The sequence below is a fragment of the Virgibacillus byunsanensis genome (assembly GCF_042675965.1).
Taxonomy (GTDB): Bacteria; Bacillota; Bacilli; order Bacillales; family Amphibacillaceae; genus Virgibacillus_R; species Virgibacillus_R byunsanensis.
Genome location: NZ_JBHTKJ010000028.1, coordinates 1 through 42,329 on the forward strand (window position 1 = coordinate 1; position 42,329 = coordinate 42,329).

Sequence of the window (42,329 nt, forward strand, 5' to 3'; positions counted from 1 at the left end):
CAAAAGCAATTTTCCCTTCTTTTTTGGCTCGGTAAATATCTTCAGTTGTCTCAGCTCGAATTACTAACTCCTGATGAGCAAAATCACTGTAGCGGATTCCTAAATCATGGAGAACATCATTCCATTTCCAACCTGCATTAGAAGTAATGAAGGCTGTTCCATCCATAAAGTTCTCAAAAACAACATCTAAGCCTGATTTACTTAGACCCTCATACCCGGTCCAATCCCTTCCTTGCCTTCTGAACTCAAAAATCTGACTGAGATCATCAGGTGTAACAAAAGTATGTTCATGAAGAGAAATAACTAAATTTTCATCCATAAACTTTTCTACTTTTTCTTCCTCATCTTTAGATACAGGATACATAAATGGCTCAACACGGTCATATTCCCTTGCTAGTTTATAAGGTTTATAGTCTTTCTCCTCTTCTAGATACGAAAACGAACGATAGCCATCATATTTCTTCGGTTTTATTGGCATTCTATAATCTCCCTTCCCTCTTTTTTTACTATGGTACGTCTCTTCATGCTTTACGCTTTCTATAGGCAAGTGATTCTTTCTTTTTGATACTTGTCAGATAACCTATTGAATTCACACCAATCGGTTTTACATCCTGAGGAATTTTCAAATGATCCTTCAATCTTTCTTCATTAAAACCAACTACCCAACTGGCGAGTCCAAGATTTGCAATAGCAACGAGTAAATTTTAAGTAGCTGCTGCAACATCAATAATTGACCCAAGATATCCCATTTCACCATACCTTGATTTTGTGCGCTTATGGTTGGCACAACAAACAAAAACTACAGTAGCATCCTTAATCCAATTTTGATGGTCCCTCCCTTTGAGTGATAACCTAGATATGTACAACGAGCTAACTTTTCTTTCACCTCCTCAGTTCTCACAACAATGAATTCCCAAGGGCATATTTCTGTTTGATGGTGCTGTTGTTGCACATTTCAGTAACAAATCAACCGTCTCTTCATCAACAGGTCGATCTGAATATGATTGATCGCTGACACGACTATCAAAAACATCTTCTTTCATTATCAATCATCAACACCCCCTTTATGGACAAAGTACGTATAAGAGAACCGAGGTGGAAGTTCTGGTTTATCAACTGGATGACTATGGTAACGACAGCAACCGGTAAATAAACTTTTGGTAATTGAAGCACCTTTCTCAACTGAACAGAATCAAATTCTCGAACAACCGAAGTTCCAAGCTTTTCTAATTGAGCTAGGATGCGTAAGTTTTGCAAGACAGAAAATGTGTCATCTAATGCAACTTCCCTACCAATCTCACTCAAGCATGCATCTGCTCTTCTAATGCCATTTAAAATGACACAGACATAAAGAGCACCCTTCAACCAAGACTGTCCACTTTCTGTTCCTCCTGTAAAGAATTCTAAGATTTTCACCTCCTACTTTAGTAGCATACAGAAGATAAAATGTATTCTGTTTATACCAATATTCTGAATTTTTTTGATAAAAAAATTATGGCTACTTGCGTGCATCAAAAGTATTAGACTATTTATGTACTTCTAATAGAATACCGGTACAATTCTATAGTTGAAGAAGTAACTACTTCAACAATTAAGTTAAAGGTTACAAACTGAAGGATTTACAACACCACACATTTTTTAGAACATCTTGGTCCATTAATCGTTGAACACAATTACTCCGTTGCAACTCTAGCATCAAATTGATCAGCCAACTGCGTGTACAATTTTTAACCGTCTTTTTGCAGCTCCTTTAATAATTTGATATTTAGAAAGGTATATCTACTAATTTTGTATTGTTCTTAATTATATACATTTTTTATAAAAAATCAATAAATATATTAAAAAAATTTTATGTAAATGCTTAATTTTTAAAAAAATTTTACATGATGGTAGATTTTAGAATAAAAAACTCGACCTTTAATACTAAATATAAAAGCACGAACCAAGACAAACAAACGAAACCGCCTATGGCGAGGAAAATAAAGATCCCGTTGCAATCGAAGGCATCGCGATTATCTTCCTGTGGCTCGAGCTGCATGATGTTGGCTCCTGTGTTTTGATAGAGGGAACCTGAGAAGGAATGAAATTCATGAAAATAGTTTGGTTGATAGCTTTCCTTCACGTCATTTGTATCCTCCCAGAATCCAATGATGGAGTGGGGGATCTTCAGTTGTTTTAATACTTCATGGAATAGTACGCGATCCCTCGCTTTGTTTCATCCATTTTATTGTGCATGGAAGCGGAACAGTCGATAAGCGGGGTGAGAGCAGCATCCATATCTTTTGATTCGTGGATTTTCATCCGTAATAACGGGCAATAATTTTTTGGAAAGTCGACCGATGACTAAACCTTTCCGTGGTGCATTTCGCTTGTGCTCCAATACTTTTTCGATGGTGGTTGCAAGCTTTCGTTTGTACGTTTCGAATGTGCTGACGGTGTGCTTGTAAGCAAGTTCATCTTCTCGGGTTGGAGATTCTGCTTTTTTCTAAGGAATTAGCAACCAGACGAGAGAAGAACAAATTCCTGCTCGTATTCTCATACGGCGAACCAGCCGCTGCTGATTATGATCAGAATGGAATTATCGACACGAACATCGCCGTATAAGAAGCACGCAAAAAAGGCATCGATGTCATCGGAATGTTTCTCGCTAATGGAGAGATCGATGAACGAAAAGGTGAAACGATGCAAAATATATACGGAAAAAAACAACTAATGATTCCAAGTGTTAAGGAGTTACCTGAACACTTTGCACCGCTTTTGAAGAGGTTGTTGTTGCGGGTGGTTTAGGAGGGAAAAAAGGGGTGGAAATACCTCTAGTAACTTTTTCAGGATCAATTCTATTTTTCACTATTATTTTCCTTTCCATCCATCTAAATTATTTATGATAGCAATGTGTAAAAAAAGATTAAATCAACTATTTAAATTAACTAAGATGCACATCTATATTAAAAAAATTCAGTAAAATAATTCTCGCAAATTTATTCTCCATAATAAACATATCCTTAAATTAAGAATATTAATTCGGTTATTCATTTGCTGTATTATTTAATTAATATTCAAAGAATATTTAATAAGGATAAGCTTATAGAGTATGAAAAATGAAAAGTATAATACAATATTTTTTTGGGTTTGCATTGAATATTACGACAGCGGTAACAACTTACCTCACTAATTGTAATTTGTGAATATGCCATTCCCTCTTTCCTAATATCAACACGATTAATTCAGTATTAATTCCTTTGCCTTTTTCTACAGGCATTAAGTATATAAATAATAATTAGAGACACCATAATTTTTCCAATTGGTATTTTAGCAATCAATCATTTACCCCTTCGATGTTTTCAATCTTTTCATGCCACCATGATCGAACCATTCTGGCTGTAGATTGTTATTCTATTTACAGGGTCATGTTAAAACTAAGATTTTCAATTTTATTTTTTATAAACTTATTTTTTAGTACTATTACATCAATTTCCATAATTTGATCTGATTCTTTCTGATTACCAACAGTTTTAGGGGAAGTTTGAACTTCCCCTAAAACCGTTTCATACTTCCTTAACTCCTCTAGCTACTGCCTCTTAAACATCATTAAACAAATGACAAGCCACGTAATGATTTTTTGTGATTTCTCTATTAACTGGGATTTCCTTTTTACATATATCCATTACATATGGACATCTTGTATGAAAAACACATCCTGATGGAGGGTTTAAAGGGGACGGAATCTCCCCCTTTAATATAATCCTTTCTTTCTTGAACCGTGGTTTAGGATTAGGTACAGCTGATAGCAGAGCTTTGGTGTACGGGTGATAAGGTGTTTCAAATAAGCTATCGGTAGATGCTTCTTCAACGATTTTACCCAAATACATAACCCCAATTTTGTCAGATATAAAACGTACAACGCTAATATCATGAGCTATAAATAGATAAGTTAGCTTTAGATCTTGCTGTAAATGTCTTAATAAATTGATAATTTGAGACTGAATTGACACGTCAAGAGCAGATACTGGTTCATCAGAAATAATTATTTTCGGATTAACCACTAATGCCCTAGCTAGGCCTATACGCTGCATCTGACCTCCTGATAATTCATGAGGATAGCGGTAATAATGATCAATTCCCATACCTACTTTATTCAGGACTTCCAATACCTTATCCGTACGTTCTTTCTTGTTACCGATAGAATGTATTGCAAGAGGTTCTTCTAGGATATTTCCAATCCGCTTTCGTGGATTTAGTGAGGAATATGGATCCTGAAAAACCATTTGCAAGTCTTTTCTTACTTTCACTAACTCTCTACTATTAAGCTGAAAAAGATCTTTGTTTTTATACATAGCCTTACCTTCAGTAGGTTCTGTTAAACGTAAAATACTCTTTCCCAAGGTACTTTTACCGCACCCTGATTCACCAACTAGACCAAATGTTTCTCCCTCATATAGTTTTAAAGACACATCATCTATAGCTTTAACTTGTTCTTTTGCACCCGCAAATATATTAAGACTCCCTTTTACAGAGTAATATTTTCTTAAACCATTTACTTCTAGTAACGGGGGTTGTTCTTTATGGCTCTGAAGGGACATGTTTTTCCTCCTCTGTTAAAGAAATTTTCTCTGCATGCCAACATCTAACTTTTTGACCATTACGATAATCCCTTAGTTCAGGTTCTTTTGTTCTACACAGTTCGTCAGCAAATTCACATCGATCAGCAAAGCGACAACCATCAGGAATATTATTTAGTGAAGGAACACTGCCTTCAATAACATGTAATTCATCTAAACGATTACTATCTAGTTGTGGTATAGATTTCATTAATCCTATGGTATAAGGATGAAGTGGATTATTAAAAAGTGTATCAATATCTGCCTCTTCAACAATCTGACCAAGATACATAACTACGACTCTAGTACATATCTCTGCAACAACTCCTAAATCGTGCGTTATAAATATGACACCCATTCCAAGTTCTTTTTTTGACCTTACGATTAAATCCAATATTTGGGCCTGAATAGTCACATCTAATGCTGTAGTAGGTTCATCAGCAATTAATAACTTGGGTTGACAGGCAAGAGCCATAGCGATCATAATCCTCTGTCGCATACCACCAGATAACTGATGCGGAAATTCATTAATACGCTGTTCAGGTGCTGGAATTCCTGTAATTTTCAACATATTAATTGCTTTTTTATATGCTTCACTTTTTGAAACATTCTGATGTAGCAAAATAGATTCAACAATTTGGTTTCCAATTGTATAAACTGGATTTAGAGAACTCATTGGGTCTTGGAAGATCATTGCAATTTCGTTTCCACGTATACCTTGCATTTCTTTTTTGCTACATTTCAGTAAATCTTTACCTTGGAAGTAAACTGAACCCTCATACTCGGCAGAATACTTTTCATCAAATAGCCTCAGTATAGATTGAGAGGTTACACTTTTCCCACAACCAGATTCACCTACTACTCCCAATATTTCCCCTTCATCCACTTGAAAACTCACACCATCTACTGCAGTGACACGCCCACTTTCAGTTTTAAAATGGGTCTTTAATTCATTAACATCCAGAAGATGTTGTTTAGACATAATTAACACCTCCCTTTATTTTTTCGTATTTTTAATGTGAGGGTCTATTAGGTCTCGAAAACCATCACCTAGTAAATTTAGTCCTAACACAGATAAAGCAATAGTAATACCTGGAAAGACGGTCATCCACCAAGCATTAAAAATTACAATCTTTCCATCATATAAAATGTTCCCCCAACTTGGGTCCGGTGCAGGTACACCAGCACCTAAAAAACTCAATGCTGCCTCAACAATAATTGCTTCAGCAAAAATAAAAGTAGCTTGAATTACAAGTGGAGAAATAGTATTTGGCATAATATGTCGCCATATGATCCTCCACGAACTTGCTCCTTGCGCTTCCATAGCTTCAATATAGGTTTGCTCTCGTACTACTAAAGCTGAGGACCTTATTACACGAGCAACATAAGGAGTATACACTATACTTAAAGCGATAATTACATTTATGGTCATTGGTCCTAATGCAGCCATTAAAGCAATAGCCAGTAGTATGGCTGGAATTGACATTAAGCCATCACTTATCCGCATTAGTATATGATCAAGAAACCGATAATAACTAGCATATAAACCAATTATCATTCCAAAGATTGAGGACAAGGTAGCAACAGCCAATCCAACTCCCAGTGTAGTTTGTGCTCCGTAAGCTATCCGTGAAAGAAGGTCTCTTCCAAAATTATCTGTACCCAATAGATGTTCTGCATTTGGACCTTGTAATCTATCTGATACTACCATTTCATATGGATTATAGGATACAATTAAGGGACCCAATAGAGCCATTATAGTTAAAAAGATAAGTATGGTACCCCCAGTAACCATAAGCTTGTTGGATACAAGGCGATTAATAAATAATTTCCTTTGCTGTTTTTTAAAATTATATTTTACTTCGGAGAGTTTTACTTCATTCCTAATCAAGCCCATTTCCCCCCACCTTTCTACTTGCGTTCCAATCGGACACGAGGATCAATAACTCCGTATAATAAGTCAATTATTAGATTAATAAAGACATATAAAAAGGTAACAAATAATACAACTCCCTGAATAACTGCATAGTCCCTTCTTTCAACTGAATTAATTATCAATTGACCTAGACCTGGAATGTTAAATATAGTTTCAGTAACTACTGCTCCAGCTACCAAAGTACCAAAAGTTTGTCCAATTACAGTTAAGATAGGAAGAAACGCATTACGTAAAGCATGTTTATATATAACATTGCGATCCTTCACTCCTTTTGAAACAGCTGTTTTAATATAACTAGTATTCAACACTTCTAACATAGAAGAACGTGTCATACGTGCAATAAGTGCAGCTTGAATAGCTCCCAAAGAAATTGCTGGTAATATAAGATACTGGACATGATTCCATATTCCATTACTTAGGGGTTGATAACCTGCAACTGGTAGCCAACCTAATTGCACACCAAACAATAAGATCAGGAAAAGCCCAAGTAAGAAACTTGGAACAGATAGACCTAACAATGAAAATCCCATAATAGATTGATCAACAGTAGAACCTCGTAGCTTCGCAGCAACAATTCCAAATGGAATAGCTATTAATAAAGCAATAGCTTCACCAATAAGTGCAAGGGATAGAGTTGGTTTTATATGTAGCATTATTGAATTAATCACTGAGTCTTTCATAAAATAGGAGGTTCCTAGATCTCCCTGTACAACACCAGATATCCAATTCCAATACTGTAAAAGTAATGGTTCGTTAAGTCCAATTTGTTCTCGCATTGCTTCAATTTGTTCACTAGTAGCCTCTTCTCCCAATATTACTGCTGCTGGATCACCAGGAGTTAAGTGAATTATCATAAAGATAACCACAGAGACAATTAATAAAACAGGTATGAGCGAGAGGATCCTTTTTAATATATATATATGCATTTAAAACCCTCCTCTTAAAGGAACATCACTTTGAAAGTGGTAATATCTCATATTTGATTTAACCCCATTGTTATAACAATGGGGTATATTTTTTATAAACTAGACCTTATATTAACTTCTAGTTTTTTTCACAAATCCCAAAATAGTACTATTAAGTTTATTTGTTTCATCTTTCATTACACTATGGCTACTTTCTTCTAATAATAGAAATTTGCTATTGGGTAGTTCACTAGCTATTATTTCACTTTCCTCTATAGGTGTAATCCAGTCATGACGCCCCGCAATTACAAGGCTTGGCACGGTAATAGTTGAGAGTCGTCCTGTGATGTCTAATTCTTTAAGAAAACCACCAAATCCTTCATTTATTGCCTCATAAGATCTATTTATTTTTAGTTTAGGTTGATCGTTGTTAGCCGAAGCGTGATCACGAGAATACAATGGTTCCATTACTTCAAAGTAGTAAGTAAGCTGTTCCTGTGACTCAAATGCTCCATTAAAAAGGATATCAGCTACTCTCTTTTGTTCATCTGTCCCATTTTTCTCAACGAATTTTTTAGCTTTATCCATAAATCGGTAACTAGCAGTAGTAGTAGCAAGTATTAACCCTTCCAAATTATCTTGGTATTTGAGTGCGTAATTCATCGCAACCGTACCGCCATATGAATGGCCAAGAACCCAGATTTTTCCTAAGCCAAGATATTTCCTTAATTCCTCAATATCTTCAACATTATTTTCCAAATTGTAACTTGATTGTGGGCCAGTCGCAGAAAAACCACTGCCCCTGTTATCGATATATACTAATTGAATTTCTTCAGTTAAATCATCTAGATATGGTTTAAAATAAGCGTGTGTTCCACCAGGTCCACCATGCAAAACGAAACAAACTGGTTTTTCCTTTAGTTTTTCTCCATCTGGTACGAAACCAGCCCCATTGATATCAAAGAAAATCCTTGTTTTATTTATATTTGCAAACATTTAATCACTCCTTTATAAAGATAAAACACAATCTATTAGTCTACTGACACATTCCAAAGTATTAGTCCATCTAAAAATTGAAAGTTATCTACATTATTTCGGGTCGAAACAACTCTGTTATAATCTCCAATTTTAATAAAAGGAATATTTGCTATGTTCCATTGCTGTATCTCTTCATATACAGGTTTCGCATCTTCAAGAGTAGGTTGACTTCTAAATTCTTGCACTAAACTGTCAAATTCTTGACTATCAGTCCAACCAGAATGGGGACCTTTACTAATAAATAGATGTGAAGTCGGTTCAGGCATTGAACCAAACCCCATAATATTTATGTCGTATTCACTTTCATTTTCTTTCTTTTCAAGGAGTGTTGGCCAATCGTAAACTTCTAAACTTACTACCATTCCAAGTTGTTCCAGCTGTTCTTGAACAACAATAGACGCATTATATTGATCCTCGTAATCTCTAGTTGTGATAATTCTTACTTCTTCTCCACTGTAACCACTTTCCTCTAATAGTTGCTTTGCCTTATCAGTATCATTTAGATTATACTCCTCTTTACCAGTATCACTAAACCATTGGACTTCCTGATGTGGCATCATCATATTATGATTAAGTGTATAATATTTGTCATCCGTAAAACCAGCTGTTAAAACTGCTTCCATATCTAGTGCAGACCTAACCGCTTCACGAGTAATTTCATTTGTGAATATACCTTCTTTTTTATTGGTAAGTAACACCATTGTTCCACCTGGGATAATATGATTGTTAACATTTGAATCTGCTTCTAGTTGCTCAGCATTATCAAATGGAACCGCATGTGCTAGATCATATTCACCTGAAACAATACCCGCAACCCGTGTAGATGCGTCCGAAACAAAATTAAAAACGATATTATCTACAAGCGCTTCTCTTTTTCCTGACATTCCATCTGCTTCTTCACTACGAGATTGATATTCTTCATATTTAGTCAATTGAATATACTGATCTTGTTTCCATTCATCAAATTCAAAAGGACCTGTTCCAATATATTCTTCTACACCAGTCTCCGTTTCATTTTCAATAACTTCTTTAGGCATGATTGCTGGAAAAGGACCGCTCCCCATAGAAAGTACACTTAATGTTGTTGCCATTGGTTCTGGAAGATTTAACACAACTGTATAATCATCCTCCGCTTCAAATGAAGTATCTGTAAATTGGCCTTTTCCTCCTGGTCCATCCTTCCATCTGTTCATTGAAGCAACTACATCATCCGCTAGCATTTCCTCTCCATTATGGAACTTAATTCCTTCTCTTAACTTAAAAGTAATTGTTTTTCCATCTTCACTTTGCTCGTAGGATTCTGCAAGCATTGGCTTAATGTTGTATTCTGAATCAGCTGTTAATAATGTTTCAAAAACAGGCCTCATTATATCCGAAGTTGCTATAGCTGTGGTTACATGAGGATCTAATATAGGAGGTTGTGCTGAGTAAGCAACATTAAGATCTCCGCCCCCTTCTGTTTCAGTTGATGATTCGGAACTGCAAGCTACTAATGCAAAAAGAAACAATGAAAAACAAATAATTTTGACTAATTTCATAATTATCCCCCTAGTAAAATATTTGTTATTTTTGATAAATATTAAATCGAATAGGAACCCTCAATGGGCATCACCTCCTATGTATTTATGTTATATTACTCTATTAAAAAGATTGTAAAAGTAGTTTTAATTGACTAGTAGTTTTGAGATACATTCTAATTTTCCCAATATGTTTTAACCTATAATACAGAGATGTAAATCTTTCTAACTAGTTGATCAATTTGTGATTTGTTTATAGTAATTGTAAGGTCTAAAAAGATAATATTAGAATTTTCATAGGTAACAGTTCGGCATATTACTCCTTGTTCAAGTTAAGGCTCAACTACTTTAAGAATGGCTTGTTGATTTGCAGGGAAAGGGATATTAATTACTTGCTAGGTCTTTCACCAATTCAACTGCTCCTATAAGTTCCGGAAACCGAACAATTCCCTTGATATTCAATTCCCTGTTAGTTTTAGCCCCCAATATTTACATTACACAATGAAGAAAATGCATCTATAAAGGAATTTTTTCTTGGTTAACTAATTCCATCTCCCCTTGACTAACCTGCTCAATTTTTTGTTGAAGTTAAATTAGGAAGTCAGATGGAAGAAATGTCCTTTATCTATATCGATTATATTTTCATATCATTCCCCAAAAATTTATTGGAAAATAATAAATAATATAAATAGTGTGATTTTTAATAACTTAACAATCTTTCTAAAAATAGTCAACTTATTTTACATTACAAAATAATCCTAGATAGATTATTTTGTAACTGCTATGGTTGAGACTGTCCCCGAGGAATTAAGTTATAAATACAATTACTAAAATAGATATCTATATTGTCTCACTAATTTTGGTTAGTCAAATTTTTTAAGTAATAACAAATCTTATTAGACTATATTAAACTGAGATATTTCTAGAGGCTTTATTCCAAAATTTAAATGAAACAAAATCACTTTATCCACAGGTATTTTTGTCTGTTTGTCGAATCTCTTAATTTAGGAAAATATATTATATTAAAATTCCCCCTATCTAAACGTGCGCTTTAGAAGTGCCGTTCATAGTTAAAAGGTATTTACTCCTTGTAAAACAACTTTCTGAGAATACCATGTTCTTGTTTTCATGTAACATTCACATCTAGTTACATTTAATAAATACCACATATTTCCTAAAAGTTTATAGAAAAGACCGTTATTATTGTCTTTAAAGAACTTTTAAAAGTCATTAGGCGAGGATGAAAGTAAATGAAATCAGAAGATCAGTTGATGAGTCTCATTAATGCTGCGCAAGTTTTAACTTCTACTTTGGATGTTAATAAAGTTTTAGAACTTTTGATTACGGAAATTATGAATGTAGTTGATGGTGCTGATGCAGGGGTATTATTTATTTATGAAAGTGATATAAATAAACTAGTTCCAAAGAGTGCAGTGGGGTTTAATATGAATTTTTTACAAATGATTCAACTTGAACTTGACGAGGGAATGAGTGGAAAAACTTTCACTTCTAAAACTCCTAATATTTTTACAATAAAACAAGATACAGAAATTGGAATGGCAAACTTATTCAAAAAAAATCAGTTTCTTTATCAACAGGCTTTAGGTGAAATGCTGTATCCAACGAGTACCATTAGTGCTCCTCTGTTATCTAAAAATAAATGTATAGGTGTTCTAACGATAGACAGTTATTCAGAAAATGTTCATTTTACAAATACAGACTTAAAACTTTTGGAAATATTTGCATCTCAAGCACTTATAGCTATAGAAAATGCTACATTATTTTCTATAAACAAACGTTCAAATAAAATACATAACAAATTAGCGGAAGTCTCTTTAAATCGAAAAGGAATTAAAGATATTACTAGTGCTTTATCAAGTATTATTAATAAAAAAGTAGCGATATTTAATGAATTTCTAGACTTGGCAGCTTATTCATCAATTGAATGCAAGAATATTACTAAGAGCCTAATGTTTAATAGCTATGATTTGTTAAAAGAAATAATAAAGAGAGATTATATTTCACATGAGATTATAAACGAGAAAACTAAAGTATATTGTTTTCCAATTAAGCATGACAAACTTAATATTGGTGTGCTAATGGTATTTACTGAAGAAAATTCAAAACTTGATTCTTTAGATCAGGCTGCGATAGATCAGACTATTATTATATTTGCTATGGAAATGACAAAACATCAGGATCTTTTATCACATGATTTTAATTATGAAAGTTATTTACTGGAACAATTATTAGATAACAAATTTAAGGAATTTAATATAGCCATTCAGAACCATATACAAATACAAGGTGAAGTTCAGTACATTTTTGTTAATTTAGAACTAATAGTTCAATTGGATCCATTTCCAATTTTAGACCAAAAAAAGAATCAATTCAGAAGGTTGATTTATCGTGCGCTAAATCAGTTACGATTTAAAACATTTGTATTAGAACAAAATTTAACATTTAAATTTCTATTTGTATTAGATAATTACATTAGCGAAAAAGATGTATTTGAAGAAATAGAAAAGTTTTTCGAAAGAATATTGAATAAGTCTAAGGAGTTAAATAACTTTGAATTTAGTGTGGGAGTCGGGCGATTATTTCATCAATCAATCAATATTCAAAGCTCAATTCGTGACGCTAAAAGGTGTGTAGAGTATCTAAAAACTCAGAATTATAATAACTGGTTTTGTTCTTATAGAGAATTAGGTGCCCATAGACTTTTATTAAATCAAAATACAGAAGAATTAATGGATTACGTAAATGATATATTAGGTAAGCTAATAACTTATGATAGTGAACATAAAACAATGCTAACTAAAACTTTAAAAGCTTATATTGAGAGTAAATACAATATGAAAATTGCGGCGCAGAAGTGTTTTGTTCATGTAAACACTATGAAATACAGGATGAAGGTTATAAAAAAAATACTAAACAAGACTACTCTAAAAGGAAAAGACTATTTTAATCTCCAATTGGCAATCTTTATCTTTGAATATTTAAACGAAAGTGATCAAACCCTTAAATAATATAAAATATAAGACAATATATACCTCCTATATTTCGTAACTAAAATAAAATGTTAAATGAAAAATGAATCCGAGATAAGGATTCATTTTTCATTTAACATACGTGTGCTAGTATAATTGTTTACGATAATATTCTGTCATGCTTTAAAGACAATTACGACATACTTGTGCGATTATCTTTAATTATTCCTATTTGTTCCAAACAACATCCATTTGTCTACTAAGGACAAATAAAGAACTTAAAATCTGTCGTATACAGACATAGATTCAATTTTCTAAATATGGTATATTTTCTGTAACTTAAAAGGAGGTTTTATAATGTTTGCCAAAATTAACGGTACCAAGTTATTTTTTGATGTTGAAGGTAGCAGTATTGTTCCTGTAGGAGATAAGATGATAGAACAAGAAGCATGTTTTATTTTACATGGTGGACCAGGGAGTGACCATACCTATTTTAGACCATGGTTATCGCCGATGGCCAAACACATGCAATTGATCTATGTAGATCATAGAGGTAATGGAAGATCAGAGCGTACAGACCCAACTACTTATTCAATTGAACAGATGGCTGATGACTTAGAAGAGCTAAGGAAATATTTAGGTCTAGGGCAGGTTTTTGTATTAGGTAATTCATTTGGTGGAATGTTGGCACAAGTATATGCTACACGCTATACAAAAAGCGTAAAAAAATTGATTTTAGTTACTACTACTCCTAGTGCTGATTTTTGGGATGAAGCACAAACGATGGCAGATAAAATGGCTACTGCAGAACAAAAAAAAGTACTCCCTGATTTATTTGAAGGTCGAGTGAGAAATGAAGAAGAACTAGATGAATGGTGGAAGATAATGCTTCCACTATACTTTCATAATAAAGATGAAAATCTTTTTGCAGAAATGGGAGGTAGGATGATCACAGCATTAGATGTATCTAATTTTATGTTTGCTAACGAAATTCCAAATTATGATGTTAAAGAGCAGTTAAAAGAACTTAAAACCGATACACTAGTTATTGGCGCCAAACATGATTGGGTAACACCTTTAAATCAAGCAGAACTGATTCATGAGCTTTTACCAAATTCAGAGCTATTTATTTTTAACAATAGTGGACATATGCCATTTATTGAAGAACAGGAATTATTTAATCAAAAGGTACTAGACTTTGTTAACAAGAAACCAATAACCCAGGGGGTTTAATGCATGAGTTCAGATAATATTGTTATACTAGGTACTCTTTTTGTATATATGATATTTATGCTTTGGGTAGGTTTTCGTGTATCAAAAAAATTAGCTGGTATTGATGATTATATTTTAGCAGGTCGCAATTTACCTTGGTTTGTTTTAACTATGACATTTCTAGCAACATTAGCAAATACTGCTCAGGTAATGGGACAGCCTGGTTTTTCATATGCAACAGGGCTATCCTATGTTTTTTGGATGAATGTCGCAAGTTTGACAATTGGAACCCTTTTGCTCCCTAGAATAGGTCTTAGATTAAGAGGCTTAAACATCTCAACAATTGGAGATTTTGTTGTAGAACGATTTGCAGGAAGTAAGCGATTAGAATTACTTGTTTCTGGTTGGCAAGTTCTATGGGGATTATTTGTCACAGCTATGTCTTTATTTGGAGCAGCTTTATTGGTGGAAGTTGTAACAGGTGTTTCATGGAAATTGGCAATTGTAATTATTGCTGTTGTTACCATCATATACACAGTCACAGGTGGACTGCGCGCAGTTGTAGTAACTGACTCTGTTCAATGGTTAATTATCATATTTGGTACTGCTTTATTTGTTCCGCTGATCTTCTTAGAAGTGGGACCTTTCTCTTCGTTCTTTTCCCAATACTTAGGACCTTCTGGTTTCGAATTAATGGCGGAAGGTAAAGAACTATCCTTATTTGCAGGCTTTACTGATATTTTTACTTTAGCTCCTGGACAAACTTATTTACCATCTTTACTTGCATTTATTGTTGCAACATCACTATGGATACCAATAGATCTTGGATTTATACAAAGAATGTTAGCTGCTAGGAACATCGATGAAGGAAGAAAAGGTACTTATGTTTTTCTAGGAATGCAAATATTGGTTATTTCACTTTTAATTATGTTAGGAATGTATGGACGTGTACTTATACCCGGTTTAGAAAATACAGATAAGATAATTGTTGTCTTGGCCCAAGAAACCTTACCAGTTTTTGGAGCAGCACTTTTTATAGCTGCCGTTGCAGCAGCAGCAATGTCTACTATTTCTACTTATTTAAATGCTGGAAGTACAGTTATTCTTAAAAACTTTGTAATGAGTTTTAAGCCAGACATAACACCAAAAAGCCAGTTGTTGTTTGCTAAAATATTTACCGTATTAATTTGTTTATCAGCACTGTCTTTTGCCCCATTTATTTCAGCAGGTGGAATTGTTGCAGCTGCAGTTGCAATTCAAATTATTTTGGTCACGGCTTTATCACCTGTTATTATATTAGGAGTTTTTTGGAAAAGATTAACAGAAAAGGGTGCATTTTGGGGATGCCTTGTTACTTCAATAGTAACTTTTATTCTTATGATGGCTGTTGGAGGCCCCAATGTAGCAGTAAGTAGCCCAGGCTTTTTTGGAATCCCGGTTGTCTTCTGGGGAGGCATGGTTGCATCAATATTCTTTGTAGGCTTTAGCTTATTAGAGCCATATAATCCTAAAAATATGTCTTCAGATTTTCAAAAGATATTTTCAGGAGAAAAAGCAATTAAAAAATCTAAAACTGATATTAAAATTCTGTCATGCTTATGGGCGGTTTTAATTATAATAGGGGTTTTTATGAATACTGTGGGAGAATCAGCGTTTCCACCACTAGCTGGTCCACTAGCATTTTTAACAGATGCTTACTTTTTAATCACCTCAATTGTAGTATTGATAGTAAGTGTATTTATGATTATTAAATTGGTTGGATACATCCGTAACGAGGTCTCTTTCAATGATATTGAAAAAAGAGATAAAGAGACAAAAAAAATAGGTTAACGATACAACAATAAAGGGGGATTTCCCCCTTTTGTATTTGAAAAGGTGATTGAATGATAATGAAAAAAGAAAACTTATACGAACTTTTACTTAAAGATTATAATGATGGTTTAAACTATAGTGGCGTTAAAGGTGAACGGTTAGCCAATAGACTGACTACAATATCAAATATAGGTTTGACTAAGGATGGCGGTTCGAATAGACCTGGGTTTTCAGATAAAGAAAATCAAGCAAAAAACTTAGTTAAAAAGTGGATGGAAGAGGCAGGACTAGAGGTTAGTGAAGATAATGCCGGGAATACTTTCGGTAAACTTACTGGTAGGAAACCTGACTTGAAAGCTATTTTATCCGGTTCACATCTTGATAGTGTTCCGAATGGGGGACATTTTGATGGTCCGTTAGGAGTATTGGCAGCGTTAGAGGTTGTAGAATCTTGGAAAGACACAAATTTTATTCCAAATCGTTCATTTGAAGTTGTTATTTTTATTGATGAAGAGGGTGCAAGATTTAACAAAGGACTTCATGGAAGTCAAGCTATGATTGGTGGAATAAAAGAAGAAAATATTAAATCACTTGTTGATCAAAATGGTTTATACTTTGGGGATGTACTAAAAAACCGGGGGCTAAACATACGGAATTTTATTAATTCTAAAAGAAATCTAGATAATATAGAATTATTTATCGAAACACATATTGAACAGGGGAAAATACTAGAGAAGGCAAAATCACCTGTTGGTATAGTTACAGGGATTGCTGGTCCCTGCTGGTTAGAATTTCAGCTTGAAGGTATGGCAGATCACGCAGGTAATACACCTATGGATAATCGCAATGATGCACTTGTTGCAGCAAGTGATTTAATATTACAAATAAATGCATTACCCAAAAGTATAAGCTCATCTGCAGTTGCAACTGTAGGAAAAATGCAAGTCTTTCCAAACGCTATAAATGTTATTCCGGGAAAGGTTAACTTCTTTGTTGATATTCGTGATATTTACGAAGATACACGAGATGAATTGGTAGGCAAGATAATAGATATATTAAAAATTGTTACCAAAAAATACAATGTTCATTATACCTGGCATGAGAGATTAAGGGTTAACCCTATTCCTATAAAAGAATTAATACAGAAAAAGTTAGCAACTTCAATTAAAGAAAATGGATTGTCTCCAATTTCTTTACCTAGTGGTGCAGGACATGACGCTATGGTTGTTGGAAAACAAGTACCAGTAGCCATGTTGTTTGTACAAAGTAAAGATGGTGTGAGTCACAACCCTAATGAATGGAGTTCTTTGAATAATTGTATCCATTCTATCCACGTATTAAAACATTTTATAGAAAATTATTAAATTCAAACATCATTACTCTTACTTTATCAAAAATATGAAACCTTTTTTATAAGCATAAAACAATCTGATTTTTTGATAATAGTGTAATTTTTATTTAAGCAGCCTAATTAAAAGGTTGCTTTCTTACTTTTTTATTATACTAGCAATATATAGTTGTTATGATATTTTTGTTCAATCACCTCGAAAAAATACAATCTCCTCCCTAATTTCTTCACCAATATCCTCGCCGTATCAGAAGCACGCAAAAAAGGCATCGATGTCATCGGAATGTTTCTCGCTGATGGAGAGGTCGACGAACGTGAAGGTGAAACGATGAAAAATATATACGGAAAAGAACGCCTAATGATTCCGAGGGTTGAGGAGTTACCTGAACACTTTGCACCGCTTTTGAAGAGGTTGTTGTTGCGGATGGTTAAGGATGGAAGGAAGTACTCTGTATTACTAAATCCACACAGAGTACTGTACCTAACCTATTTTCACAAATACTTATTAAAAAACAGTTGATTCTCGATTTAACAATAAATTTAATCTTTTTTCATACTAACCTTATTCATGCACATTACCCCTCCCTACCTATATCGCCCAACTCATTCTGCTCATAAGCAAATTACGAGTCAATTCTCCTGTCAGGTTAAACACTTGTAAATTGAATTCAGGGTTTTTCTGGTCGGAATAACGTTTCCATTCTTCAGCTACATATTTTAAATCTGAGGATTTAATTAGTGCTACATCGGTGTCTTCTTCAGAAAAAGCTTTTAGTTTTTGCGCCTGTGCAACAGCCTCTTTTGTATAGTCGTGGACTACAACTAAGAAGGTTGTCACTCTCATTTCATCTGAACGAATATAGCCTAGAAACTGATTAAAGTTATCTTCTGAAAAAGTGTAAGGTTTTTCTGTACTTTTGTTATCCCATAGAATTACTTCTTTAGAGCTATAGCTTACCTTCCCATCAGCGTGTTTCGATCCTTTCATGTCAACTAGTTCTATTCCTAATTTCTTCTCAAACAAATAGCGTGTGGCTTCTTCAAAATATTTTTCAACATCAAGATCTTTATCAATAACTTTATTAACACGCAACGCCTTATAATCTCTAGAAGCTAGTTCCTCATAAAAATCATAAAGTCTGGATCTATTATCTGTTGGATCAGTTAAAGTAGGTGTGGATATATTTTCGTAGTAATCTATGATGTTTTGTACTCTTTCTCCCTTTGTACCACTAATTTTTGCTCCTTCAAGGTTTTTTAATATATCGGACAAATCCCTTGTCCCAAATATATTCAGAGCAGTGGAAGGTAATATATTGTGCTTGAGAATTCGCTCTACTAAATCGTTTTTCTTGCCGCCAGTATAAATGTTTAAGTTATTTAGTATTACTTTAAGCTGATTAACGTTCAAATCACCTAGCAAAGTTTCATAAACTTCATTTCGTAATTCGCCACCCATTTCATAACGAACAACACGAGCGATTTCCTTAGGGATAATGTAATATGACGTATCTTCTCTAAAGCGTAGTATTAGTCCTCTTGATTGCAAGTTTCTTAGGGATTTCTCAATTTGTTTCGTGGTGTGAAGTTTATTACCTTTTTGAGGGAATCTACCAATTCGGCTTTCTAATAGATAATGATCTCTTTTAGATAGCTCAAGCTCTTTACGCAAAACATTTAGAATATTTATTTCATGCGTATTTAATGAGTCATCTTTTTTCCATGCTTCCATTAACACTGCACTATATATTCTTTCGTCTTCTTTAGGAATCGCAGTTTTCATATACTCATCATCAGCACTTTGCTTAACAATTTCAGTTTCCAGCTTTTCTACTTCTTTAAATAAATCACTTTCACTCAACACATACCCCTGCTTCTCCATTAAAGAAAGTAAAATCATTTCATTTAATAGTGCAATGTCTCTAATTTCTGAACTGAAAATAAGATTCCTTTTTACTCGTTCTTTATTTTGAAATTCATCGACGTTCCTTATAATTACTTCTCGCATTTCTTCTTCAGTATCCATTCTTACGTCTCTCAGGAAACTATCAACAATCCGTCCGAGATATAGTTTGGACATTTTAGGTAAGATATCCTGTAAATACATAAATCGTCATCCCCTCGTATTAATTATTGAACCGCATATTTTCAAAACCTTCTTAATAGTAATATTATCACAAAAATCAAACATACGTGGCTTTATTCAGAAAGATGCTACCAAACCTATTTTTCCTTCGATTATAGTTTTAGATATAGTTACTGATTTATCTATTAGAGTTAAAGTGTTTATAACAATTACAATCGTATTAGAAGCTAATTTAGGGGCATGACTCTAGTAATTTTATTATATATTTCTTCCTTTACCTAAACACTTGTCCAAATTAATATAGTGATCTGCTAATATATCGTGTCATTCGTTCAGTTGGACACTGCGACTTTACTCCAGAAGAGGAACAAGAGGCCTTTAATGACCTTGTAACATGGGTAGAAGAAGGAATTAAACCAGCTGGAAATAACATTTTAGACCCGTCTGTTTTTTCTGACTTCAGTTTTGGGACGCAGTTTACAAGAGCATATAGATGGTTTGACCGTTAAACTTTTCCTGATTAAGAATAATAATACTACAATCCTAAAGGGGTGGGCTTTTCAGTAGTCCTCCCCTTTTATAATTGCTAAACCCTTGTAATCCTAACTTAATTATAGCTTCATATTTCACTAGAAAGGGTATATCCTAAAATAGAAGTAATATAGAAAAAGGAGTTAGACAAGATGAACCAATCATTCCTAGCCCCCATCAAAAATACCTGGATTCTATTACGGTCCATAGCAGTAATCTCATCAAGCGTTACAACAATTGTGTCTACCATTCTTCCCATATTCTTGTATTATTCGTTCAGTTATCATAAGTTGCTCTTCATATTTCTGTTATTAGTGTTTGGGGCCTTCTTGATTCACGGCGTACTGACGCATGTATTAAATGACTTCGCGGACTATCATTCAGGTACAGATCAGAATAGCCCTGCCATTTTGTCAGGGGGAAGTCGTGTGATTCAAACTGGTATTATTTCTGCTTCTTCCCTCTGGTTGCTTGGAAAATGGCTTATTTTTTCCCTTAGTATGATTGTTATCGGCTTACTCATCTTTGATTACTTTAAAATAGCGCTATTACTCGCTATCGGTATATGGGGGGCCATTTCCTACTCGCTCCCTCCTTTTCGATTTAGTTATCGTCCCTTTATTGGCGAATGGCTATCTATGTTTCCATCTGTTTTCGTGCTTGGGCTAGCCGGCGCCTGGCTGGCGTTGGATTCAATACCGGAATGGGCGCTGCAAAATGCAATCTTCAATGCCTTGTTTTGTTTAGCTTGGGTAATGGTTCATCATATACCAGATCGAGAGGCTGATAGAATGGCTACTCCTATCAAACAGACAAGTGTTGTGTGGGCGGAAGAAAAGTTTGGAGCTGCGTTCAGTCGACTTCCTGCCCTTTTATATTTTGCGTTGGTCGGATTATGTGCGGTCTGGCTTGGAACCGATCGCATTTGGGCAATGATTGGAACGTTAGCTGTGGTGGGTACTGCCATTTTCTTAGTCCTGAGAATGCAAATAGATGATCCTTACCAAGTCTCGGCGTACGAAAAAATTATACTAATACTTGCGATGATTAATGGAGTTTGGCTAGGTATTTTCATTTAAAAAGCCGTATGATCTTCTTCCTTTATAAATGGTACCTTCGTGTTTTGGAAGATAACCTCTGCTATACCCTATTCTCCGTCTGGAAAGTTAGGCTTTTCTTAACTATTCCGGAATCATTACGTTTTTTTATAAAAATTATTACAATAATCTATTTTACTTATAGTTAACATTCCCTTAATCTAGATGAGGAAGGGGGGAATTATTTTTATGTCTTTAGAAAATCAAAACATGCAAGCTAACCCTCAAGAAACCGATGATAAAGGAGATCCTCCTTCAAAACAAAGATGGAAATGGATTGCTGGAGTTTCGTTTACGTTTTTTATTGCATTATTAGGTTTATTACTTGCTCTTATACCTGGATTTGCATATGTAGGTCAGTTAGCTTGTGCGATTATTATCGCTATTATTTACCGGCAAATTTTCGGTTATCCAGAATCCTTACGAGCCGGAGTCACATTCTCTTCAAAAAAATTACTTCGATTAGCAATTATATTATATGGTCTTAGATTAAATATTAATATTGTACTTAGTGATGGGTTAGGATTACTTTTGCGGGATGCATTTGTTATATTATTTGCAATCTTTCTGATGATTTGGCTTGCGAAAGTTTTTAAAGCAAATTCAACCATTTCCTTGTTATTGGGGGTCGGAACTGGAGTATGTGGAGCAGCTGCAATTGCTGCTGTTGCACCAATTATAAAGGCAAAAGATGAAGATACTGCAATAGGTGTCGGCATTATCGCTTTAATGGGGACTGTATTTTCAATTGTCTATACAATCGTCCGTCCTATACTTCCTATATCAGCTGTGGATTATGGTACATGGTCGGGAATTAGTTTGCATGAACTTGCACACGTTGCACTTGCCGCTGCTCCTGCAGGGCAAGATGCACTAGCTATTGCTTTACTTGCTAAATTAGGCCGAGTTTTCTTGCTCATCCCATTATGTTTCATTCTGATCTATATTATGAAGTCTAAAAGTAAAAACTCAAAGCAAGCAAGTACACAAATAGCTTTTCCATGGTTCTTAATTGGTTTTATTGTATTAAGTATTTTAGGTACTTATGTGTTTGGCCATTCTATTCCAGTGTCTGACGGGGTATTTAATAGTATTTATACATTAACAACATGGTTATTAACTGCAGCTATGGTGGGACTTGGTCTTAGTGTCAGCTTTAGTGATTTACGTACTAAAGCCATGAAACCACTGATTGCTATGACAATTACATCAGCCGTTCTCTCTGTTTTCGCTTATTTGATTGTGTAACCAGGAAAGGACCAGGCATTATGCTATCGGGTTCCGTTTCCTATCACAAAACTCAGCATTACACTTTAAAATGTTACTAAAATTGTATATCTGTTTACATCTTATTTGTAGTGATATTTGTAATAGAAAATCTCAGTTTCAACTGAACTGAGATTTTTCTTCTATTATTTTCAATTGCTTCTTTAGTTAACGGTGTACCCTATCGTAGGGAATTAACCAAATCAATCTCTGTTTTCATCACTTCTGCTAATGCCTTCGAATTTAAATCCTTTTCCTCACATAGTTTATCAATGATGTTGTGATAGTCCTCTTCATTTCGATTTTGGCTTAATTTATAAGCAGCTTGGACTTCTTGTATGTTAATTTTAAATCCAACTATACCTTTGATTTGTTTTTTAGTTTGGGAAGAAAGATTCTCCCAAAAAGCTGGATTCTTACGATCTTGTTCATATTTTTGTAATAGTAATATAAGGTCTTCTTGCAATTCCTGTTCACTCATAATACTAGCTGTTCCATATACATGGACAGATTGATAGTTCCATGTTGGTACATTTTCAGACTTATACCAAGATGATGAAATGTAAGCATGCGGACCTTGATACATTACAAGGACGTTTTCATCATTATCCTCGAACGTTTTCCATTGAGGGTTCGCATAAGCCATATGTCCAGTTATAAAGTAATCATCTCCTAGGTTATGTAATTCCAAAGGCAAATGAGTAGCAATAGATTTTCCTGTTTTGTCGTTACAATTGTTCCAAAAGAGTTTCTCTTAATAAATTCTCTGATTTCATCAAAGTCTGTGACTTTAAAATGCTTAGGGATATACATAATAATCCGCCTTTCCATAAAAGTTATATGAGTGTTTTAATCATTATGAGGTCCGTTTGTTCTTCATCACCCATATAAAAAGAGTGGTCTCCAGTTTGAACAAAACCTATTTTTTTATAAAAAGCAATAGCATTTTCATTCTTTTCCCATACACCTAGCCAGATTTTCTTTTTATTATTTTTCATTGCAATTTCCATAGCTTTATTTAACAGATATTTACCAAGCCCATGTTTTTGAAATTTGCTCTTTATATAAATCCTCTCGATTTCAAGTGATTCATCACCCATTTCTTCAGGTTGAGCACCGTTGGTATTGACCTTTAAATATCCAGCAACTTCATTATTAGAATAAACAAAAAAGAATTCTGAAGTGATCGTGGACAATTCCGTTTCCAACTGTTTTGAATTAAATGCTTTTTCCAGATAGTCTTTCATATTTTCAGGTGAATTCTGATCTTGGAATGTTTCTTTGAACGTTTCAATACTTATTTCTTGGAGTATTTGTAAATCTTGACAATTGCACTTTGTTATTTTTACAGTCATTTTAATATGTCGCTCCTTAATATAATCAATAATTTCTCTTGTTTCCCTTTTTTACAAATTCCCAGTCTTTTTCTATATTTTTTCTTACTCTTTGAAGAAGATTGAAAAGGCTTTCCTCCTCACTTTCCGAAAACCCCTCTAATGCAACGGTATTGGAAAAATCATTTTCTGTTTTTATAAGAGGATAAACACTTTTTCCTTTCTCCGTTGGAAAGAGTTTCTTAATCTTTTTGTTATGTTTATCTTCTTTCTTTTCAATAAAGCCATTAGTTTCAAGTTTTTTTACAGCACGAGCCGCTGTTGTTCGATCTACTTTTATCATCTCAGCCAGCTTTTCTTGAATGATTCCTGGGTTTTCACATATTCGCACCATGTACAAATACTGCCCTTTTGTAAGGTTATATTCTTTAAATTCTATATTACTTATAGAATCGAGTGCCCTTGCTATCATTCCAATTTCACGTAGAATTTCCTTCATAATAAACTCCTTAGTTTATATTTTTATTGCAAATACAACAAAAATGGTATCCTAAATTTACACTAATTTTATTGCATTTGCAACAAAAAATAATGAATAAGGAGTACCTATTCTACCTATGTATTAATGGATAACTTTTTTGCGGACTCAGTGGACCTTATTTCCCTTCATTATGTATATTTATCGCTGTTGTCGGACTCTGTGGACCTTATTTTATCAGTTCTAGGAGTAATAGACCGTTTTTACAAGCAATAAGGTCCTCTGAGTCCACTTGACTTTAAAAATACTGTTTTTAACACAAATAAGGGCACTGGAGTCCGCTTAAATTTGTTCGTCTATTATTCGCCCCGTTTATACAAGAAGCGACTGCTCTTCTTGACAATCGCCACCGTTTTTTTGTTAGGAGTTTCATCATTTTTCCTCTATTCAATTTAATTGTTTGTTTCTATTACGCAACCAAACTAATAAACCGAAAATACTATAATAGCAATAAAAAATGGCCATCAAATTAGCATACAAATTGATGGTCATTTTCTATTACATTCTTAATGTGTGTGATTGTTTCGGAACCCGTTAACTTTATGCCCGGTCTTATTTTCAGTAGTAAAAAAAGTTTAAATTGAAAATTACTTTTTCCATTCATCGTAATCTAAATGCTTATATTTATCTAAGAACCGTTTTGGCATTTTTAATGCGTCTTTTCTAAATGGTGGTGCAAGCTGTGTACCATCGACAAAAATGTTGAGGACTGCTGGCTTTCGTTTTGCTAATACCTCCTTTACTACTGGGCCTATATCTTCTGGCTTTTCAATTGTATACCCTAGTGCACCCATTGATTTTGCTACTTCAGCGAAATCAGGTGCATCAATATCAGATCCAACGTAACGATCGTCGTAATAGTCTACTTGGTTCTTCTTCTCAGCGGCCCATGATTTGTTGTTAAACACACAGGCAATGACAGGAATACCTTGTTCTACTGCAGTACTAACTTCGTGTAAGCTCATTCCCCATGCGCCATCACCGATGATTGCTACAACTGGTGAATCTGGCTCTGCTAATTGGGCTCCAAGTGCTGCCGGATATGCAAATCCTGTATTACCAAATGTGAGCGCGGCAATGTGGCGTCTAGTCTGGTTAAATTTTAAATACGCATTAGCAGTTGATGATACGTTTCCAATATCGGATGAGACAATTGTGTCCTCAGGCAATGCTTTTGTTAATTCTAACAGTGCACGTCGTGGATTGATTGGATTACCATCTTCCATAGCTAATTCAACTAATTCTTGATCCCATTCGTCTTTCAACGTGCTAACTTCTTCCAAGCGTTCTCGTTTTTTCTCTGGTGAAGCATATGCAGCTTTTAATTGATTATAAATTTCATCACTGCTTGCCTTTGCATCTCCAATAATTCCAACTGCTACTGGATGTGTTCGCGCGATTTGACGCGGGTTAATGTCGACTTGAATGATTTTGGCGTTCTTCGGGAAATAGTCGATATCATAACAAGGTAATGTTCCAAATACAGATAGTCTCGTTCCAATTGCTAGAACAACATCTGCTTTCTTTAACGTATGCATGGCAGCTTTGGATCCCATGTAGCCAATCGGACCAACTGCAAGTGGATGATCTGCCGGAAATGCATCATTGTGCATATAGGATACAGCTACAGGCGCTGTTAGATGTTCCGCTATTTTCCTGACTGTATCAACTCCGTCTGCATCAACCGCTCCACGACCTGATATGATAACGGGATATTCGGCATTTTTAAGAAGCTCGACAGCATTCCGAATGGATGCAGGGTCTCCGGCACCTCTTTTATCAGCACGGTATTGGTGTGGTTCAAGAATTTGATCTTCTAACTCTCCATAAAAAAGGTCACGTGGAATATCGAATAATACTGGTCCACGCTCTGCATAAGCAATCCGAAAAGCGGTGCGCAAACAATCGGCTACACGGCTTTTATGGGTGACCCGCACAGTCTCTTTTGTAATGTCTTCAAAAATAGATACCTGATTCGCCTCCTGGAAACCATCCCATCCAATGGTAGGTGTCCCAGCGGAAGGAGAAATAACGACCATTGGTGTATGTGCTTGGTTTGCAGCTGCAACTGATGTTACCATATTGGTAATTCCCGGGCCGTTCTGGCCAACAATAACCCCAGCTACACCCGAGACACGTGTATACGCATCTGCCATGTGTCCAGCACTTTGTTCATGGCGTACAGGTAAGAACCGTATGCCAGCTGTTGGGAACAGATCTAACATATCCATAAATGCCGAGCCAACGATACCATAAACTTCTTTAATATTTTCTGCTACAAGGGTTTCAACGATTGCCTCACTTGGGGTCATTTTCATTTTTTGATTCGTTACTTTTCTCACTTCTGTTTGTTGTCTTGTCATTGCAAAATTCCTCCTTTAGAAAATTTGGCTTATCTACCAAAAAATAGTTGTCTAAACATGTATCTCTTTCCCTTAATTACCTGTTGGCAGATGGATTAGATTGCAGGATTCTTTTTCCTGAATAAGGCTTCGTAACGCTTCCAAAAATAATTCAGTTGTCGATTTTAAGATATGATCTTTACGAAATGCGATGTAGAAAGAACGATAAAGAGATACATCATCGATCGGATATGTCCTCAGCAATTTTAACCTTTGCTCTTTCTTGATCGCACTTTTAGAAATAATGGATACGCCTAACCCAGATTCAACTGCCGCTTTAATTGACTCCGTACTACCTAATTCCATCACCACATTTAAATCATCAACCGAAAGTCTATTCTGTGTTAAATATTTATCCACCACAGCTCGTGTACCGGATCCTTTTTCCCTAACAATAAGCGGTATCTTTTTAAGTTGATGAAGCGAAATTTTTACCTCTTTAGTAGAAAAATAGTCGGGTGCAGCTATCAGAATTAATTCGTCCTCCAAAATCGGTTCTAAAACAATTTGCGGATCCTCTATTGGTGTTTCAATTAACCCAACATCAATTAATTGATCTTTAAGTTTTTCTACGACTTCACTCGAATTCGCGATCTTAACACTTATCTGAATGAGCGGATATGAATCTATGAATTGTCTAAGAAATTCAGGAAGTATATATTCTCCAATCGTTAGACTGCATCCCATACTTAAATCACCGTGAACCGTGTTTTCATTTTGTAAAATCTCTTTTTGTGCGGAGTCAGTTAAGCGAACAATTTCTCTGACATATTTTAATAAAATATGTGCAGACTGTGTCATCTCTACTTTTTTCGTTGTTCGCTCAAATAACTTCGTGTTCAGTTCTTCTTCCAGCGCCTTTACTTGCGATGTGATCGTTGGCTGGGTTACATACAATATCTTTGCCGCTTCAGAAAAGCTCTTTTTTTCAGCTACTGCAATAAATGTTTTTAATCGATCGTAATTCATCTAAATAACCTTCCCATCTGACCCAGTCTGAATCAGGTTTATTTTAGAGACTACGAATAACAGTGCTCAGTGTTTCCACAATAAAGTCCAAATCATCCTCTGTACTTGTTAATGGTGGAGCCACAATAAGGACGTTATTTTGACCTGGTACTGTGTCACCATTCTTCCCAATTATTAAGCCTTCTTGTTTACACTTGCCAATAATTCCAGCCATTTTCAACTCGTTAAGCGGTATTTTTGAACGTTTATCAGCTACCATTTCCAAGCCCAACAAAAACCCAATTTGTCTAACTTCCCCAACATTTTCATGTCCGATTAGCTGATGAAGTTTACCCAATTTCTTTTTACCTAAATTACGTACGCGTTCTACAATGTTTTCCCGTTCAATAATTTCAATATTTTTCAGAGCAACAGCACATGCCGCTGGATGTCCTCCATACGTAGAGACATGCCTGAGGTGATTATCTTTTCCCTCTTTCGTAAACGCGTCATAAATTTCCGATTTAACAGCGGTAGCTCCTAGTGGTAGATATCCACTAGTTAATCCTTTTGCCATGGTAACAATGTCAGGTTGAACGCCTTCTGCATGCATGAAACCAAACATTTTACCTGTTCGACCGTATCCAGAAACGACTTCATCCATAATTAGTAATACGTTGTGTTTTTTGCAAATGTCTGTAACACGTTGAATATATTTAGTAGAAGGAACAATGACGCCACCACCTGAAATAAATGGTTCCATGATGAAAGCCGCAACGGTCTCCTCGCCTTCCCAATTAATCATTTCCTCAAGCATTTGGGCAGCTTTTAAATCAGACTCTTCAGCTTCTCCACCAAATATTGATCGGTAGCTATATGGCGGGTACACATGTAAAAATCCTGGCACACCTGGATCATACTTAACACGGCGATTTGCTTGTGCGGTTGCACTTAAAGCTCCAAGTGTCGAACCATGATAACCACGATAACGGGAAATGAATTTATATTTTCCGGGATTTCCTGTTTGATGGTGATATTGACGTACCACTTTAAAGGCTGTTTCATTTGCCTCTGAACCACTATTGGAAAAGAAAGTTTGATAGTTCGCACCTAACAAATCACTAATTTTATCCGCTAAGTCGATTGCAGGTTGGTGACTCATTGTTAACGGAAAATAGGAAAGCTTTTTCATTTGTTCTGCGGCTGCATCTACAATTTCCTGACGCCCATAACCAAGATTTAAACACCACAATCCTGATACACCATCAAGATATTTTTTCCCGTTCTCATCTGTGAACCATGATCCCTCACCGGACACTGCTACTGTTTGCTCAGCATCCGGGTTGTAACGGTGCATTGCATTCCATAAGCGGGATGGTGTCTTATTGACGACATTGCCCATTTCAACTTCTGCCTTCATACCTTTTCCCCCATTTCATATTATTCTTACTGCAATGCCATGCTTAATAAGTAGAAACTGGATTACTTGTAATAATAGAAGACAACGATTTATAGGAAATATTGTGCGTATTGGCTATTGTTTCGTACGTTACAAACCCATCATGTGTATTCACGCCTTTGGCAAATGCCTCGCTGGCTTCAACAGCCTTTTGTAAACCTTTATTCGCAAGTAACACACCGTACTGAATTGTATGGTTCGTCAATGATAGTGTTGCTGTTCGTGACACGCTACCAGGCATATTTGCAACAGCATAATGCAATACATCATGTTTCAGGTAAATCGGATCATCATGTGTAGTTATTTGATCAATTGTTTCAATCGATCCCCCTTGATCAACTGCAACGTCAACAATGACAGATCCTGTTGACATTTTCCTTACCATATCCTCAGAAACTAATTGTGGAGCTTTAGCACCTGGAATCAAGACAGCACCAATTAATAGATCTGCGTGTTTCACAGCTTCTTGTATAGTTAGCGGGTTTGACATTAAAGTGGTAACTGTTCCCCCGAACAAATCATCCAATTCACGAAGACGATTTGCATTGATATCAATAATGGTCACTTGCGCTCTAAGACCGATCGCCATTTTCGCTGCATTTGTTCCTACAGCACCACCACCAATGATGACAACATTTCCCGGCCTAACTCCTGGTACACCACTAAGCAGGATCCCTTTTCCCCCCTTAGATTTCTCTAAAAACTGAGCTCCAATTTGTACAGACATTCTGCCGGCAATTTCACTCATGGGAGCTAACAGTGGTAATGATCCATCATTATTCTGGATCGTTTCATATGCAATTGCGGTCACCTTTTTCTCCACTAACTTTCTCGTCAACTCTTCTTCAGCAGCTAAATGAAGATACGTAAACAAAATTAAGCCTTCTCTTAGATAGTCAAATTCTTCAGGTTGCGGCTCTTTCACCTTCATCACCATTTCTGCAGCCCATGCTTCTTCAGCAGTGGATACAATCTCAGCACCTGTCGTTATATATTCATCATCTTTAAAACCACTTTCATTACCAGCTAAGCTTTCCACCACCACACGATGGCCAGCCTTCACAAAAGTTGTAACGCCAGAGGGGGTTAAGGCAACCCGATGTTCATTGTTCTTAACTTCACGAGGAACCCCAATAATCATTACCATCACTCCATTCTCTTCAACAATAATGAGCCTAACTTTCGTATGATAGGTCTCGACGTCCGTACCAGTTATAGTAAATTTATCTATTATCTATTATATATTATATTAATATAAAAATTCAATGTTTTCATTAAATTCTGATATTTAAAAACCCAATAAGCTATATTATTAAATATAATAAATAGAAATTGTAGTTATAACTAGCCAAACTTTCGCGATAATTTAATTTTAAACATATACATATCACTGCGATAAAATGCTTCTTCCATTTCAATAATAGCACCAGCCTGGTCTTTAATAATCCGCTCTGCAATGAGAACATTCGTATGAGGCGGAACGTCCAAATAACCCAAATCCTCTTGCAGCAATTGCCCACTTGAAATGGTTTGATCTGCTTCAGCGAATTGTATACCTAATTCATGTTCCACTAAATCGTAAAGTGTAGCATTATCCAAATCATATTTAATTAACTCTTCTCCAATCGCAATTGGGTAGTAGTGTCGTTCTACCCCAATCGGAATATCATTCGCATAACGTACTCGTTTGATAAAATACGCCTCCTTAAAACCTGTCCGCTCCTGAATATGAATTGGAGGTGTTGTTTTATAATGTGTAATGAGTTTAGCTCCTGGTTTCATTCCCATATCACGAATGGTTTCTGTTGTACTACTTAAGTTTCCCAGCCAATCACGAAGCGGTTTTAACGAAACAAACGTACCTTTTCCATGCCTTTTTTCAAGGATCCCTTCTCGAACTAATAGGTTAATAGCTTCCCTTACAGTACTTCTACTAATATCATATTCATTCATAAATTCTCGCTCACTTGGAATTTGATCCAAAAATTCTCCGTCAGTAATTTGTTTTTCTATCTTATTTTTTAATTGTAAATGAAGTGGTAAATAACTTTTTTGGTCTAGCATTGGTACAACCTCATTTCAAATATTGAAATTAGTTTTTAAATCCTTCTACGCTATTACAGATTTCTACTATTAGTTTAGCTGAGGGTTAATGTTCCGACTGCAGACCTTTCAGATTCAACTTCACAGAAATAATTCTTCTTTTGATAACCTAGATTATTGACAGAAGCAAAGGTTTGAATCCTTTCATCCTAAGGATAACATTTCACATCATCAACCTTTTGAAATCTTCCTAACCCTATTTCAGAGTAAGCTATTTATTTTTTCTACTTTTTCTAGATTCATTAGTTGGTCGAACAATTTATCACCGTTTATTATGGTGGATGACTTCAAGCAATCTGAAAATTTACAGTGTAATTGGACTTTTGATAAGCATTTATTAGGCGAGCCCTTGGCATAGTAAACCTTTTCCTCAATTGATTTTCCATTTCTCATTTGTATACTAAGCTGTATATAACCAAGATCTCCAATATCACGGTTTTCTTTAATAGCTTTTGTCTCCTTAGTAAAGATCTTTGGAATTAGCTGTTGAATAATCTTACGGTTTACTTTTTCATCAGTAAATGAATCTATTTTCAATTGCTGATCGACTAGCATGGCAGCAATAACATACTGCATACTAAACTTTCCTTCAAGGCCCGTTTGAGGTTTGTTGTAAAGCAAAGCAGCTAAACTTCCAAACGGGGCGAAACAATCGATTCTTTCTACCTGATTAGGATCGATTCTTTCTCTTTGAATTATCATTTCCATGGCATCAACAGCTCGGTGGGTAGCAGAACAGCAAGGATAGAGTTTAATATCAAATCCAGGGTTCTCTATTCCCCATGGCTTACCCCATTTTTGTATGTCATCAATAGATATGTTTTTTTCATCGCCATATAGGTGGAACATACTAAGCCCAGTATCGAAAATTTGATTGCTTGCTGTAAAACCTAGATTAATAAGCTCAGCTGCTTCAACCCCATTTTTAGCTGCATAACCAACATGAAATGGTTTAGTCATCGTTCCAAAATTTAACCGCATTCCAGAGGCCATAGAACCTGCCAACCCTAATACCATTTTCATCTTCTGTTTATCAAAACCATAAAGTTTTCCTGCAGCCACTGCAGCACCAATAACCCCCCATGTAGCCGTGGCGTGCCACCCTTTCAGATAATGTGACGGATTCATGCTTCTGCCTAATTTCACCATCACCTCCGTACCTAGGATAAAAGCAAGTATCATCTCCTCCCCTGTAGATTCCCTTTTTTCACCAACAGCCAAAACAACTGGTAGAATAAGAACACTTGGGTGACCACGTAATGAAAAACTTACATCATCATAATCAATCGCGTGTCCCATCGTACCGTTAATTAGTGCGGCATAGCTTGCCGAAGTTTTTAATTGATAACCTAGTATAGTAGATTTTCCTTTACCTTGTTTGTCCTTTATCCACTTAACTAACAAGTCTGAAACAGGCTCATGATAGCCAGTAAAAATAACCCCATAGGTATCAGTAATCGCAACTTTCACTTTTTCAATTGCATTTTCAGTCAGATCGTTATATTGAACTTCACTACAAAAGCGTGCAATTTCTTCAGTGATATTACTCCCCATTTTTAATTCATCCCTTCTTGTTCATAATTAAATCTTTGTTAAAATTCTTATCAAGATTAACCACTAACATGTTGGAAATAATAATTGTTATTTCCATTTTTTTACAAAAAGGTATACTATTTAAAAAATTACAAACACACTTCTTTCTAAAATTTTTTCAATCTAGTAATCACCTCGCCATAAAAGTAAAATTACACTTGGCGATATTTTACAAATAACGCTATTGAACGTACATTGATATATAAACAGCTTTTATAAATATAATCATCCTGTTATATTTTCCTTCTAGTTCTGTTATAGCTTTAAACTATGGGCACCTCTAAAACCTTTTTCATTTTGCATTTCCTATCATTATAAATTATTATTTGAGTCTAATTACGTAAAATTATCATACAAAGATTGATTCCAAAAGAGTTTTCCGGTAATGCCACTTTTCATCCGATATTCTCATCATTTTCTTTCTTACTTTGGTTTTGTTTATCCTTCTTTTTTGAAACAATTAGTTTATTACGTAGAATAATGATTAAAACCATTAAACCAACACCTAAAATATCCGAAGTCAACCCGGGATAAATCAATGTAAGAGCTGATATTGCTAATAAAATTCTTATAAACTTATTATTAATTTCCTCTTTCCATAACCACCCTTGTATTGCACATGCAATGGCATATGTACCTAGAAAAGCACTTATGATAGTGATTATGATTGAAAGTATTGACCCTTGACCCAACAAAGCGGGATTATAGACAAACATAAACGGTATTATAAAGGCAACAGTTCCTAGTTTTACTGATGTTAGGGCAACTTGCATTGGCTTTGCACTAGCTAAGCCTGATGCTGCAAATGCTGCAAGTGCTACAGGAGGTGTAATGGCTGACAAACATGCAAAGTAAAAAACAAACATGTGTGCCGCTAAAACCGGAACACCGAATTCCACTAAGGCAGGCGCAACAACTGCCGCACTAATTAAATATCCTGCTGTTGTCGGTAGCCCCATTCCAAGTAAAAGGCTGGAAAGCATGGTTAGTATGAGGGCGATTATAAGAATGCCACCAGAAAATGAAATAATCAAACTGGCAAATTTGAGGCCTAATCCCGTCAAATTTAATATACCGATGACGAGTCCAGCTGTTGCACAGGAGGCAATTACTTCAAGGGAGGTTTTCGCTCCTTGTGACAAAGCATTGTACGTTTTTTTAAATCCCATTCGCGTTTCTTTTTTTAAAGCCGCAACCACTAAAGCTGATAAAATAGCAAGTAAAGCTGCTCTAACAAGACTTGAATGAACAATTACCAACATGTAGATAAGTACCAGCAGAGGTATGGCTAAATGACCATTCTTTTTTAGAACATCAAAAGGTTGGTTTAAAGCGGATTTGGGTATTCCCTTAAGTTTCAGTTTTGCTGCTTCAAAATCAATCATAAAAAATACCGCTGAATAATATAAAAGCACAGGAATTATAGCAGCATATACGATATCCAAGTAAGGAATCCCTATTAATTCTGCCATTATGAATGCTGCCGCCCCCATTACGGGTGGCATGAGTTGTCCCCCAGTGGAAGAAACCGCTTCTACAGCTCCAGAAAATTTAGGTTTATAACCAATTTGCTTCATTAAAGGAATAGTAAATGCTCCAGAAGCAACCACATTTGCATTCGAACTTCCAGTAAATGAGCCAAACAACGAGCTAGCGACAACTGCAGATTTTGCAGGGCCACCTCTTCGACCACCCGTTAAAGAAATTGATAAATCGATAAATAACTTCCCAGCACCTGAGGTAGCTAGAAACGCTCCGAATAAAATAAACAAAAACACAAAGCTAGCTGAAGAGGCAACGGGGGTGCTGAATATTGCATCAAGCCCTGTCAAATAACTGATTATACGTTCTAAACTATACCCAGAGTGTCCAAGTATCCCTGGAAGTCCACTTCCGAAAACTGCATATAATATGAATATAACTGCAATTAATGGAAGAATAAACCCACAGGTCCGCCTTGTTATCTCTAGAACAAGAAATACTATAGTGGATGCTGCAACAACATCCCATAAATTTGGCGAAATGCCAATCCGATAAATAAGCTGATCTATATCAATTATATAATAAGAAATGGCAGCGATGGCACATAAAACGAAAACTATATCAAGTAGTTTAAAGGAAGATTTCTTTTCATGAGTATTTGCTGGATAAATCAAAAACACAAGTATAATTGCAAACCCTAAATGTGTTAGATACAATATCCATGGATTTAGAGTATAAAATCCACCTAAAACAATAATATGAAAGCACGACATTGATACGGCTATTATTGTCATTATCATGTTTTGTGTATGTGGCAATACCCTCCCAGCACTTTCACCTTCACTAATTTCTTGTACGTTTATTTTTTCTGTTGTTTTAATGTCTGACATCATTTCACCCCTTATTTTATGTGATATTTTAGCTAGGAAAATCATTTAACTTCTCTAATTAGTTATTGCAACAAATACATAAAGTTGGAAACATAGCATCACCTCAGTCCAAAAGGGTTGTTTTTTAACAACGTTTCGTAAAAAAGAAACCGCAATAAAAGGGGAATTATTATTTTAGTCATGTAAATTAAGAAGCAGTTATAAAGGACTACGTATACTCATAATATGTTAAGATTTCAGCAAAATTAAGGGGAAAGTTGAGATTCATTTCCCCCATCTTTCCTCTATAAACTTTAGATGCTTTGGGACACTAGATAGTTAAGCAAAACTTTTTTTGAAAGAGTTATTTTACTCATCTTTAAATCATCACTATTGATGATTAATTAATATTACTGGTAGAAGATTAACTGTTCATCGAATTTTGTAATATTGAGCAATATCTATTTGTTTTCTGGAGGAATTAAGTTTTCTGGAATCTGAATCCCTTCCTCCTTATAATATTTTAATGCCCCTGGGTGCAAAGGGATATTGATTTCCTCAATCTTATTAAAATCCTCCTCTTGGGCTGACGATACAGTTGCCAATAGACCATCAACTTCTTCATAAGTAGTTTTTACAAGATTGTACACAAAGTCCTCGGATAAGTCTTTGGATGCAACTGCATAATTCCAAAATGCAATAGTGTTAATATCTTCATTATGAAAGCTATAAGACCCAGCCGGTATAACGCCAGCAGACCAGTAAGGAACTGCTTCTAGCAATTTTTCCATCTCTTCTTGATTAAACCCGACCAATGAAACATCATGAGATGTCTCCATATCCAATAAAAATGGAGCAGGGATTCCGAAAGCCCCAGAATTAGCATCTGATAGTCCATCTTTTAAGTTCCCGGCTGCTGCATCTACTGGCATTTGACTGACTTTCACGTCTTCAAGTTTTAATATATCAACTAATTTTCCAGTCGCAGCTTCACCAGTACCGCCTGGCATTCCTGTAGTAAGATGTTTACCTTCTAAGTCGGTGATAGAATTAACAGATTTATCTTCTAAAGTATTTACATGAAGTAAACTGGCGTACATTGGGAATAATGATCTAATTTTATCATGTTTTTTATCCGCCCAACCAACGCCATCGTATGCTTCTCCTGCTAACCAAGCCGTAGTAAATCCTAGCTCCATTTCTCCTGACTGAATTAGTTGAAGATTCGTACTTGGACCACCTGTAATCTCTACGGCAATATTTGAATTAGAGACGTTATCATTCATAATCTTTGACCAAGCGCCTCCCCAAACATAATATGAACCACCTTGACTTGATGTACCGAGAGTAAAATTTTTAGTAACCCCTTCATTTGTTTCTCCATCCTGTTGTACTCCATTAGATGAACAGCCTACCGAAATTAATAACAAGACAAATGTGAACATTAATAATCCCTTAAAGTTAATTCCTACTGACATTTGTTTCACCCTCCATAAATTATATTCAGTTCTTTATTCAGTTCTACCTAAACTAGGTAGATAGTTCAAAGACATCTGTAGTTCTTAGACAATTACTCTAGTCCACCCCATGTAAACAATGTACATTCATTCAAAATTAACACCTTTTGTCTATGATAAAGTTATACCATTACCAACCTGTACTTTAATTGTATATTTCATTATCTACCTCCCACTTAATGTGTTGATAAAATTTGGTTGATCTTTTCATTTAAATCAAATTTAGAATTACCAATTTTTTCCTCATAAATAGCGAGTTTATTACTATCCATCAATAAATGTTTTTCAATTTTCTCTAACTGTAATACAACCTCCTCTGGCGCTGGTCCACCTATAGTATCTCTGGAATTCACATTGGTAATTGGATCTAGTGCCTTACTAATTAGCTCTTCCGTTATACTAATACTTTTACCGGTTTTTTCTAAAAATGCTTTAGCTACCATTCCGTAATCAATGTATTCCGCGTTTAAACTTTTTTCATGTACTTCCATAACAACATTTGCTACTATTTGATGTGCCGTGCGAAATGAAACTCTTTCCTCTCTCACAAGCATGTTTGCCAACTCAGTTACAGTACTAAAATTAGCTTTCGTCCTTGATAACATTAGATTATGATTTACCTTTAACGTTTTTAGAGTGGGTACCAACACCTCAACAGCAATTTCTATTTCATTTAAGGCATCCCAATAAAACCTCAAACTTTCCATACTTGATTCTCGTGAGTGTGTATAAGATATATTTTTCAAACTACTAATAGCGGATACAAAAGCCCCTTGAAGGTGTGCAGCTTTAGCTTTAACATGCTCAAGAGTAATTGGATTTTTTTTCTGTGGCATAATGCTACTACAAACTGCAACAGAATCGTCCACTTCAATGTAAGAAAACTCATCTGTAGACCATGTATAAAGATCATGGCAAAAGCGACTTAAATTAACCATAAAAATATTAAGAGAAGACAAAATTTCTAGTATATAATCTCGTGATGCGATACCATCGAGCGAGTTATTCATTACGGAATCAAAACCCAACCAATATGCTGTTTGTTGTCTGTTAATATTGAATGTTGTGGACGCCATAGCACCTGAACCAAGTGGGCTTTGATTTAACCTATAAAATACGTTTTCTAGCCGTTCATAATCCCTCTCAATAGCATGGAGAATCCCAGATAAATAGTGTGCAAAGGTTATAGGTTCTGCAGGCTGTGAATGTGTATATCCGGGCATGATAACGTATAGATTATCTTTAGCAATCTGAAGTATAACTGATCTTAAATGGTTAACTAAAGTGCAAAGTTTAACCAAACAATCACGACTATTTAATCTTGTAATTGTGGCATAAATATCATTTCGACTTCTACCGGTGTGTAACTGTCCACCAATTTCTATTCCTGTTTGTTGATTAATGTGTGATTCTATATTAAAATATAAATCTTCTAATTCCGGATCGATCTCTATGACTCCTGATCCCTTTAATTCCATATTCCTTATCACAGTCAAAATTATCCGACTGTCTTCACGGGAAATGAGTTCCTGTTCAACAAGCATTACAAGGTGGGATTTATTGACTTCTAGTAAATTATAATAACTTTGCTTCAAATCTTTTTTTATTGCTGGCTCAATTATATACTTGATTAGTTCTCCAGTAGGTGCTTTTTTCAAACGTTCTCTCATTTTTATATCCTCCAATCTAGTCTATCAAGACATTTATAAGTTATAAGTACGATTCAACAACTAACTTCTCTACCTATGGTTTTCTATCTCCTAATATGATGTTAACTATAGTTGCCAAGTAATAGTGTCCCTATTTTTCCAATTTGCTAACTATATTTCAGAATTAAGCACATTTTAAGCATCAAATCATATTATTTTTCCAGAAACACATTCTGAATGCTCCTTACCTTACTTTGAAAGTGCTTACATATGATTTTATTAAAATGTTAAGCATAATAGGCCAAATTAAACAATTTAGTAAGGTCACTTTTCCATTATGTCTAATAATAATTTTCTAATATGTCGGTACCTCAAAATAGGGAATAGTTATATAGAATCAGTTCAAGTTAAACGTGGCACATCCTCCCTAAGGATCCCTTCTTATACAATCAGACCAAATATATATATTTAACACCACTATTCACCTCCTAAATTTATGATATAAATAAATACTATTTTATCTAAAAGCATGTAGGCTTTATAAGTGGACCCCTACAGAAGAGGCGTTCGATCTGAATACGAACTACAAATATGTTGAGTACTGTTGGGTCCCTATTCTCAAATTTTTCTTGACCACTCCAGAAGTGCACCTTCCTTCTAAAAATTTACTGATCTTATCTGCAATTTATAACGTAATTTGGTGGTTCATTCCTAAACAAAAATAAAAAACTCTTTTGCTCCGCTATTCAATCAATATTCCTTTCCAACCATGGCATTAGCTTAAACACCCTAATTCTAAAAAAATCACCTTCCCTTGTCTGTACACCCTAAATTCTCTCTATAAACTCCAATCATATACTGTACATTTGAGTTGTAGTGGATTATCGTATTCATAATAGCGATGATTCCCTCTTTCGCAATACTATCCACCACATAGAAACTTCTGATTTTTCATTATTAACACCTTTTCGTAAGTTACAATGATTTAGGCAAAGTCTCTTTTAAAATTAGGCTTATTAAACATTAATTTGATTACTTCGATAACAGAAACCTACACTAAATATTAGTCATGATGTCTGTACCAGCACTTTTGTGGTTAATTTAGAAACATTATACTTAAACAAAGACATAATTTTCAATATTTTTTTAAATCTGTCATTACGAAGGTGAATAAGTTTTATTAGAAAATACTATAAAAGGTTATACATATAACAAATTTTAGAATTAATGCTTCTTCTAAATTCATATTTCCTCTTTGATCCTTTATAATCAATCTTCTACTTTATTATTACCACCTTCTCTTAAGTTACAATGATTCAGGAAACGCCTTTTTTAGAGATTAGCTTATTAAGCATTAATTTGATTACCGATAACAGAAGCCTACACTAAATAATAATCGTGATGTCTGTCCAGCACTTTTGTTGTTGATCTATAAACATTATACTTGAACAAAGATATAATTTTCAATATTATTTTAAAATTCTGTCATTATGAAGATGAATAAGTATTATTAAAAAATACTATAAAAGTTTATACATATAACAAATTTCAGGATATAGACTATCATTACCAAGTCTCGGCTTACGAAAAAATCATACACTTGCGGATGATTAATAGTGTTTGGCAGGGTATCTTCATATAAAAAAAGAACCAGATCCTGCTTGGAACAGAAACTGGCCTTCATTTTATTTTAGATTGTACGTACATGGTTAGCGAGCTTCTCCATCAATTCTTCTGCTGGGATGGTTCTATCTCCTCCACCTTGCGCAATGGAATCCGTTCCTCCGCCTTTCCCATTGATAACAGGCAGGACATCTTTTACGACATCGTTCATATGAACGTCCACATCTTGACTTCTCGAACAGACAAGTTGAAGCTTGTCCTCATTTTCATTAACCAGCAATACTAGTATTTGATCCGTTTTGACAGCAATCCGCTTAGCCAATTGCTGCAGTTCCGGCATGGGCCGGTTTGAAAAATTGGCTTTCACTATTTTCCGATTGCTCAGAATCTCTGCCTGTTCCATGAGTGTATCTGCTTCATAGTCGATTAGCTCCATCTTTAAATCAGTTACCTTTTTTTCGAGTTCTTTATTCGTACTCAACACCTGAGTTGCTCTTTCATGTAAATCGGCTTGAGGGGCATTCAACGTATCCGCCAAATCCTGAATAACCTTATGTTTTTCACTAAGCTGATGCAGTACTCTACTCCCACAAACGAAATAAACGCGTATCTTATTCTTCTTTTGTTTTTCCCAATGTAAGATTTTTATGGAACTCACCTGTCCAGTAGTATCAGGATGTGTTCCACCACAGCCGTTATAATCAAAATCCGGAATGATAACAAGACGAATAGCTTCTGAAACGGACACTTCTTTCCGCAGCGAATAATCGGAAAGTTCTTCTTCTGATACCCATCTTGTTTCCATAATGCGATTTTCCATGATAATATTATTGGCGATTTTTTCAACGCGAGACATTTCCTCATCCGAAAGACGATCTATGTCAAGGTCAATTGAGCAAATTTCCGCACCTAAATGGAAGCTAACCGTTTTATAACCATATTCCTCTTCAAATGCTGCAGATAAAATATGCTGCCCGGCATGCTGCTGCATATGATCAAAACGTCGATCCCAATCTATTTCTCCAGTATACTCACTATGTACCTCCATAGGGGCCTCGGTATAATGTCGAATTTCCCCTGCGATTTCCTCCACATCATACACATGTACACCGTTTAGCGTTCCCGTATCGTGTGGCTGGCCACCTCCAGTTGGGTAAAAAGCAGTTTTATCTAAAATAATATAAAAACGTCCTTGTTCGTCTCGATCCGACTTCTCAAGACTCGCTGTAAAAATGCGCATATATGGATCCTGATAATATAATTTTTCTGTCATAACTCTACTCCTTTGCTGGTTGCTCGATAGCTTTACTATAAACGATAACAAATTAGAAGAATACCAAAAGATATATAATGGTTGAGGCAAGTATGGGATAAGATTAATTTCAGAAATACTTTCTTTCCTAGTAGGATAGGGTTCACTTGTAAGGTGCAAAACATTGATTCACAAGTTATCATTACAGCAACGATCAAAACCTTGAGGACGATTCTCCCCTCAACCCCTTCTTATAGAACATATACTTCTCTCTAATGTCATTTTTTTCTTAAACAATCACACCAGTTACTTAAATAGAAATTACACTGCTTGAACATAGGACACCCTATTTTTTTGAGGACTCATTGACCTTATTTCCTTTCATTATGTATAATTATCGCTGTTGCCGGACTCAGAAGACCTTATTTGTAACAATTCCAGGATTTATAGCTGTTTTTTCATACAATAAGATCCCTTGAGTCCGCTTGAACTTAAAAATCACTGTTTTTGACACAAATAAGGGCACTGGGGGCCGCTTAAAATTCGTCCGCCTACTTCTACCTCGTTTACACAAGAAGCGACTACTCTTCTAGAGCAATCACGCAAGTTTGATAAGTATATTTTTTTATTCCACAAGCGCCCGACTGTGTAACACGATATTAGAAGCTAAAAGACCTTCAGTATTAAAAATAAGGAAAAAAGAATAACAGTAAATACTATACCGCTCAAATATTTTCTCGAGGAGCTTATTTTTTTCTTTTTGAAATATAATCCCATAAAAATGGTGTAAAGCACTCCTGCTAGCAAAGAAGTAACAATTGTTTTTGTAATCAAATTTAATCCCTCCTACAAAGTAACAATATGACCCGATCGCAAGAACATCAGTTCGATCGATACTCTTGTACTAAAGCACCCGTTTGGTTAGTGGAATATATCACAAGATATCACTATTCTAGAATTACACTTTTAAATTCCAAAGCCTACTTAAACCAAAAATCAGACAAATAAATGCAATTAATACAATAATTTTTGGAATATATGATAAAAATGCTACAAGTTCTCCCAACGTCATACCCATTATTGGTATTTTATTTTCAATGATAAGCATATCAATATAATTTTGTATCAAAGGGGGTGCTATAAATAAATAAACTTCATCCTGAATTATTCATAGAATTTCTTTGATTACCCAATAATGCTTATCTATCAAGCATTCCTTTGATT

At 35.1% G+C, this 42,329-nt stretch carries 30 protein-coding genes and 2 pseudogenes; 7 read left to right on the top strand and 25 right to left on the bottom strand.

Annotated elements, in window-relative coordinates:
* The 4 genes and pseudogenes from ACFQ3N_RS11235 to ACFQ3N_RS11250 form a co-directional block, all read right to left on the bottom strand.
* Nucleotides 1-478: pseudogene (locus ACFQ3N_RS11235) on the bottom strand (dipeptidase); the annotation flags it as partial.
* 412 nt (nt 479-890) lie between these two features.
* Nucleotides 891-1,049: a hypothetical protein gene (locus tag ACFQ3N_RS11240; RefSeq protein ID WP_390362440.1), complete on the bottom strand. Its 159-nt coding sequence runs from the start codon at nt 1,047-1,049 to the stop codon at nt 891-893.
* The gene (locus tag ACFQ3N_RS11245; RefSeq protein WP_390362442.1) at nt 1,024-1,416 is read right to left on the bottom strand and encodes a hypothetical protein; all 393 of its coding nucleotides are present in this window, start codon (nt 1,414-1,416) and stop codon (nt 1,024-1,026) included. The genes ACFQ3N_RS11240 and ACFQ3N_RS11245 overlap by 26 nt, the downstream gene beginning before the upstream one ends.
* A 463-nt stretch (nt 1,417-1,879) precedes the next feature.
* Nucleotides 1,880-2,122 (bottom strand): hypothetical protein, encoded by a 243-nt coding sequence (locus ACFQ3N_RS11250; protein ID WP_390362444.1) that lies wholly within the window; start codon nt 2,120-2,122, stop codon nt 1,880-1,882.
* 515 nt (nt 2,123-2,637) lie between these two features.
* Between ACFQ3N_RS11250 and ACFQ3N_RS11255 the strand changes: the two genes are divergently transcribed.
* Nucleotides 2,638-2,787 carry a hypothetical protein gene (locus tag ACFQ3N_RS11255; RefSeq protein WP_390362446.1) on the top strand — a complete coding sequence of 50 codons (150 nt, stop codon included), beginning with the start codon at nt 2,638-2,640 and terminating at the stop codon, nt 2,785-2,787.
* 791 nt (nt 2,788-3,578) lie between these two features.
* Here ACFQ3N_RS11255 and ACFQ3N_RS11260 read toward each other — a convergent pair.
* The 6 genes from ACFQ3N_RS11260 to ACFQ3N_RS11285 all read right to left on the bottom strand — a co-directional run bounded on the left by ACFQ3N_RS11260 (nt 3,579) and on the right by ACFQ3N_RS11285 (nt 10,015).
* Nucleotides 3,579-4,580: an ABC transporter ATP-binding protein gene (locus ACFQ3N_RS11260; protein ID WP_390362448.1), complete on the bottom strand. Its 1,002-nt coding sequence runs from the start codon at nt 4,578-4,580 to the stop codon at nt 3,579-3,581.
* Nucleotides 4,561-5,580 (bottom strand): ABC transporter ATP-binding protein, encoded by a 1,020-nt coding sequence (locus ACFQ3N_RS11265; protein ID WP_390362450.1) that lies wholly within the window; start codon nt 5,578-5,580, stop codon nt 4,561-4,563. Before ACFQ3N_RS11265 ends, ACFQ3N_RS11260 begins: the two co-directional genes overlap by 20 nt.
* A gap of 15 nt (nt 5,581-5,595) precedes the next feature.
* A complete protein-coding gene (locus ACFQ3N_RS11270; protein ID WP_390362452.1) occupies nt 5,596-6,495 on the bottom strand; it encodes an ABC transporter permease in 900 nt (299 codons plus the stop codon).
* Nucleotides 6,496-6,509: 14 nt separating this feature from the next.
* A complete protein-coding gene (locus ACFQ3N_RS11275) occupies nt 6,510-7,460 on the bottom strand; it encodes an ABC transporter permease (RefSeq protein ID WP_390362454.1) in 951 nt (316 codons plus the stop codon).
* 111 nt (nt 7,461-7,571) lie between these two features.
* Nucleotides 7,572-8,435 carry an alpha/beta fold hydrolase gene (locus tag ACFQ3N_RS11280; protein ID WP_390362456.1) on the bottom strand — a complete coding sequence of 288 codons (864 nt, stop codon included), beginning with the start codon at nt 8,433-8,435 and terminating at the stop codon, nt 7,572-7,574.
* 35 nt (nt 8,436-8,470) lie between these two features.
* The gene (locus ACFQ3N_RS11285) at nt 8,471-10,015 is read right to left on the bottom strand and encodes an ABC transporter substrate-binding protein (protein ID WP_390362458.1); all 1,545 of its coding nucleotides are present in this window, start codon (nt 10,013-10,015) and stop codon (nt 8,471-8,473) included.
* Nucleotides 10,016-11,244: 1,229 nt separating this feature from the next.
* Between ACFQ3N_RS11285 and ACFQ3N_RS11290 the strand changes: the two genes are divergently transcribed.
* The 4 genes from ACFQ3N_RS11290 to ACFQ3N_RS11305 all read left to right on the top strand — a co-directional run bounded on the left by ACFQ3N_RS11290 (nt 11,245) and on the right by ACFQ3N_RS11305 (nt 17,372).
* Entirely contained in the window at nt 11,245-13,023 is a 1,779-nt protein-coding gene (locus ACFQ3N_RS11290; protein WP_390362460.1) for a helix-turn-helix domain-containing protein, read from the top strand.
* Between the two features lie 318 nt (nt 13,024-13,341).
* On the top strand, nt 13,342-14,217 hold the full coding sequence (locus ACFQ3N_RS11295) for an alpha/beta fold hydrolase (RefSeq protein WP_390362462.1): 876 nt from the start codon (nt 13,342-13,344) through the stop codon (nt 14,215-14,217).
* 3 nt (nt 14,218-14,220) lie between these two features.
* Complete coding sequence (locus ACFQ3N_RS11300; RefSeq protein WP_390362464.1) at nt 14,221-16,026, top strand: sodium:solute symporter family protein; 1,806 nt, start codon at nt 14,221-14,223, stop codon at nt 16,024-16,026.
* A gap of 59 nt (nt 16,027-16,085) precedes the next feature.
* Complete coding sequence (locus ACFQ3N_RS11305) at nt 16,086-17,372, top strand: M20 family metallo-hydrolase (RefSeq protein WP_390362466.1); 1,287 nt, start codon at nt 16,086-16,088, stop codon at nt 17,370-17,372.
* Between the two features lie 573 nt (nt 17,373-17,945).
* Here ACFQ3N_RS11305 and ACFQ3N_RS11310 read toward each other — a convergent pair.
* Together ACFQ3N_RS11310 and ACFQ3N_RS11315 are read right to left on the bottom strand one after the other, a co-directional pair.
* Complete coding sequence (locus ACFQ3N_RS11310) at nt 17,946-19,463, bottom strand: SAP domain-containing protein (RefSeq protein ID WP_390362468.1); 1,518 nt, start codon at nt 19,461-19,463, stop codon at nt 17,946-17,948.
* Between the two features lie 598 nt (nt 19,464-20,061).
* Nucleotides 20,062-20,232 (bottom strand): hypothetical protein, encoded by a 171-nt coding sequence (locus tag ACFQ3N_RS11315; protein ID WP_390362470.1) that lies wholly within the window; start codon nt 20,230-20,232, stop codon nt 20,062-20,064.
* 169 nt (nt 20,233-20,401) lie between these two features.
* Between ACFQ3N_RS11315 and ACFQ3N_RS11320 the strand changes: the two genes are divergently transcribed.
* Together ACFQ3N_RS11320 and ACFQ3N_RS11325 are read left to right on the top strand one after the other, a co-directional pair.
* On the top strand, nt 20,402-21,052 hold the full coding sequence (locus ACFQ3N_RS11320; RefSeq protein WP_390362472.1) for a prenyltransferase: 651 nt from the start codon (nt 20,402-20,404) through the stop codon (nt 21,050-21,052).
* 207 nt (nt 21,053-21,259) lie between these two features.
* Nucleotides 21,260-22,318, top strand: a complete 1,059-nt coding sequence (locus tag ACFQ3N_RS11325) for a YeiH family protein (protein ID WP_390362474.1) — start codon at nt 21,260-21,262, stop codon at nt 22,316-22,318.
* Nucleotides 22,319-22,517: 199 nt separating this feature from the next.
* On the opposite strand, the pseudogene ACFQ3N_RS11330 reads toward ACFQ3N_RS11325, so the two are convergent.
* The 13 genes and pseudogenes from ACFQ3N_RS11330 to ACFQ3N_RS11390 all read right to left on the bottom strand — a co-directional run bounded on the left by ACFQ3N_RS11330 (nt 22,518) and on the right by ACFQ3N_RS11390 (nt 41,126).
* Nucleotides 22,518-23,149 (bottom strand): annotated as a pseudogene (locus ACFQ3N_RS11330) (FMN-binding negative transcriptional regulator).
* Between the two features lie 23 nt (nt 23,150-23,172).
* Entirely contained in the window at nt 23,173-23,691 is a 519-nt protein-coding gene (locus ACFQ3N_RS11335; protein ID WP_390362476.1) for a GNAT family N-acetyltransferase, read from the bottom strand.
* Between the two features lie 25 nt (nt 23,692-23,716).
* The gene (locus ACFQ3N_RS11340; RefSeq protein ID WP_390362478.1) at nt 23,717-24,169 is read right to left on the bottom strand and encodes a MarR family winged helix-turn-helix transcriptional regulator; all 453 of its coding nucleotides are present in this window, start codon (nt 24,167-24,169) and stop codon (nt 23,717-23,719) included.
* 626 nt (nt 24,170-24,795) lie between these two features.
* Nucleotides 24,796-26,571 carry a sulfoacetaldehyde acetyltransferase gene (gene xsc / locus ACFQ3N_RS11345; RefSeq protein WP_390362480.1) on the bottom strand — a complete coding sequence of 592 codons (1,776 nt, stop codon included), beginning with the start codon at nt 26,569-26,571 and terminating at the stop codon, nt 24,796-24,798.
* A gap of 72 nt (nt 26,572-26,643) precedes the next feature.
* Entirely contained in the window at nt 26,644-27,579 is a 936-nt protein-coding gene (locus ACFQ3N_RS11350) for a selenium metabolism-associated LysR family transcriptional regulator (protein WP_390362482.1), read from the bottom strand.
* 43 nt (nt 27,580-27,622) lie between these two features.
* Entirely contained in the window at nt 27,623-28,978 is a 1,356-nt protein-coding gene (locus tag ACFQ3N_RS11355; RefSeq protein WP_390362484.1) for an aminotransferase, read from the bottom strand.
* Nucleotides 28,979-29,021: 43 nt separating this feature from the next.
* Nucleotides 29,022-30,158: an alanine dehydrogenase gene (gene ald, locus ACFQ3N_RS11360; RefSeq protein WP_390362486.1), complete on the bottom strand. Its 1,137-nt coding sequence runs from the start codon at nt 30,156-30,158 to the stop codon at nt 29,022-29,024.
* Between the two features lie 203 nt (nt 30,159-30,361).
* Nucleotides 30,362-31,081, bottom strand: a complete 720-nt coding sequence (locus ACFQ3N_RS11365; protein WP_390362488.1) for a GntR family transcriptional regulator — start codon at nt 31,079-31,081, stop codon at nt 30,362-30,364.
* Between the two features lie 240 nt (nt 31,082-31,321).
* On the bottom strand, nt 31,322-32,674 hold the full coding sequence (locus ACFQ3N_RS11370; protein WP_390362490.1) for an MmgE/PrpD family protein: 1,353 nt from the start codon (nt 32,672-32,674) through the stop codon (nt 31,322-31,324).
* Nucleotides 32,675-33,108: 434 nt separating this feature from the next.
* Entirely contained in the window at nt 33,109-35,085 is a 1,977-nt protein-coding gene (locus ACFQ3N_RS11375; protein WP_390362492.1) for a TRAP transporter permease, read from the bottom strand.
* 440 nt (nt 35,086-35,525) lie between these two features.
* The gene (locus ACFQ3N_RS11380; RefSeq protein WP_390362494.1) at nt 35,526-36,542 is read right to left on the bottom strand and encodes a TAXI family TRAP transporter solute-binding subunit; all 1,017 of its coding nucleotides are present in this window, start codon (nt 36,540-36,542) and stop codon (nt 35,526-35,528) included.
* A 215-nt stretch (nt 36,543-36,757) separates the two neighbouring features.
* Nucleotides 36,758-38,251 carry an argininosuccinate lyase gene (argH, locus tag ACFQ3N_RS11385; RefSeq protein ID WP_390362496.1) on the bottom strand — a complete coding sequence of 498 codons (1,494 nt, stop codon included), beginning with the start codon at nt 38,249-38,251 and terminating at the stop codon, nt 36,758-36,760.
* A gap of 1,669 nt (nt 38,252-39,920) precedes the next feature.
* Nucleotides 39,921-41,126: an alanyl-tRNA editing protein gene (locus ACFQ3N_RS11390; RefSeq protein WP_390362498.1), complete on the bottom strand. Its 1,206-nt coding sequence runs from the start codon at nt 41,124-41,126 to the stop codon at nt 39,921-39,923.
* Nucleotides 41,127-42,329 lie beyond the last annotated feature (1,203 nt).

Excerpts from the sequence above, each read along its gene's own strand:
- ACFQ3N_RS11255 (WP_390362446.1), top strand. The coding sequence starts at position 2,638 with ATGTTTCTCGCTAATGGAGAGATCGATGAACGAAAAGGTGAAACGATG.
- ACFQ3N_RS11260 (WP_390362448.1), bottom strand. The coding sequence starts at position 4,580 with ATGTCCCTTCAGAGCCATAAAGAACAACCCCCGTTACTAGAAGTAAAT.
- ACFQ3N_RS11265 (WP_390362450.1), bottom strand. The coding sequence starts at position 5,580 with ATGTCTAAACAACATCTTCTGGATGTTAATGAATTAAAGACCCATTTT.
- ACFQ3N_RS11270 (WP_390362452.1), bottom strand. The coding sequence starts at position 6,495 with ATGGGCTTGATTAGGAATGAAGTAAAACTCTCCGAAGTAAAATATAAT.
- ACFQ3N_RS11275 (WP_390362454.1), bottom strand. The coding sequence starts at position 7,460 with ATGCATATATATATATTAAAAAGGATCCTCTCGCTCATACCTGTTTTA.
- ACFQ3N_RS11280 (WP_390362456.1), bottom strand. The coding sequence starts at position 8,435 with ATGTTTGCAAATATAAATAAAACAAGGATTTTCTTTGATATCAATGGG.
- ACFQ3N_RS11285 (WP_390362458.1), bottom strand. The coding sequence starts at position 10,015 with ATGAAATTAGTCAAAATTATTTGTTTTTCATTGTTTCTTTTTGCATTA.
- ACFQ3N_RS11290 (WP_390362460.1), top strand. The coding sequence starts at position 11,245 with ATGAAATCAGAAGATCAGTTGATGAGTCTCATTAATGCTGCGCAAGTT.
- ACFQ3N_RS11295 (WP_390362462.1), top strand. The coding sequence starts at position 13,342 with ATGTTTGCCAAAATTAACGGTACCAAGTTATTTTTTGATGTTGAAGGT.
- ACFQ3N_RS11300 (WP_390362464.1), top strand. The coding sequence starts at position 14,221 with ATGAGTTCAGATAATATTGTTATACTAGGTACTCTTTTTGTATATATG.
- ACFQ3N_RS11305 (WP_390362466.1), top strand. The coding sequence starts at position 16,086 with ATGAAAAAAGAAAACTTATACGAACTTTTACTTAAAGATTATAATGAT.
- ACFQ3N_RS11310 (WP_390362468.1), bottom strand. The coding sequence starts at position 19,463 with ATGTATTTACAGGATATCTTACCTAAAATGTCCAAACTATATCTCGGA.
- ACFQ3N_RS11315 (WP_390362470.1), bottom strand. The coding sequence starts at position 20,232 with ATGGGAAGAATGGTAGACACAATTGTTGTAACGCTTGATGAGATTACT.
- ACFQ3N_RS11325 (WP_390362474.1), top strand. The coding sequence starts at position 21,260 with ATGTCTTTAGAAAATCAAAACATGCAAGCTAACCCTCAAGAAACCGAT.
- ACFQ3N_RS11335 (WP_390362476.1), bottom strand. The coding sequence starts at position 23,691 with ATGACTGTAAAAATAACAAAGTGCAATTGTCAAGATTTACAAATACTC.
- ACFQ3N_RS11340 (WP_390362478.1), bottom strand. The coding sequence starts at position 24,169 with ATGAAGGAAATTCTACGTGAAATTGGAATGATAGCAAGGGCACTCGAT.
- xsc (WP_390362480.1), bottom strand. The coding sequence starts at position 26,571 with ATGACAAGACAACAAACAGAAGTGAGAAAAGTAACGAATCAAAAAATG.
- ACFQ3N_RS11350 (WP_390362482.1), bottom strand. The coding sequence starts at position 27,579 with ATGAATTACGATCGATTAAAAACATTTATTGCAGTAGCTGAAAAAAAG.
- ACFQ3N_RS11355 (WP_390362484.1), bottom strand. The coding sequence starts at position 28,978 with ATGAAGGCAGAAGTTGAAATGGGCAATGTCGTCAATAAGACACCATCC.
- ald (WP_390362486.1), bottom strand. The coding sequence starts at position 30,158 with ATGATTATTGGGGTTCCTCGTGAAGTTAAGAACAATGAACATCGGGTT.
- ACFQ3N_RS11365 (WP_390362488.1), bottom strand. The coding sequence starts at position 31,081 with ATGCTAGACCAAAAAAGTTATTTACCACTTCATTTACAATTAAAAAAT.
- ACFQ3N_RS11370 (WP_390362490.1), bottom strand. The coding sequence starts at position 32,674 with ATGGGGAGTAATATCACTGAAGAAATTGCACGCTTTTGTAGTGAAGTT.
- ACFQ3N_RS11375 (WP_390362492.1), bottom strand. The coding sequence starts at position 35,085 with ATGTCAGACATTAAAACAACAGAAAAAATAAACGTACAAGAAATTAGT.
- ACFQ3N_RS11380 (WP_390362494.1), bottom strand. The coding sequence starts at position 36,542 with ATGTCAGTAGGAATTAACTTTAAGGGATTATTAATGTTCACATTTGTC.
- argH (WP_390362496.1), bottom strand. The coding sequence starts at position 38,251 with ATGAGAGAACGTTTGAAAAAAGCACCTACTGGAGAACTAATCAAGTAT.
- ACFQ3N_RS11390 (WP_390362498.1), bottom strand. The coding sequence starts at position 41,126 with ATGACAGAAAAATTATATTATCAGGATCCATATATGCGCATTTTTACA.